Annotated in this window: 55 protein-coding genes (2 of these 55 running past the window's edge); 23 read left to right on the top strand and 32 right to left on the bottom strand. The window is 71.9% G+C overall.

The annotated features are described in order from the left end of the window. A protein-coding gene (arfA, locus tag GJ743_RS16345; protein ID WP_155052965.1) for an arabinosylfuranosidase ArfA crosses the window boundary here: on the top strand, nucleotides 1-204 show its end. 1332 nt of this gene lie to the left of the window's left edge; only the last 204 of its 1536 coding nucleotides appear in the window; the start codon falls outside the window, past its left edge; it ends in the stop codon at nucleotides 202-204. 10 nt (nucleotides 205-214) lie between these two features. Here the strand turns inward: arfA and GJ743_RS16340 are convergent, their stop codons facing one another. Beyond that, on the bottom strand, nucleotides 215-1984 hold the full coding sequence (locus GJ743_RS16340; RefSeq protein ID WP_155052964.1) for an ABC transporter ATP-binding protein: 1770 nt from the start codon (nucleotides 1982-1984) through the stop codon (nucleotides 215-217). Between the two features lie 214 nt (nucleotides 1985-2198). Here GJ743_RS16340 and GJ743_RS16335 point away from each other — a divergent pair, with 214 nt between their 5' ends. The 4 genes from GJ743_RS16335 to GJ743_RS16320 all read left to right on the top strand — a co-directional run bounded on the left by GJ743_RS16335 (nucleotide 2199) and on the right by GJ743_RS16320 (nucleotide 6968). Then, nucleotides 2199-3263 (top strand): sugar ABC transporter substrate-binding protein, encoded by a 1065-nt coding sequence (locus tag GJ743_RS16335; RefSeq protein WP_155052963.1) that lies wholly within the window; start codon nucleotides 2199-2201, stop codon nucleotides 3261-3263. A 147-nt stretch (nucleotides 3264-3410) separates the two neighbouring features. Continuing rightward, nucleotides 3411-4163 carry an ATP-binding cassette domain-containing protein gene (locus GJ743_RS16330; RefSeq protein ID WP_155052962.1) on the top strand — a complete coding sequence of 251 codons (753 nt, stop codon included), beginning with the start codon at nucleotides 3411-3413 and terminating at the stop codon, nucleotides 4161-4163. Next, nucleotides 4160-5470, top strand: coding sequence for a sugar ABC transporter permease (locus GJ743_RS16325; protein ID WP_155052961.1), 1311 nt, complete (start codon nucleotides 4160-4162; stop codon nucleotides 5468-5470). Before GJ743_RS16330 ends, GJ743_RS16325 begins: the two co-directional genes overlap by 4 nt. Nucleotides 5471-5534: 64 nt before the next feature. Then, nucleotides 5535-6968: a GNAT family N-acetyltransferase gene (locus GJ743_RS16320; protein ID WP_155052960.1), complete on the top strand. Its 1434-nt coding sequence runs from the start codon at nucleotides 5535-5537 to the stop codon at nucleotides 6966-6968. A gap of 9 nt (nucleotides 6969-6977) precedes the next feature. Here GJ743_RS16320 and GJ743_RS16315 read toward each other — a convergent pair whose 3' ends face one another. From GJ743_RS16315 to GJ743_RS16300, 4 genes are all read right to left on the bottom strand, one after another. Next, nucleotides 6978-8111, bottom strand: coding sequence for an AI-2E family transporter (locus GJ743_RS16315; protein ID WP_155052959.1), 1134 nt, complete (start codon nucleotides 8109-8111; stop codon nucleotides 6978-6980). Nucleotides 8112-8228: 117 nt separating this feature from the next. Further along, on the bottom strand, nucleotides 8229-9410 hold the full coding sequence (locus GJ743_RS16310) for a serine/threonine-protein kinase (protein WP_196217035.1): 1182 nt from the start codon (nucleotides 9408-9410) through the stop codon (nucleotides 8229-8231). Nucleotides 9411-9665: 255 nt separating this feature from the next. Beyond that, complete coding sequence (locus tag GJ743_RS16305; protein ID WP_328289281.1) at nucleotides 9666-10088, bottom strand: MarR family winged helix-turn-helix transcriptional regulator; 423 nt, start codon at nucleotides 10086-10088, stop codon at nucleotides 9666-9668. A gap of 211 nt (nucleotides 10089-10299) precedes the next feature. Next, complete coding sequence (locus GJ743_RS16300; protein WP_155052956.1) at nucleotides 10300-11013, bottom strand: NUDIX hydrolase; 714 nt, start codon at nucleotides 11011-11013, stop codon at nucleotides 10300-10302. A 35-nt stretch (nucleotides 11014-11048) separates the two neighbouring features. On the opposite strand from GJ743_RS16300, the gene GJ743_RS16295 reads away from it, so the two are divergent. After that, nucleotides 11049-11861, top strand: coding sequence for an MBL fold metallo-hydrolase (locus tag GJ743_RS16295; RefSeq protein WP_155052955.1), 813 nt, complete (start codon nucleotides 11049-11051; stop codon nucleotides 11859-11861). A gap of 50 nt (nucleotides 11862-11911) precedes the next feature. Here GJ743_RS16295 and GJ743_RS16290 read toward each other — a convergent pair whose 3' ends face one another. The 4 genes from GJ743_RS16290 to GJ743_RS16275 all read right to left on the bottom strand — a co-directional run bounded on the left by GJ743_RS16290 (nucleotide 11912) and on the right by GJ743_RS16275 (nucleotide 15357). Further along, complete coding sequence (locus GJ743_RS16290; protein ID WP_155052954.1) at nucleotides 11912-12721, bottom strand: TerC family protein; 810 nt, start codon at nucleotides 12719-12721, stop codon at nucleotides 11912-11914. A gap of 53 nt (nucleotides 12722-12774) precedes the next feature. Further along, a complete protein-coding gene (locus tag GJ743_RS16285) occupies nucleotides 12775-14343 on the bottom strand; it encodes a lipase maturation factor family protein (protein WP_328289280.1) in 1569 nt (522 codons plus the stop codon). A gap of 49 nt (nucleotides 14344-14392) precedes the next feature. After that, entirely contained in the window at nucleotides 14393-14605 is a 213-nt protein-coding gene (locus GJ743_RS16280; RefSeq protein WP_155052953.1) for a hypothetical protein, read from the bottom strand. Between the two features lie 176 nt (nucleotides 14606-14781). After that, on the bottom strand, nucleotides 14782-15357 hold the full coding sequence (locus GJ743_RS16275) for an NADPH-dependent F420 reductase (RefSeq protein WP_155052952.1): 576 nt from the start codon (nucleotides 15355-15357) through the stop codon (nucleotides 14782-14784). A gap of 114 nt (nucleotides 15358-15471) precedes the next feature. Here GJ743_RS16275 and GJ743_RS16270 point away from each other — a divergent pair, with 114 nt between their 5' ends. Together GJ743_RS16270 and GJ743_RS16265 are read left to right on the top strand one after the other, a co-directional pair. Next, the gene (locus GJ743_RS16270) at nucleotides 15472-15993 is read left to right on the top strand and encodes a MarR family winged helix-turn-helix transcriptional regulator (RefSeq protein WP_155052951.1); all 522 of its coding nucleotides are present in this window, start codon (nucleotides 15472-15474) and stop codon (nucleotides 15991-15993) included. Between the two features lie 195 nt (nucleotides 15994-16188). Next, a complete protein-coding gene (locus GJ743_RS16265; protein WP_155052950.1) occupies nucleotides 16189-17409 on the top strand; it encodes a hypothetical protein in 1221 nt (406 codons plus the stop codon). Between the two features lie 17 nt (nucleotides 17410-17426). Here GJ743_RS16265 and GJ743_RS16260 read toward each other — a convergent pair whose 3' ends face one another. Beyond that, the gene (locus GJ743_RS16260) at nucleotides 17427-21251 is read right to left on the bottom strand and encodes an adenylate/guanylate cyclase domain-containing protein (protein ID WP_196217034.1); all 3825 of its coding nucleotides are present in this window, start codon (nucleotides 21249-21251) and stop codon (nucleotides 17427-17429) included. A 115-nt stretch (nucleotides 21252-21366) separates the two neighbouring features. Here GJ743_RS16260 and GJ743_RS16255 point away from each other — a divergent pair, with 115 nt between their 5' ends. Then, a complete protein-coding gene (locus tag GJ743_RS16255; RefSeq protein WP_155052948.1) occupies nucleotides 21367-21990 on the top strand; it encodes a ClpP family protease in 624 nt (207 codons plus the stop codon). Then, nucleotides 21987-22613, top strand: coding sequence for a ClpP family protease (locus GJ743_RS16250; protein ID WP_155052947.1), 627 nt, complete (start codon nucleotides 21987-21989; stop codon nucleotides 22611-22613). The genes GJ743_RS16255 and GJ743_RS16250 overlap by 4 nt, the downstream gene beginning before the upstream one ends. Here GJ743_RS16250 and GJ743_RS16245 read toward each other — a convergent pair. From GJ743_RS16245 to GJ743_RS16215, 7 genes are all read right to left on the bottom strand, one after another. Beyond that, nucleotides 22595-23005 carry a helix-turn-helix domain-containing protein gene (locus GJ743_RS16245; RefSeq protein WP_155052946.1) on the bottom strand — a complete coding sequence of 137 codons (411 nt, stop codon included), beginning with the start codon at nucleotides 23003-23005 and terminating at the stop codon, nucleotides 22595-22597. The genes GJ743_RS16250 and GJ743_RS16245 overlap by 19 nt on opposite strands. A 94-nt stretch (nucleotides 23006-23099) precedes the next feature. Continuing rightward, nucleotides 23100-23402, bottom strand: coding sequence for a DUF1540 domain-containing protein (locus GJ743_RS16240; protein WP_155052945.1), 303 nt, complete (start codon nucleotides 23400-23402; stop codon nucleotides 23100-23102). A 192-nt stretch (nucleotides 23403-23594) separates the two neighbouring features. Further along, nucleotides 23595-24356, bottom strand: a complete 762-nt coding sequence (locus GJ743_RS16235) for a hypothetical protein (RefSeq protein ID WP_155052944.1) — start codon at nucleotides 24354-24356, stop codon at nucleotides 23595-23597. Nucleotides 24357-24442: 86 nt separating this feature from the next. Then, nucleotides 24443-25771, bottom strand: a complete 1329-nt coding sequence (locus GJ743_RS16230; protein WP_155052943.1) for an ABC transporter substrate-binding protein — start codon at nucleotides 25769-25771, stop codon at nucleotides 24443-24445. A gap of 52 nt (nucleotides 25772-25823) precedes the next feature. After that, entirely contained in the window at nucleotides 25824-26630 is an 807-nt protein-coding gene (locus tag GJ743_RS16225; RefSeq protein ID WP_155052979.1) for a carbohydrate ABC transporter permease, read from the bottom strand. 137 nt (nucleotides 26631-26767) lie between these two features. Beyond that, a complete protein-coding gene (locus GJ743_RS16220) occupies nucleotides 26768-27718 on the bottom strand; it encodes a carbohydrate ABC transporter permease (protein ID WP_155052942.1) in 951 nt (316 codons plus the stop codon). Continuing rightward, a complete protein-coding gene (locus GJ743_RS16215; RefSeq protein WP_230386853.1) occupies nucleotides 27715-29745 on the bottom strand; it encodes a beta-galactosidase in 2031 nt (676 codons plus the stop codon). The genes GJ743_RS16220 and GJ743_RS16215 overlap by 4 nt, the downstream gene beginning before the upstream one ends. Before the next feature lie 180 nt (nucleotides 29746-29925). Between GJ743_RS16215 and GJ743_RS16210 the strand changes: the two genes are divergently transcribed. Beyond that, complete coding sequence (locus GJ743_RS16210) at nucleotides 29926-30948, top strand: LacI family DNA-binding transcriptional regulator (protein ID WP_155052940.1); 1023 nt, start codon at nucleotides 29926-29928, stop codon at nucleotides 30946-30948. Here the strand turns inward: GJ743_RS16210 and GJ743_RS16205 are convergent, their stop codons facing one another. Beyond that, on the bottom strand, nucleotides 30949-31590 hold the full coding sequence (locus GJ743_RS16205) for an SDR family oxidoreductase (protein ID WP_155052939.1): 642 nt from the start codon (nucleotides 31588-31590) through the stop codon (nucleotides 30949-30951). A 281-nt stretch (nucleotides 31591-31871) separates the two neighbouring features. Between GJ743_RS16205 and GJ743_RS16200 the strand changes: the two genes are divergently transcribed. After that, the gene (locus tag GJ743_RS16200) at nucleotides 31872-32354 is read left to right on the top strand and encodes an NUDIX domain-containing protein (protein ID WP_155052938.1); all 483 of its coding nucleotides are present in this window, start codon (nucleotides 31872-31874) and stop codon (nucleotides 32352-32354) included. A gap of 11 nt (nucleotides 32355-32365) precedes the next feature. On the opposite strand, the gene GJ743_RS16195 is transcribed toward GJ743_RS16200, so the two are convergent. Further along, nucleotides 32366-33562 (bottom strand): AI-2E family transporter, encoded by a 1197-nt coding sequence (locus GJ743_RS16195; protein ID WP_155052937.1) that lies wholly within the window; start codon nucleotides 33560-33562, stop codon nucleotides 32366-32368. Between the two features lie 144 nt (nucleotides 33563-33706). Here GJ743_RS16195 and GJ743_RS16190 point away from each other — a divergent pair, with 144 nt between their 5' ends. Genes GJ743_RS16190 through GJ743_RS16180 form a run of 3 tightly spaced genes read left to right on the top strand, consistent with a single transcriptional unit; the run spans nucleotide 33707 to nucleotide 35864 of the window. Continuing rightward, complete coding sequence (locus tag GJ743_RS16190; RefSeq protein WP_155052936.1) at nucleotides 33707-34369, top strand: cyclase family protein; 663 nt, start codon at nucleotides 33707-33709, stop codon at nucleotides 34367-34369. Between the two features lie 41 nt (nucleotides 34370-34410). Then, the gene (locus tag GJ743_RS16185) at nucleotides 34411-34782 is read left to right on the top strand and encodes a VOC family protein (RefSeq protein WP_155052935.1); all 372 of its coding nucleotides are present in this window, start codon (nucleotides 34411-34413) and stop codon (nucleotides 34780-34782) included. A gap of 11 nt (nucleotides 34783-34793) precedes the next feature. Beyond that, nucleotides 34794-35864, top strand: coding sequence for a PHP domain-containing protein (locus GJ743_RS16180; protein WP_155052934.1), 1071 nt, complete (start codon nucleotides 34794-34796; stop codon nucleotides 35862-35864). Here GJ743_RS16180 and GJ743_RS16175 read toward each other — a convergent pair. From GJ743_RS16175 to GJ743_RS16160, 4 genes are all read right to left on the bottom strand, one after another. Then, nucleotides 35861-36739, bottom strand: a complete 879-nt coding sequence (locus GJ743_RS16175; protein WP_155052933.1) for an alpha/beta fold hydrolase — start codon at nucleotides 36737-36739, stop codon at nucleotides 35861-35863. The two genes, GJ743_RS16180 and GJ743_RS16175, sit on opposite strands and share 4 nt — an antisense overlap. A gap of 11 nt (nucleotides 36740-36750) precedes the next feature. Further along, nucleotides 36751-36945 (bottom strand): hypothetical protein, encoded by a 195-nt coding sequence (locus GJ743_RS16170; RefSeq protein ID WP_155052932.1) that lies wholly within the window; start codon nucleotides 36943-36945, stop codon nucleotides 36751-36753. Between the two features lie 25 nt (nucleotides 36946-36970). Then, nucleotides 36971-37396, bottom strand: a complete 426-nt coding sequence (locus GJ743_RS16165; protein WP_155052931.1) for a DoxX family protein — start codon at nucleotides 37394-37396, stop codon at nucleotides 36971-36973. Between the two features lie 65 nt (nucleotides 37397-37461). Next, nucleotides 37462-38403, bottom strand: a complete 942-nt coding sequence (locus tag GJ743_RS16160) for a cytochrome b/b6 domain-containing protein (protein WP_155052930.1) — start codon at nucleotides 38401-38403, stop codon at nucleotides 37462-37464. 170 nt (nucleotides 38404-38573) lie between these two features. Between GJ743_RS16160 and GJ743_RS16155 the strand changes: the two genes are divergently transcribed. Then, on the top strand, nucleotides 38574-39335 hold the full coding sequence (locus GJ743_RS16155; RefSeq protein ID WP_328289279.1) for an EI24 domain-containing protein: 762 nt from the start codon (nucleotides 38574-38576) through the stop codon (nucleotides 39333-39335). A 27-nt stretch (nucleotides 39336-39362) separates the two neighbouring features. Next, complete coding sequence (locus tag GJ743_RS16150) at nucleotides 39363-40784, top strand: MFS transporter (protein WP_155052929.1); 1422 nt, start codon at nucleotides 39363-39365, stop codon at nucleotides 40782-40784. A gap of 68 nt (nucleotides 40785-40852) precedes the next feature. Here the strand turns inward: GJ743_RS16150 and GJ743_RS16145 are convergent, their stop codons facing one another. From GJ743_RS16145 to GJ743_RS16120, 6 genes are all read right to left on the bottom strand, one after another. Next, nucleotides 40853-41572: an NAD-dependent deacylase gene (locus tag GJ743_RS16145; protein ID WP_328289278.1), complete on the bottom strand. Its 720-nt coding sequence runs from the start codon at nucleotides 41570-41572 to the stop codon at nucleotides 40853-40855. Beyond that, nucleotides 41569-42174 (bottom strand): class I SAM-dependent methyltransferase, encoded by a 606-nt coding sequence (locus tag GJ743_RS19765; RefSeq protein ID WP_155052927.1) that lies wholly within the window; start codon nucleotides 42172-42174, stop codon nucleotides 41569-41571. Before GJ743_RS19765 ends, GJ743_RS16145 begins: the two co-directional genes overlap by 4 nt. Before the next feature lie 53 nt (nucleotides 42175-42227). Beyond that, nucleotides 42228-43895 carry a glycoside hydrolase family 13 protein gene (locus GJ743_RS16135; RefSeq protein WP_155052926.1) on the bottom strand — a complete coding sequence of 556 codons (1668 nt, stop codon included), beginning with the start codon at nucleotides 43893-43895 and terminating at the stop codon, nucleotides 42228-42230. Nucleotides 43896-43969: 74 nt separating this feature from the next. Continuing rightward, nucleotides 43970-44896, bottom strand: coding sequence for a carbohydrate ABC transporter permease (locus GJ743_RS16130; RefSeq protein ID WP_155052925.1), 927 nt, complete (start codon nucleotides 44894-44896; stop codon nucleotides 43970-43972). Next, on the bottom strand, nucleotides 44896-45861 hold the full coding sequence (locus GJ743_RS16125; protein WP_155052924.1) for a carbohydrate ABC transporter permease: 966 nt from the start codon (nucleotides 45859-45861) through the stop codon (nucleotides 44896-44898). The genes GJ743_RS16130 and GJ743_RS16125 overlap by 1 nt, the downstream gene beginning before the upstream one ends. Before the next feature lie 25 nt (nucleotides 45862-45886). Then, on the bottom strand, nucleotides 45887-47167 hold the full coding sequence (locus GJ743_RS16120) for an ABC transporter substrate-binding protein (protein WP_328289277.1): 1281 nt from the start codon (nucleotides 47165-47167) through the stop codon (nucleotides 45887-45889). 97 nt (nucleotides 47168-47264) lie between these two features. On the opposite strand from GJ743_RS16120, the gene GJ743_RS16115 reads away from it, so the two are divergent. The 3 genes from GJ743_RS16115 (at nucleotide 47265) to GJ743_RS16105 (ending at nucleotide 50731) form a co-directional block, all read left to right on the top strand. Further along, nucleotides 47265-48539 carry an ROK family protein gene (locus GJ743_RS16115; RefSeq protein ID WP_155052923.1) on the top strand — a complete coding sequence of 425 codons (1275 nt, stop codon included), beginning with the start codon at nucleotides 47265-47267 and terminating at the stop codon, nucleotides 48537-48539. Between the two features lie 69 nt (nucleotides 48540-48608). Further along, complete coding sequence (locus tag GJ743_RS16110) at nucleotides 48609-49358, top strand: maleylpyruvate isomerase N-terminal domain-containing protein (RefSeq protein ID WP_196217033.1); 750 nt, start codon at nucleotides 48609-48611, stop codon at nucleotides 49356-49358. Between the two features lie 101 nt (nucleotides 49359-49459). Continuing rightward, nucleotides 49460-50731: an endonuclease/exonuclease/phosphatase family protein gene (locus GJ743_RS16105; protein WP_155052921.1), complete on the top strand. Its 1272-nt coding sequence runs from the start codon at nucleotides 49460-49462 to the stop codon at nucleotides 50729-50731. 102 nt (nucleotides 50732-50833) lie between these two features. On the opposite strand, the gene GJ743_RS16100 is transcribed toward GJ743_RS16105, so the two are convergent. Beyond that, entirely contained in the window at nucleotides 50834-51427 is a 594-nt protein-coding gene (locus GJ743_RS16100; RefSeq protein ID WP_155052920.1) for a TetR/AcrR family transcriptional regulator, read from the bottom strand. Between the two features lie 143 nt (nucleotides 51428-51570). Here GJ743_RS16100 and GJ743_RS16095 point away from each other — a divergent pair, with 143 nt between their 5' ends. Further along, complete coding sequence (locus GJ743_RS16095) at nucleotides 51571-52404, top strand: alpha/beta hydrolase (RefSeq protein ID WP_155052919.1); 834 nt, start codon at nucleotides 51571-51573, stop codon at nucleotides 52402-52404. A 52-nt stretch (nucleotides 52405-52456) separates the two neighbouring features. On the opposite strand, the gene GJ743_RS16090 is transcribed toward GJ743_RS16095, so the two are convergent. Both GJ743_RS16090 and GJ743_RS16085 read right to left on the bottom strand, forming a co-directional pair. Next, the gene (locus GJ743_RS16090) at nucleotides 52457-53008 is read right to left on the bottom strand and encodes a hypothetical protein (protein WP_155052918.1); all 552 of its coding nucleotides are present in this window, start codon (nucleotides 53006-53008) and stop codon (nucleotides 52457-52459) included. Between the two features lie 140 nt (nucleotides 53009-53148). After that, nucleotides 53149-53772, bottom strand: a complete 624-nt coding sequence (locus GJ743_RS16085) for a histidine phosphatase family protein (protein ID WP_196217032.1) — start codon at nucleotides 53770-53772, stop codon at nucleotides 53149-53151. Nucleotides 53773-53929: 157 nt separating this feature from the next. Between GJ743_RS16085 and GJ743_RS16080 the strand changes: the two genes are divergently transcribed. After that, complete coding sequence (locus tag GJ743_RS16080; protein WP_155052916.1) at nucleotides 53930-54802, top strand: class I SAM-dependent methyltransferase; 873 nt, start codon at nucleotides 53930-53932, stop codon at nucleotides 54800-54802. Nucleotides 54803-54889: 87 nt separating this feature from the next. Then, nucleotides 54890-54983, top strand: the start of a protein-coding gene (locus GJ743_RS16075; protein ID WP_155052915.1) for a hypothetical protein. Its footprint extends 158 nt past the window's final position; the window shows 94 of its 252 coding nt (coding positions 1-94); its start codon is at nucleotides 54890-54892; its stop codon lies beyond the right edge, outside the window.

Genomic DNA, 54983 nt, shown 5'->3' with positions numbered 1-54983 from the left:
GCCCTCGTCGAGGCATCCGTCATCGTCGCCGACGACAACGTGCGCGGCGCCTCGTCGACGGATGCCGCGTCCGACCTCGCCGCACGCGGCGCCGCGGCCGCACCGCGCGCGCTCGAGGGCGTCACCACGGCCGACGACGTGTCGACCGTTCCGCTCCTGCCGGAGTCGTGGACGCTCGTGCGCCTCACGGCCCGCGTCGCGTAGCCCGACGCGGCTACGCCGACTGCACCCTGTGCAGTTCGGCGTACCGCCCACCGCGCGCGACGAGCTCGTCGTGCGACCCGATCTCGACGACGCGCCCGCGCTCGAGCACCACGATGCGGTCGGCCGAGCGGATGGTCGAGAGCCGGTGTGCGACGACGAGCGTCGTGCGTCCGCGCATGAGGCGGCCGAGCGCATCGCGCACCTTCGCCTCCGAGGCGGGGTCGAGCGCGCTCGTCGCCTCGTCGAGGATGAGCACGCGCGGGTCGCGCACGAGCGCCCGGGCGATGGAGAGTCGCTGCCGCTGGCCGCCCGAGAGGCGAGCGCCGCGTTCGCCGACGACGGTGTCCCAGCCGTTCGGCTGCGCCTCGATGATCTCGAGCGCGTTGGCGTCGCGCAGCGCGGCGAGCACGCGCTCGTCGGAGACCTCGCCGAGCCCGTAGACGATGTTGTCGCGGATCGTGCCCTCGAAGAGCACCGACTCCTGCGGCACGACCGACACGAACCGGCGGAAGGTGCGGAGGTCGAGCTCCTCCATGTCGACGCCGTCGAGCAGCACCCGCCCGCGCGTGGGCCGCAGGAAGCCGAGCACGAGGTTGAGCAGCGTCGACTTGCCCGAGCCCGACGAGCCGACGAACGCGACGGTCTCCCCCGGGCGGACGTCGAGGTCGATGCCGTCGAGCGCGGGCGGCTCGCCGAACTCGTAGCGCACCTCGGCCCCGTCGAGGCGGATGCCGCCGCCGACGCGCTCCACGGCGCGCTTGCCCTCGTTGAACTCGAGGTCGGGCTCCTGCAGCACCTCGGCGATCGACCGGATCGACTCGGTGCCGCGCGCGATGATCGGCAGCAGCATGAGCAGCCCGGTCGCCGCGGACGTGAGCAGCGCGAAGTAGGAGCTCAGCAGCACCACCTGGCCGGCCGTGATGGGCAGCCACCCGGCGATCGAGACCCAGGCGGCGAGCACGAGGCATCCGACCCCCAGGAGTTGCAGCGTCACCCACGACAGCGACGCGAAGCGGCCGTTCAGCAGGTCGAGCCGGAGGCCGGCCGAGCGCACGCCCTCGGCGCCGGTCGCGACGCGGTCGACGGCGACGTGCTCGAGGCCGTGCGCGCGGGTGATGGGCAGCAGCGTCGCCATCTCGCCGACGCGTGCGGAGAACTGTTCGACCTCGAGCCGGAACCGCTCGTTGCGCGCGCGGCTGCGCCGGTTCAGGATGGCGCGGAGCAGGACGGCGAGCGGGATCGCGAGCGCATACACGGGCAGGAACTGCGGCACGTTGATCGCGGTCATCACGATCGCGCCGATGAGCACCATCGTCGCCGAGAGGAGCGGGTGCGCGGTCTGCTGCAGCATGACCTCGATGTTCTCGACGTCGCGCACGACCTTGGTCTGCACGATCGCCGAGTTCGAGCGCGTGTGGAACCCGATCGAGAGCGCCTGGAGGCGCGCGGCGAGCGCGTTGCGCAGGTCGCGGCCGATGTCGCGCACGGCGCCCATGAAGAGCTTCGTGTACGCGACGTGGTTCGGGTAGTTCTGCAGCAGCGCGACGATCGCGATGCCCGCCCACAGCGCGAGGTCGCGGAGCGGGCCCCCGGCGACGACCACGTCGATGATCTCGGCGGTGACGGCGGGCATGAGCCAGAGCGGGGTGTCCTTCAGGGCGAAGAAGACGACGGATGCCGCGACCCGGCGCCGGTGCATGCCGAGCAGTCGCAGCACCGAGCGGCCCGGTCGTCGGCCGTCGATCGCTCGCTCGATCCGGGAAAGCGCTTGCCCATGCATGGTTCGATTCTGCCGTGGTTCCGGCGGGCCCGCCAGTCCTCATGCGCGCCCCCCGAACGGGTGGGAGCGCTCTCCGCCCTGAATGCCGGGAGTTACGGAAGCGTTACCAACATATGTTGGGGCGTCCGGCATTCAGGAGGAACATGGCCCCTGCCACCGCCGACGATGACGGTGACACCCGGAGGGGTCGACCTCACCTTGCTAGGGGAGAGACATGAGAACGACATCCTTGGTCTCCGCCGTCGCAGTCGCGGGCGCGTCAGCGCTGCTGCTGGCGGCCTGTTCGAGCGGTGATTCCGGTGGTGGGTCGGGTGATGACGCGGCTGCGGCGCGTGCGTGCGTGATCCTGCCCGACGCGGCATCCTCGCCGCGCTGGGAGAACTTCGACCGGAAGTACCTGGAGGAGGGGCTCTCGGAGGCGGGCTTCGAGACCGATATCCAGAACGCGCAGGGCGACACGAACAAGTACGCCACGATCGCCGACCAGCAGCTCAGCAAGGGCTGCGGCGTGATGCTGCTCGTCGACTACAACGGCGCCGGTGCCGCGGTGGCGGAGAAGGCGACGGCCGAGGGCATCCCGGTGATCGCGTACGACCGCTCGATCGAGGGCGCGGACTACTACGTGTCGTTCGACAACGTCGAGGTCGGCCGGCTCGAGGGCCAGTCGATCCTGGACGGCCTCGCGGCCGCGGGCAAGGACCCGGCCGAGGCGGTCGTGGTGTACATGGGCGGCGACCCGTCCGACAACAACGCGAAGATGTTCCACGACGGTGCGGTCGAGGTGATGGAGGCCGAGGGCATCACGCCGGCCGCCGAGCCGCCGGGCGTGTGGGACGGCGACAAGTCCGCGACGAACTTCGAGCAGGCGCTGACCTCGCTGGACGGCAAGGTCGACGCGGTGTGGGTCGCGAACGACACCAACGCGGCGGGCGTGATCACGATCCTGGACAAGAACAACCTCGTGGTGCCGGTCTCGGGTCAGGACGCGTCGATCGCGGGCCTGCAGAACGTGCTGCTCGGCAAGCAGACCGCGACGGTGTACAAGCCGGTCGCGCTCGAGGCCGAGGCCGCGGTCGAGCTCGCGGTGCAGCTGCTGAACGGTGAGACGCCCGCCGAGCCCGACCTGGAGGACCCGTACGGCACGCCGTACTTCGCGGTCACCCCGCAGCTGGTCGGACCGGACGAGGTCATCACGGTCGTCGAGGCCGGCGACGCCGACCCGGCCGAGCTCTGCCAGGGCGAGGTCGAGGCCAAGTGCGCCGAGTACGGCATCGAGTGACGATCCGTCGACGCCGGCACTAGCCGGCTGCATCATCCATCCGTCCCGGGTCGCGGCGCGTCGCCGCGGCCCGGGACCAATTCCCTCTCCCGCCGCCGCGTCGCGCGTGCCACGCTGGGAGCGACGACGATGTCGGAAGGAACGCCCATGGACGTGCCACTGATCGAACTGAGCGGGGTCGTGAAGAGCTTCGGCCCGGTGAGCGTGTTGAAGGGGGTCGAGCTGAAGGCCTTCCCGGGCAAGGTGACCGCGTTGGTGGGTGATAACGGGGCGGGTAAGTCGACCCTGATCAAGGGCCTGGCCGGGGTGCAGCCCTACGACGGCGGCGAGGTGCGCTTCGATGGCGCGCCGGTGTCGCTGCATCATCCGCGTGATGCGTCCCGGCTCGGGATCGAGGTGGTGTACCAGGACCTCGCGCTGTGCGACAACCTCGACATCGTGCAGAACATGTTCCTCGGCCGCGAGGAGACCGAGTTCGGCACGTTCGACGAGGGCCTGATGGAGAAGGAGGCCTCCGACACGCTGCGCTCCCTGTCGGTGCGCACGGTCAAGTCGGTGCGGCAGAAGGTCTCGAGCCTGTCCGGCGGGCAACGCCAGACGGTCGCGATCGCCCGCGCGGTGCTGAAGAAGGCACGGCTGGTGATCCTCGACGAGCCGACCGCGGCCCTCGGGGTCGCCCAGACCGAGCAGGTGCTGAACCTGGTCCGGCGCCTGGCCGACCAGGGCGTCGCGGTGATCCTGATCAGCCACAACCTCGCCGACGTGTTCGAGGTCGCCGATCACATCGACGTCCTCTACCTCGGCCAGATGGTCGCGCACCTGGACGCCGACCAGACCTCCCGCGACGATGTCGTCGGGTACATCACCGGCACCAAGGTCCAGCAGGGAGCCAGCGCATGAGCACCCCCCGAACCCCCCAGACCCCGCAGGCGCCGCAGACGACCGGGCCCGCGCCCGACACCAGCGTGAACGACGTCAACGACCTGATCGGCTCGGGGCAGGAGGGCTCGGTCGCCGACCAGGCCCGCGCCTACCTCCAGCGCATCCAGCACGGCGACATGGGCGCCCTGCCCGCCGTCGCCGGCCTGGTGGTGCTGACCATCCTGTTCAGCTTCCTCAGCCCGTTCTTCCTGACCGAACGCAACTTCGCCAACCTGCTCACCCAGGCCGCGACGCTCGTGATGCTCGGCATGGCGCTCGTGTTCGTGCTGCTGCTCGGCGAGATCGACCTGTCCGCCGGCGTGACCAGCGGCATGACCATGGCGCTGTTCATCGTGCTCGTCAACGTGCACGCGATCGCCTGGCCGATCGCCCTCGCGATCGCGTTCGCCGCGGGCATCCTCACCGGAACCCTGATCGGCTTCTTCGTCGCCAGGGTCGGCATCCCATCCTTCGTGGTCACCCTCGGCCTGTTCCTCGGCTACCAGGGCCTGACCCTCATGATCATCGGCTCCGGCGGCCTGTACCGGGTCCAGATCCCCGAGATCCGCGACATCCAGAACTCCAACATGCCCGTCTGGGCCGGCTGGGTCATGCTCGCCATCATCATCGCCATCTCCGCCGGCATCTCGTTCTGGGACCGCGCCCGCCGCACCCGCGCCGGCGTGCCGAACCGCACCATCGCCCTGGTCTGGATCAAGCTCGGCGTGATCGCCGTCATCGGCGGTGCCGCGATCGCTGTCCTCAGCCGCAACCGCGGCCAATCGGTCGGCGTCGTCGAAGGCGTCCCCATCGTCGTGCCGATCGTGCTCGTCATCCTCTGGATCGGCACCTTCGTCCTGGACCGCACCCGCTTCGGCCGCTACCTCTACGCCATCGGCGGCAACGCCGAAGCCGCCCGCCGCTCCGGAGTGAAGGTCATGGCGATCCGCTGGAGCGCGTTCATCGTCTGCTCCACCCTCGCCGTCGTCTCCGGCCTGTTCTCGATCAGCAAGGTCGGCTCCATCGACGCCGCAGCCGGCCGCGAGATCGTGCTCTCCGGCGTCGCCGCCGCCGTCGTCGGCGGCGTCAGCCTCTTCGGCGGCCGCGGACGCCTCATGCACGCCGCCATCGGCGCCCTCGTCATCGCCGTCATCACCAACGGCCTCGGCCTGCTCAACCTCCCCGCCGGCGTCAACCTCATGGTCACCGGCGGCGTCCTCATCCTCGCCGCCACCGTCGACGCCATCTCCCGCGTCCGAGCGGGCGGATCCCTCATGCGGACCTGAGCAGGTCCTCCACGCTCACCCGGGCTCCCGGCCTCGTCGTCGGGAGCCTCGGTAGGCTGGATCGGTGTCGTTCGAACCCCGCTCCATCCCGGTCGATCCCGATGCCAAGGGCGCGCTCGCGTCGAAGGGACTCGACTACCGCCTGATCGATCCGAGCGACACCGAGGCGCTCGACGGCTGGATCGACGCCGACCACCGCGGGTTCCACCACGCGCGCCCGCGCGAGGTGACGCGCGAGTATGAGCGTCGCGTCATGGGCGAGCGCCGGCTGCACGGCGTCTTCGACCCCGGCGTCCCCGACCCGGACGTGCCGGTCGCGACCGTCTCGAGTTGGCCGACCGGCCTCAGCGTACCGGGCGGGCGCAGCGTCGACGGCTGGGCGGTGAGCTCCGTCACGGTCTCCCCCACGCATCGGCGCCGCGGGATCGCCCGCGCGATGATGGAGGCCGAGCTCCGCGCGGCGGAGCACGCCGGCGCCGCCGTGGCGATGCTCACCGTCACCGAGGCGACGATCTACGGACGCTACGGCTACGCGCCCGCGGCGCGGGCCGCCACCATCGAGATCGACCGACGTCGGGCGAAGTGGAACGGGCCGAGCGCGCCCGGTCGCGTGCACTTCGTCGAGCCGGCGGCGCTCCGCGATGCGGCCGCTGCGATCTCACGCCGTGCCGTGGCGCGCACCCCCGGTGAGATCGACCGCTGGGCCGGCATCCTCGACCGGATGCTCGGCCTCGTCGATCCCGAATCCGACGCGTCGCGCGCGCTGCGCGCCATCCGCTACGACGACGAGCACGGCCAGCCCCAGGGCTTCGCGGCCTTCCGTGTCACGCGCGAGCCGAACGAGCCCGGCTGGGCCGAGTTCGACGTGTTCGCCGCGGCGACCGACGACGCCGAGCGCGCGCTCTGGCGGGTGCTCGTCGAGCAGGACTTCGTGACCGGGGTCCGGGGTCGTCTGCGCTCGGTCGACGAGCCGATCGAGTGGCTGCTCGAGGACCCGCGGGCGGTCCGCGTGGTCGACGTGACCGACCACCTCTGGGTGCGCATCGTCGATGCGGCCGCGGCGCTCGGCGCCCGCCGGTACGGCGCGGCGGGCGAACTCGTGCTCGACATCGACGACCCGCTCGGCTACGCCGCGGGCCGCTACACGCTGCTCGCATCGGCCGACGGGCGTGCGGTCGTGCACGTCCCCCGGTCCGACGGGTCGACGGATGCCGCCAGTGCGACCGCCTCGAACTCCACCGCCGCACCCAAGCGCGAGCGATCGCGCGCCCGCGCCGCGGGCTCGGAGGGCTCCGGCTCGCGAGCGGCCGCCAGGGCCGCCGAACCCCGCTCGCTGAAGCTCGACGTGCGCGACCTCGCCTCGATCTACCTCGGCGGCGTGCGCCCGTCCGTGCTCGCGCGAGCGGGCCGGATCACGGCGTCGTCGAACGGCGCGCTCGAGCTGGCCGACCGGATGTTCGCGTCGACGCGCGCGCCGCACCTCAGCATCTGGTTCTGAACGGCGCGGTCAGGCGGCATCCTGCCGGGGGAAGATCACCTTCTCCACGATGATGATGAGCGACGCGGCGACCGGGATGGCGACGAGCGCGCCGAGCACGCCGCCGAGCGTTCCGCCCGCGACCGCTGCGATCACGACGAGCGCGCCGGGCACCGCGACCGCGCGGCTCATGATGCGCGGGCTCAGCACGTAGGCCTCGAGCTGCATGTACACCAGGTAGTAGATTGCGGCGGCGAGCCCGGTCGCGGGCGAGGCCGCGAGGCAGATCAGCGAGATGACGACCGCGCCCGTCAGCGTTCCGATGAGCGGCACGAGCGAGCCGAGGAACGCGATGAACGCGAGCAGGATCGGCGCGGGGGCGCCGATGATCGTCAGGAAGACGAGGCTCAGCACGCCGTTCACGGACGCGAGGCTGATCTGGCCGATGACGTAGCGGCCGACCGACCCGGTGATCTCCTGCGAGACGTCGACGAAGCCGTTCCGCGAGGACGCGGGCACGAACCGGGCCGCATAGCGCTTCATCGCGTCGAGCGAGGCGAGGAAGTACAGCGTCAGGATCAGCACGATGGTGGCGCCCGTGAACCCGCCGGCGATCCCGGCGCCGACCGCGAGGATGCCGCCCGTGAGCGCGCCGATGTTGGACGGGTCGGCCAGCCATTCTCCGATGGCGGCGATCGAGTCTGCGAGCCAGGTGCTGCTGCCCGTGATCGAGCCGATCCAGGCGACGAGGTCGCTGTCCTGGAAGTCCTGGACGATCTGCTCCCAGTTCGTGACGACCTCGGTGATCTGGGTGACGACGATCGGCACGATCGTAGCGATCAGGCCGATGAAGAGGCCGATGACGGCCGCGAACACGATGAGGATCGCGACCCAGCGCGGCATCCCCCGACGTTGGAGCCAGCTCACGATGGGGTCGAGGCCGAGCGCGAGGAACAGCGCGAGCGCGATGTAGAGGATGACGGTGCTGAGCTGCCCGACGATGCCGCCGATGAACAGCGCCAGGAGGACGCCGATCGCGCCGACGAAGCCGATCCGGAAGGCGTGCACGCGCACCTCGGGGGCGCTCGGATCCCGATCGGTGGTCACCTCGGCCTGCACGGTCGGTTCGGGCTTCCGGATGGCTCCGGCCACGCGTCTCCACATGGCTGCGACGCTACGCCCGCGGCCCGCGCGCGCCCGTTCGGCGCGCCGCGCCGCCATCCGCCCGACGCCGCGCCGGCCCCGCGGGCACCGCTCCCGGCGCGGCCGCGACCGTCGTCGTCACCCGATGAGCCCGGTGCTCGCGGCGATGCCGACGACGATCGCGATGCCGACGCCGATCACGCCGATCACGATGCCCGCGATGCCCGCGATGCGTCGACGTCGGTCAGCACCGGCGACCGCGTCGCCCGTCGCCTTCGCCCAGACCGGGACCCTGCCCTTGCGGACCTGCGTCTGCAGGATCATCAGGCGGATGAGGTCGCGCATCGTGCTCGCGACGTCGTGGGCGTTCGGCCGAACGGCCGGGTCGTCGGCCGTCATGGCGCCGAGGATCGATCGCCATTCGGGGCTGAGGTCGTCGGGGATCGCCGGCGGTCGGTGCAGCCTCGCGAGCGCGGCCTCGATCGGGGTCCCGGTGTACTCGCGCTCGCCCTTCAGCGCCTCGAGGAGCACGAGGCCGAGCGAGTAGATGTCCGTCGCCGCGGTGACCTCCTCGCCCCGGGCCTGCTCGGGCGAGATGTAGGCGGCGGTGCCCATGATGGTGCCGTGGCCGGTGAGCCTGGTGCCGTCGACGAACTGCGCGACGCCGAAGTCGGCGAGGCGCGTCATCAGCGTGTAGCCGAACGTGGGCACCTCGCTCACGAGGATGTTCTCGGGCTTGACGTCGCGATGCACGACCCCCCGGCCGTGCACGTAGCTGAGGACGTCGGCGACCTGAGCGCCGATGTCGGCGACCTGGCGCGGCTTGACCGGGCCCTCGGCGATGCGATGCGCGAGCGAGAGCCCGTCGACGAGCTCCATCACGAGGTAGCGGCGCTCGATGCCGGCGTGGATCAGCCGGCCGGCGTCGTGGACGGGCACGAGGCCGACGTGCGTCAGCCCGCTCAGCAGCTTGATCTCGCGTTCGCGTCGTTGCTGGTCGGCGACCGTCTCGTCGGTCTCGCGGAAGAGCTTGACGGCGACGTGCCGACCCAGTTCGTTGTCGCGCGCGCGGTAGACGTCGGCCATGCCGCCGGACCCGATGTGCTCGAGGAACTCGTACCGCGGTGCGGGCTCACCCACGGTGTCGGGGTGAGACCGGGCGGGCGCGTCGTAGCCGGGCGCGGGGGCCGGGCTCGGCGTCACCGCCGGAACGACGGGCATGGCGGCCGGGTCGGTGCGGACGCTCGGGTCGGTCGGCCGCAGCGGTCCGGAGTCGAATCCGCTCGCCGGATCGTTCCGGCGCGTCGGATCGGTGCGCACCCCGACGCCGTGCATGCCCATGGGACCCGGTGGCGAGGACGGACCGTCAGTGGGGTTGGACCCGTGCATCCGCGGCCTCTTCTCCTCGGCCGTGGCCGACTCAGGTGCTGTCGTGACTGCTGTGAGACAGTTTTGCTAGTTTATCTAACTAGCATCTTCCCGGACAACTACTTCCGAGAAGTATCAGCCACTGCGACCGGCGCGACAATTCAGGCAGTCGGGGTTGACAGAAGTACTGCAGGGCGACAGTCGACGTCACCCCGCCGTGGCCGAGCGCACCGAATCGATCGCGGTGACCGGCGCCGCCGGCGCCTCCTCGCCGTGGGCGTCGCGCACGCTGTCGACCGCCTCGCGCATCGCCCCGAGGAAGTCGAGCACGGCGACGGCCTGGTCGGGCTCGAGCCCCTCGGCCACCTGGATCATGCGCCGGTGCATGTCGCCGAGCGTCGCCCGCACCTCGTCGTCGCTGGCGATGGTGGGCGCGATCACGAGCGCGCGCCGATCGGTCGGATGCGGTCGACGCTCGACGTGCCCGCTGCGGACGAGGCGATCGATGAGCACGGTGGTCGAGGCCGACGAGATGCCGAGGTGTGCGGCGAGGTCCTTCGGGCTGACCGATCGCCCCTCGCCCTCGCGCTTCAGCAGGTAGCGGATGGCGAGGAGGTCGGTCTCCCCCATCCGCATCGCCGAGCGCGTTCTTCGGCGCATCGCCGCTTCGGCCGCGCGATAGTCGCGCAGCGCATTCAGGACCGCGACCCCTCTGCGGGTGCGATCGGCGGAATACCAGTACCCCGAGGATCGCTCGTCAGACATTCCGCCGATACTACACGAACTCGTTACTAGATGATCTAGCGAATACGAGGGGCCTCGGAATCGGGCGCGACGGCCATCAGAAGGAGTGCAGGTACACCCAGGGCAGTCGGTCCATCATGAGACGGTGACGCGGTCCATCGGCGTCGGGCCCGTCGTCGGGCACGGCGCGATGCTCGCGGTCGTCCGTGTGGAAGTGCTCGTCCTCCTGCCAGTACAGTGTCGTCCGGTCGTCGTCGAACCGGCCGACGTAGGCGCGCAGCTCGTGCGCGTCGAGCTGCGCGAGCGCCGCATCGACATCGGCTGCGTCCCGGAGCTCGTGGAGGGTCACCCAGGTCGGCGGGAAGAGCGTCATCGCCCCGTCGGCGTGGTGCTCGAGCGCCTCGGTCGGCGTCAGCCACTCCGCCTGGATCAGCTCGTCGGTCGCGAGCCGGACCTCGGCCTCGGGCGCGCGCGCCGCGAAGAACCGCGTCCGCATCCGCTTCGGCACGCCCTTCGGCGGACTCCACAGCGCGAACTCCACGAGGTCGTCGACGCCGAGCTCGAGCCCGACCTCCTCGAGCGTCTCCCGCACCGCGGCCCGTCGAGCCGCTGGAGACGAGTCGACCGGATCGCCCGCGGCATCCGCCTCGTCGACCGCCCCGCCGGGGAAGACCCACGCCCCCGCGAACGACCCGCGGTGGTTGCGTTCGCCGAGGAGCACCTCGAGGCCCCGGGCGCCCTCGCGCAGGATCACGACGGTGGCCGCCGACCCGACGGTCGGTTGGCCATCGGAGTCCACGTCGACCTGCATGCCGATCAGGATACGCCGGTGGCTACACTTCGGACATGGCCGAGACCGCCGCTGCTCCCCTGCTCCCCGACGGCGTGGCGCTCGTGCGAGCGCCGAATCCGGGACCCATGACGCTCGACGGCACGAACTCCTGGGTGCTGCGGGGCGAGGGCGCGACCGGGTCGGTCGTGGTCGATCCGGGGCCGACGGATGCCGCGCACCTCGAGCGACTCGCAGAGGGCGGCGTCGAGCTGGTGCTCATCACCCACCGCCACCCTGACCACACCGACGCGGTCGACGCGTTCGCCGATCTCACCGGCGCGCCCGTCCGGGCGATCGACCCGGTCTGGTGCCGGGGCGCCGAACCGCTCGCCGACGGCGAGGTCGTCGCCGCCGGCGGATTCCGGCTGGAGGTCCTGGCGACGCCGGGGCACACCTCCGACTCGATGTGCCTCGCGCTGCGGAGCCCCGACGACGCGGATGCCGCGCCCCTCGCCGTCCTCACCGGCGACACCGTGCTCGGCCGCGGCACCACGATCATCGCCCACCCCGACGGCGCGCTCGGGCCGTACCTCGAGGCCCTCGACCGGCTACTCACGATCGGCATCTCCGCCGCCGCCTCGGGCGGCCGGGTCACCGTGCTGCCCGGGCACGGCCCCGCACTACCCGACCTCGCGGCGATCTGCGACGCCTACCTCGCGCATCGCGCCGAGCGGCTCGACCAGGTCCGCGCCGCGCTCGCGCGGCTGGGCGACGCCGCGACCGTGGAGGCCGTGACGGACACCGTGTACGCCGACATCGACCCCGCTGTGCGGGGTGCCGCCGAGGCATCGGTCAGGGCGCAGCTCGACTACCTGCGCGGCGCCTGAGGCGAGCGCGACCGCCACTGCACCCGCATCCGGGCCGGCGCCCCCGCCGCTCAGTCGCGGTTCGCGGGCTCGAGCGCGGTGCCCGTGTCGTCGACGTACTGCTGGTGCAGGTGCACCGGCTCGACGGGCTTCTTCTCGCCCGCGCGGCGGCGCTTGCGCGCCGCGGCCGCGAGGTTCAGCGCCTCGACGAAGATCGCGAAGGCCATCGGCACGTAGATGAGGGCCTTGTCGATCTTGACGCCGAACCCGTCGGCGACGAGGAACACGCCGATGAGGAGCAGGAACGACAGCGCGAGCATCTTGACGGTGGGGTGGCGGTTGACGAACGCGAAGATGTAGCGCGCCGCGAAGAGCATGATGCCGAACGAGAGCACGACGACCGTGATGATGACGATCATGTTCTCGGTCATGCCGACCGCGGTGATCACGGAGTCGAGCGAGAACACGATGTCGAGCGCGAGGATCTGCGCGATCACGGCGCCGAACGTGGCCGTGCCCGCACCGGTCGTGTGCTCCTCGTCGCCCTCGAGCTTGTGGTGGATCTCGGAGACCGCCTTGTAGACGAGGAAGACGCCGCCGGCGATCAGGATCAGGTCGCGACCGGAGAAGCCCATGCCCCAGATCTCGAACAGGTCCTCCTTCAGCGTGATGATCCAGCCGGCCGCGAAGACGAGGCCGACGCGCATGAGCATCGCCAGGGTGAGGCCGAGGTTGCGGGCCCTCGCCTGCTGCTCGACGGGCAGCTTCGCGGCGAGGATCGAGATGAAGATCACGTTGTCGACGCCGAGCACGACCTCGAGCACGAACAGGGTCAGGAACACGGCCAGCAGGTCGGGCGTGAACTCGAGGGAGAAGTCCATGCGCCCATTCTCTCCGACGCGCGGCTGAATTCATGCCGGGAGGTGCATGGCGCTCAGTCGAGGTCGTCCCAGTCGTCGCGCACGGGGTCATCGAGCGAGAGCGGCGGTATCGCGATGCCGAGCGGATGCCGCATCCACACGTCGCGCGTGCGGCGGTGCTCCTCGCGCGTGCTGAACCGGTAGAGCTCGGTGCGGGCTCGAACCGACCGGGGGCGTTCGCCGCCGAAGGGGTCGTGCGCGAGCAGGCGCAGGGTCGTGGCATCCGCCTCGAGCAGCCGCTCGAGGAAGCGGAGGAACCACGCCTCCTCGAGGCGACCGAGCGGCAGGAACCACATGAGCCAGTCGAGGCGGAGGTGGTACGGAGCATACTGGCGCGGAATCCGGCGGGCGTCCCCGGGCTTGCCCTTGAAGGCGTACTCGCGCCACTCCGCGGCCGCGTCTCGCGGATCGTCGGCCGTGCCCTCGACCACGATCTCGACGCGCTGCCGGGTCACCGACCCGAACGCGCCGTATGCGTTGACCAGCATGTACCGGTCGAAGCTCGCGTTCATCAGCTGCCGCTTCGAGACGAGGTTCATGAACGGATGCCGGCTGAGCCAGAGGATGAGCGCCGTGACGATGAGCACGATCGCGATCCACCACGGCGGGCTCGCGGCATCCGTCGGCGTCTCGATCGCGTCGAGCGGCAGCCACGGCAGCAGCCACCGCACGACCCCGTCGCCGACCGCACCGAACGCGAGAACGATCGTGATCCAGTTCAGCCACGCGAAGTTGCCCGTGACGACGAGCCAGAGCTGGGTGCCGATGATGATCGCGGCCGCGATCGTGCGGACGGGCTGCGGCGCGAACAGCAGGAACGGCACGACCAGCTGCGCGGCGTGGTTGCCGATCACCTCCAGGCGGTGGAACCACTTCGGCAGGAGGTGCGCCTGCCGGCTGAGCGGACCCGGCATGGGCTGGGTCTCGTGGTGGTAGTACAGCGCGGTGAGGTCGCGCCAGGCACGGTCGCCGCGGATCTTGATCATGCCCGCACCGAACTCGAGCCGGAAGACGAGCCACCAGACGAGCACGATCGTCGGCAGGGGCGGCGGAACCTCGCGCGACCCGAGGAAGGCGACGAGGAAGCCGGCCTCGCAGAGCAGCATCTCCCAGCCGAAGCCGTAGAAGGTCTGGCCGACGCTCACGATCGAGAGGTAGAGCGCCCACATGGCCAGGAACGCGAGCATCGGCACCCACGGCGGGCCGAGCTGCGGCAGCCCGATGACGACGGATGCCGCGAGCACCATGCCGGCGGCGCAGACGGCGACGAGGCGCGCGTCGCTGTACCCCCACCGACGGAAGATCGTCGGCCCGAGGAACCCGCGGCGCCGGGTGCGTCCGAGCCGGCCGACGCGCTCGCCGGCGCGTTCCGCGCGCTCGCGCACGCGGCGCTCGGCGTCGTCGACCGCGCGCAGGAGGCTCGGGACCGGCAGCAGCCCGTGCTCGCCGAGCAGCGGCCGGAACTGGTTCAGCGTCGACAGGAACGCGATGAGGAAGAGGGCCGCGATGCCGCGTTGGACGACCTCGCGTGCGAGGTCGGCATCGCGGGCGTCGAACCAGGCGAACCAGGCGGTCCAGTCCACGCGGTCACGCTATCCGCCCCGCCCGACGGCAGCCGGGCCGAACGGCCCCTCAGGCGGGCGGATTCGCGGGGTCGACCGTCTCGACGGTCTCCTCCTCGACCTCGTTGTCGGCCTCGAGGTCGTTCGCGTCGGGAGCCGGGAAGGCGTCCCGCAGGCCGATCGTGTTGATCGTCCCGGTGAGGTCGGGGCTGTCGGGGTTGAGGTCTCCGGCGGGTCCCAGTCGGTCCTGGCCCTCCCAGGGGTTCAGCGGGTCGCCGTTCATGTCGTGCTCCTCCCCGGCGTTCGGTGCTCCGGGGTCGCGGTCGCGGACCGGGCCCCGTCACCTCAACGTTCCTCCCGGTCGGCGGACGAGTCAACGGGTTGCGTCGGCGTGGCTCGCACGGCATGCGGCAGCGCCCCGGGCCGACGGCTCCGGGGCGCTGCGAGGGCCGGGACGACTCAGGCGACGAGCGCGACGCCGGCGTTCCAGGCGACCTTCTCCTGCACGGCGAGCGTGAGCTGGAGGAAGCCGACCGACTCGAGCTCGCGGGCGCGCGAGAGCGCGCCGGCGTCGACCGCGTTCACGCCGCCGGCGCGCACGACGTCGAGCAGTGCCCGCTTGGCGAGTTCGTCGTCACCGGCGACGAGGACCGTGGTGGGCTGGGCGCCGCCGACGGTCTTCGCGGCGAGCGTCGCGGCGAAGTTGGTGTTGAAGGCCTTGAGGACGCGCGACTCGGGGAGCGCGGCCGCGATGACGGCGGCGGCCGACCCGTCTGCCGGGACGACGAGCGAGTCGAAGGTCTCGAAGTTCAGGGGGTTGGTGATGTCGACGACCACCTTGCCGGCGAGCTGGTCGCGCCGCGCCTCGATGATCTCGCCGACCGCGGGGTACGGCACGGCGAGGACCACGATGTCGCCGGTGATCGGCTCGGCCGCGTCGCGGCCGACGTACTCGACGGTGCTGCCCCCGGCCGCCACGATGCCGCCGATGGCGGTGCCCATGTTGCCGTTCCCGATGATGCTGACGGTCGTCATGATGTCCTTCCCGCGTTGACCGCGTAATTGGTTGTTGCAACAAGTTGTTGCGACAACCAACACGATAGACCACATACAGTTGTCGCGTCAACTGAATGTGGCAGAATGACGGACATGACGGATGACACGCGCTGGCTCGACACCGAGGAATCGGCCGCCTGGGTGCGTCTCGTCGCGCTCACCGAGCTCCTGCCCGGGGTCCTCGACCAGCAGCTCCTTCGAGACGTGCAGCTGACGCACTTCGAGTACGCCGCCCTGATGGCGCTGGCGTCGGCGCCCGACCGGACCATGCGGATGACGACCCTCGCCGCCCGCACGAACGCGACCCTCCCCCGGCTCTCGCACGTCGCCCGACGGCTCGAGGAGCGCGGCCTGATCCGGCGCTTCCCCTGCCCCACCGACCGCCGCGCGACGAACGCGACCATCACCGAGGCCGGCATCGGACTCATCGACGAGGCGGCGCCCGGCCACGTCGAGACCGTGCGGCAGTACGTGCTCGACGCGCTGTCGCCCGAGCAGCTGAAGCAGCTCTACGAGATCGCCGGCGCCGTGCTCGGCCGCCTCGACCCCGACGAACGGCTCACCGCGACCGCGTGCCAGTTCTCCGAGGGGCCCGCGATCGCGCGCGCCGGCTGACCTCGCGAGCTCGGCGACCTCAGGCCGCGCACCGGTTCGAGGGGCACCATCGCCCCGGTCGCGGAATGGTCACGATCGCTTCCGCACCCCCTGTACGCGGGTCGTGGCGAGTCGGACGCGTCGATAGCATGAGCCCATTCGTGACCTCGGGTGGCATCCGTGCGCCCGGATCACCTGCGCTCCAGGAGGCCCAGGATGAAGACGGCTCGATCACTCGCACTCCTCGCGGCGGCGTCGGCGGCGCTCGCCCTCGGCATCGGCGCCACGGCGCTGAGCGCGACCGGCACGACCGAGGAAACGCTCCGGCTGCATCTCGGAAGCGACGGCACCCGCTTCGTCTACAGCAACGGCGGCGACCCGATCACCCAGACCATCGGCACGCCGAAGAACTGCCTGATCACCGTCGAGGGGCCGCTCGCCTCCATCGACGGCAGCGACCGCGGGCCGGGCCTGAAGGACGGCTCCATCGGCATCAAGACCGGCGGCTCCACGGGCGTGCCCTGCGCGCGGGTGGACAACACCGAGTTCTTGAACGTGGATCTGGAGGGCGTGCCGGATGCGGTCCGCGCGAGCCTCGACATGGAGTTGAAGGGCGCGGTCCAGGTCGACGTCGTCGTCTCGAAGGACGGCGCAGAGGTCGACACGTTCCAGGTGCGTTCCGGCGGCGGCATCGTCCCCGGCCAGGGGACCGACGGGACCACGACGGCGCCGTACACCGCGACCGCGACCGCGGCCGCGCCCATCGTCAACTGTCGCAACGCGTCCGACTCCGGACCGGACTCGGGCCCGAACGACAACTGCTACGTGACGATCGAACCGTCGTCCGAGTTCGACTCCGTCGAGCTGCGCCCGCTGACCGGCGAGGTCTCGCTCGAGGGAAGCCGGGACTTCGGCAACGACCCCGCGTTCGACACGATCTTCACGCTCGGGGACGGGTTCGACGGCGAGCTCGGCTGCACCGAGGAGAACAGCACCGCGACGATCGAGGTCGGCACCGTCTACGGCAGCTTCACTCGACTGCAGAACACCGACGGCTCCGACTGCGTCCTGAAGCCCTACACGCTCGACGTGGACATCGAGGCGGAGACGATCAGCTTCGTGCCGGTCGACATCGGCGCGCCGCAGCCGGCCGCCTACGAGGGCACCGTGGCGTTCGCCCCGAAGCCCTCGGCGAACCCGTTCACCAACCGGCTGGAGTACGACCAGGACGACGACGGTCCGCTCGACTTCGTCGACATGCCCTGGTGCGCGGGCGATCCGTACGCGACACCGGACGTGCCGGGATCGATCGACACCGACGTGATCCCGTCCGGCCACACCTGGTGCATCGTCCAGGAGACCACGGGCGTCTACTCGGCGACCGAGATGCGCACCACCTGGAGCGTCGTCGGCATCGGCGACCCGAAGATGCGCTGACCCGCCGCAACCGACCGTCATCCGCGAGGGCTCGGCGTGGTGCTCACCACGCCGAGCCCTCGGAGGACCTCCTCCGCCTCGGCGCGGATCACCTGCGCCGCCGCCGGGTCCTCGCCGAGGTCGGCCTCGATGATCCGGAGTTGCGCGATCTCGAACTCCAACCCCTGCTCGCGCGCCTGCGCGAGTCCGATGGCGACCGCGTCCCTCGCCTCTGCGGCGCGGCCCAGCGCGGCGAGGGCCAGCGCGCGCGTGCGCGCGATGGTGCTGCCGTAGAGCTCGGCCTCCCCGCCTGCACCTTCCTCCGCCTCGGCGAGCGTGTCGAGCGCCTCCTCGGGCCTCCCGTCGAGCACGAGCCCGTGTGCGACGAGGATCGCCGCCTCGATCGCCGACTGGACCTGGCCGGTCCGGACCGCCTCGGCGTGGATGGAGACGAGGCCCTCCATCGCGCCGTCGTCCCCGCGGAGCAGGTGCAACCGCGCCAGCTGGATCTCGGCGAAGATCGCGGCATCCACCAGCCCGTGCGCACGGAGCACCCGTACCGAGGGGACGAGCACCTCCTCGGCCTCCGCGAACCGCGCCTGGCTGACGAGCACCTCGCCGATGTTGGCTCCGCAGGTCGCCGCCTCCGCCTCGTTGCCGGCGCGCAGGAACGCATCGCGCGCGCGGGCGTAGAAGCCGACCGCGTCCTCCCACCGACCCTGCCAGTAGGCCTGCCCCCCGAGGTTGTTCGTCACGACGGCGGTGCCCGGAAGGTCCCCGAGCTCCTCGTAGATCGCGAGCGCTCGCTCGCCGTAGATCGCCTTCGACGACTGGCCCAGCATCACGTACGCCGCATCGAGCACCTGGTACGACCGGGCCAGGGCCTCGCGCTCGCCCGACGCCTCGGCCTCCACCATGGCCTGCTCGGCGAGCCGCACCGCGGCGGGCATGTGCTCCTGCAGCTGCCGGATCTGCGCGTTCAGGGCGTTCAACCGGGCGGTCGCGCCGAGCGCCTCGGCGCTCCCGATGTCAGCGACGAGGCGACGGCCGGTGGTGAGATCCCGATAGGCCGCGGCGTACGCGCCCGTGCGCGCCCTCGCTCGGGCGCGCTTCAGCAGGACGCCGGCGGAACGGATGGGATCGTCCCGCACGAGACGGCCCGCCTGCCGGTACGCCTCGACGGACTCCTCGAAGAGGCCCGCCTGCTCGAGCACGTCGCCGAGGGCTTCGGAGACGTCCGCGACCTGAGCGGGAGCCAGGTCGTCGACGTACCGCGAGGCGTTCACCGCGCGGCGGTAGAAGGTCGCGGCCTCGAGGTTGGCGTAGATCTCCTTCGCGTGTTCGCCGGCATCGCGCGAGGAGGTCCACGCCTCCGGCCACCGGTGCGCCTCCGAGTAATGGATCGACAGGAGCTCGACCTGACCTGAGGGGTGCCCGGCGGATGACGCGGCGATCGCGTCGCCGACCTGCGCGTGCAGCTCGCGGCGGGTCTTGAACGGCAGGCCCGCATACGCGACGTCCCGGATCAGGCTGTGCTGGAACTGCACCCACCCGTTCGCGTCGACGGAGAGGAATCCGCCGAGGCGGCGCAGAGTCGTCACCTGTCGGCCGACATCGGTCACGGTCGCGCCGAGCACGGCCGGCATGTGCTCCTGCCGGAACCCGGCTCCCAGCACGGCGAGGCGTCGCAGGAGGTTGCGGTCGGCCGGCGGCAACCGGTCGATGCGCGCGGCGATGAGTCCCTCGATGGACTGCGGGAGGAAGTCGACCGCGGCGCCCCCGCGGAGCACCTGGAGGAGCTCGAGGAGGAAGAGCGGACTCCCCTCCGCTCTCGCGGCGAGTGCCGCCACCTGGTTCGGCAGGAGGGGGGTGCCCACCGTGGCCCGTTGGATCAGCTCGGTGGCCTGCGCGACGTCGAGCGGCGCCAGGTCGACGTGGGTGACCGCCGGTCCCTCATCCGCCACGAAGCCCTGGTCGCCGGGCTGACGGCTGACGATGACGAGCCACGGCACATCCTCGACCTCGGCGATGAGCGCCCCGAGGAGGTCCCTCGATGCCTCGTCCATCCACTGGCCCTCCTCGATGAGGAAGAGCGATGGCTCGCGGACGATGGCGCGGAGCAGCTGCGCGACCGCAGAGCGCGTGCGGGCGGGGCGGAACTGGTCGTCCAGTTGCGCGACCTCGACCGACTCCGGCAGGGTGAGGCCCAGCGGCGTACCGATGAGCGCCAGCCAGGGCTCGAGATCGGGGGAATGCGTGCGCACCAGTTCGGCGAGCGCGGTCTCGGTCGCCTCCTGACCGAGTCCCTCCAACCCCCACGCGGCTCGGAGCAGCGTTCGGAACGGGAAGTACGGGGTCGCCATCTGGTAGAGCCGGCACTCCGCGGTGATCACCCGCTCGGGCTTGGCGGTGGCGCGCAGTTCCGCCAGGAGGCGCGACTTGCCCATCCCGACGTCGCCCGTGACATCGATCATCCGACCGCGCCCCTCGCGGGCATCGGCCCATGCCGCCGTGAGGGTCTCCAGCTCGGCATCGCGGCCGATCAGCGGAGTGGCGCCGAACTGCTCGTTGGCACGGCTCCCCCTCGGCTCGCCGACGGAGTACGCCTGCACCGGCTGCTGTTTGCCCTTGACGGGGAACGGCTCGCACTCCGTGATCCGGAAGGTCGTGCGCGACGCCTCGAGCACGTTGCTCGTGACGAACGCCTCACCGGCCGGCGCCGCGGCCATGATGCGGGCGGCGAGGTTCACCGCGTCGCCCATGATCGTGTAGGTGCGCCGGTACGCAGGGCCGACGGCACCGGCGAAGACGTGCCCGGACGTGATGCCGAGCCGGACCGGAAGGTCGCGGGGCGCTCCGTGCCGGATCTCCCGTGCGGTGAGGAGCATCTGCTCCTCGTTGTTGCCCGCGGTGTCGGGAACGCCGGCCGTGAGGATGATCTTCCCGCCGTCGGGGGCGATGTCGGTCGCGAGGAAGGTGACCCCGTGGTCATCGGCGCACCGCTGCACTTCCGCGACGAGTGTCTCGAGCACCTCGGCGGCGTGCGCCGGATCGTCGGCCACGAGCCGGTCGAACCCCGCGTAGTGCACGAACGCGATGGCCGCGGGTCGATGCTCCGGATCGATCGTGCCGCTCTGCAGCGTTCGGCGGAGCCCGACCGGCACGAACTGCCGCAGGTCGACCTCGGGCGACTCGGCGGTGAGGAATCCCGACTGCTCCACCTCCGGTCTGCGCCGCAGCAGGCAGCCGGGCCCGCGCGCCACGCCCACGCTCGAGCGCGGCAGCAGGGCGGCGGTCTCCGGGCTCAGCAGGATCTGCGACGCGGTCGCCGCCCCCTCCATCTCCACGGTCCTCGTTGCGCCGGGCCCGGCGACGATGAATTCCCGGTGCGACCCGCCGACGAGGAAGAAGTCGAAGGTGCCACTGTGCACGCCGATCGACATGCGCAGCGAGACGGTGCCCGCGCTCGTCGCGAAGCCGTCGATCCCGCGCAGCTCGGCGCGCATGTCGTGCGCCGCGGCCACGGCACGAAGGTGGTGGTCCTCGCCGGTGAAGAGCAGGAGCTGGGCATCGCCGCCGAACTTCAGCAGGTTCGCGCCGAAGGCGTATGCGGCGGGGAGCAGCCGGTCGAACGTGCCGTCGATGACCTCGGTGACCTCCTCGGCACCCACGTTGCCGTACCGCGCGAGACGCTCCGACATGCGGGTGAATCCCGAGATGTCGACGAGCGCCATCGTCCCCTCGACCGATCGGTGCCGACGGCCGGGCGTCTCCACGTCCCAGTAGCGGACCATGCGCGGCACGTACGGCTGCAGCACGTCGACCGCTTCCGGGTCGGACGCGGCACGGCCGGTCGCGTTCATGTGGGAGACCTCCCTCCGTGTCAATCTAAGCCACGACCACCCGCGCTGCCCTGAGCAGCGCTGCCCTGAGCGGCATCCGCCCCGGAATGGGGGCGCGGAGGCGGAGGCTGGGCCCATGACCGATCGAGAGACCCCACCCGTCCAGCCCATCGACGCCGAACTGACCCGGCGGCTCTTCCACGAGCGCATCATCGTGCTCGGCGACGAGCTCGACCAGGCGGGCGGCAACCGCATCTGCGCGCAGCTCGTCGCGCTTGCCGCCGACGACGCGCGCCGCGACATCCGCTTCTGGATCAACTCGCCCGGCGGCTCGGTGCCGGCGATGCTCGCGATCCACGACGTGATGCGCGCCATCCCGAACGATGTCGCGACCATCGCCGTCGGCATGGCGGCGAGCGCCGGGCAGTTCCTGCTGACGGCCGGCACCCCCGGAAAGCGCGCGGCACTCCCCCACTCGCGGATCCTCCTGCATCAGGGCTCGGCAGGCATCGGCGGCACGGCCGTCGACGTCGAACTGCAGGCCGACGACCTGCGCTACACGCGCGACACGGTGCTCGGGCTCATCGCGCGCTACACCGGACAGTCCGTCGAGCGCGTGCGCGAGGACTCGCTCCGCGACCGCTGGTCCACGGCCGAGGCGGCCGTCGACTACGGGTTCATCGACCACGTGACGGAGCGGCTCGACGAACTCTTCCCGCTCGAGCCGCGCGCGGTCGCGGGGCTGGGGGTGCCGGCATGACCTCGTACACGATCCCCTACGTCGTCGAGAAGCGGGGCGGGGTCGAGCGTTCGCTCGACGTCTACAGCCGCCTGCTCTCGGAGCGCATCGTCTACCTCGGCACCGAGATCGACGACGGCGTCGCGAACGTGCTCATCGCGCAGTTCCTCCACCTCGCCTCGGAGTCCAGCGAGACGCCGATCAGCCTGTACGTGAACTCCCCCGGCGGCTCGCCGAGTGCCGCGCTCGCGGTCTACGACACCATGCGGCACATTCGAGCGGATGTCGCGACCACGTGCGTCGGGCGTGCGGGCGGTCCGGCGGCGGTCCTCCTCGCGGGCGGTGCCCCGGGACAGCGCTCGATGCTGCCGCACAGCACGGTGACGCTGCACCAGCCCTCCACGCAGGGTCGCGGCACCGTGCCCGACCTGATCCTGCACGCCGACGAGGTGCTGCGGGTGCGCGCCGAACTCGAGGCGGCGCTCGCGGCCGACACCGGCCGCAGTGCCGCGTCGATCCGAACGGACACCGAGCGCGACCTCATCCTGCCCGCGCAGGCCGCGGTCGACTACGGGCTCGCCGACCAGGTGCTCACCGCGCAGGTGCCCGTCGGTCTCGGGCCCGGTCAGGCGGCGAGGAGGTAGGCGTTCGTCGGCGCCGGGGCGCCGCTCCACGGAGCGGTCACCGGACCCACGGCGGACCGCTGCATCCCGGCCATCCCGCCCCCGGGCACGCCGTTCACCTCACGCAGCGCGAGTCGGCCGGCGACACGGCCCACGACGTCCACGAGTTCGAGGCCCAGCGCGTCGGCGACCGCGCCGAGCACCTCCGACGAGGCCTCCTTCCGGCCCCGCTCGACCTCCGAGAGGTACTGGGGCGACACGCCGGCGGTCCGTGCGACCTCCGTCAGGATGCGCTCCTGCTCGAGTCGCTCGTCGCGCAGCACGTCGCCGAGCACGTCGCGCCAGAGCGGCCTCGCGCGGCGCGGACGCCTCGTGTCGGTGCGCTCGCCCGGGAACTCGATCGTCTCGCCCATGAGCCCGAGGCTACGCACGGGAGCCGTCGCGTGACAGGTCGATCCGCTCACAGCAGAACGCGGGCGCCGGGTGCGGCGCCCCGCCCGCGCGTCGCTACGCCGTCTGGTACGTCAGGCAGTCCGCGTCATCCGCTCCCGGCCCGATGCGGACCGCGGCCGCGTGGCACTCGAGCGCATCGTTGTGGATGCACTCCGAACGCTGGCAGGCACCGACGTGGGTCACGACCTTGTCGAGGCCGCCCTTCGTGCCGAGCGGGATGAACGTCGCGCACTCGGCATCCCCGACGCTGCCGGCGATCGTCACCGCCGCGGCGTGGCAGTGGGAGTGGTCGTTGTAGGAGCACCCGGCCACCGAGCACTCGGTGACGGCGGGCAGTTCATCGAGGGTGATGCTCATGGCGACCTCCTGAGGCGGTGTCGGTCCGGCAGTGCGGCGATGCTACTCCCGCGCCACCGCGACGGCCACCCCTCTCGGGCGTGTCGGCACCGCGAGCGCGATCGGGGGCTCGGCGGAATCGGGATCTCAGCAGTGCCGAGAGCTCAGCAGTGCCGAGAGCTCAGCAGTGTCGAGAGCTCGGCAGTGTCGAGCTCAGAGCAGCCACGGATCGATGCCCGGATCGTCCGCCCGCGGCGGGTCGGCGAGCGCCGGCGGCGGCGGCGTGCGTCGACGCACGCGCCCCGTCATCCACCCCCGCACGACGCCGGAGGCACCGGTCGACCCCGCACCCAGCCTCACGAACTCGCGCGCGTCGGGCCCGGTCGGGACGTCCTTCGGCAGCGCAGCCGAGGCGACGATCCATCGCGGCATCCCGAGCAGGTCGAGCACGCGCGCGAGGCGCTCCGACTCGAACACGCTGTCGGAGTCGAGCGGCTCCGCGAGCACCTCCTCCAACTCCGTCGCCGAGTCCGGACGCCCGGCCGCGGCGGCGAACGCCGCGGCGTGCTCGACGCCGAAGGGGTCGTCCAGCACCTCCTCGTCGGCGCCCGGCTCCTGCGACGGGTCGCTCGAGTAGCGCCCGAGCTCCTCACCGGCGATCCACGCCGCGATCACGAGCTGGCGGTCCCACCGCACGCGGAACGCGAACGCCGTGGCCGGCAGCACCGCGGCGAGCGCGGCCGCCGCGTCGAGCACGCCGCGGCGCCCGGAGGCGATCGCGCCGTCGCCGGGCACGGCGATCGCGACGATCCAGTCGTCGGCCCGGGGTGCGAGCCATCCGGTGAAGCCGAGCTCGCGGAGCGCCGCGAGGACCGCATCGCGCGGCGCTGCCGACGCCGGCGCGAGCAGCGCCGCGTAGCTGTGGCCGCCCGGCTCGTCGGATTCGGCGGGGACGCCGGGCACGGGGAGGGTCATGCCCCGATCATCCCGCAGAAACGGCCGTGCCGCGGGAGACGACGGTGGAGTCGTCGCCCGCGGCACGGGGCGGTGGATGGCGGAGGCTACTCCGCGACCGGGATGGACTGGGCCTCGAGCGCGTCGATGGTGGACTGCTGCCCCTTCTCGAGCGCCTCCATGAGGGTGCTGCTGCCGGAGGCGGCGGCCTTGAACCCGTCGGACACGTCGGCGTAGGTCTGCGTCATGGTCGGGCCCCACACGAAGTCGGGGTTGACCTGCGCCGACGCCTCGGCGAACACGTCGTAGATCGCCTGGCCGCCGTAGAACTCGACGCCCTCGGTGAGCGTCGGCAGTTCGAGGCCGGCCTTCGTGGCCGGGTAGATCGCCGCCTGCTCGTTGAGGATGGTGAGCGCCTCGTCGGAGGTGTTCAGCCACAGCGCGAACTTCGCGGACTCGTACAGGTGGTCGGTGCCCTTGAACACCGCGATCGACGAACCGCCCCAGTTGCCGGCGGCCGCGCCGCCCGACTCCCACTGGGGAGCGAGCGCGACCGACCAGTTGCCGGCCGTGTCGGGCGCACCCGACGCGATCGAGTTGGCGCCCCAGACCGCGGAGTTCCAGGTCCAGACCTCGCCCGAGTTGTAGGCGTTGTTCCACTCGTCGGTCCAGGCCGGGTAGGTCGAGACGAGGTCGTTCTCGATGAGGTCCTGCCAGTACTCGGCGACCGTCATCGACTCGTCGCTCGCGAGCTCGACGGTCCACGCGTCGCCGTCGTTGGCGAACCACTGGCCGCCGGCCTGCCAGACGAAGCCCGCGAACTGGTTGATGTCGGTCTGCGAGAAGTTGGTGATGTAGCCGCCCTGCTCGCGGATCGCCTCGGCGGCCGTGCGGTACTCCTCCCACGTGGTCGGCACGTCGATGCCGGCCTGCTCGAACAGGTCGCTGCGGTAGAACAGGGCCATCGGGCCCTGGTCCTGCGGGATGCCGTACACCTGGTCGTCGGTGCCGAGCGAGACCTGCCCCCACGTCCACTCGAGGAACTGGTCCTCGGCCGCCACGACGTCCTCGCACGCGGCGAGGTCCTCGAGGCCGTCCTGCACGCGGAAGTTCGGCAGGGCGTCGTACTCGATCTGGCCGAGGTCGGGGGCGTTGCCCGCCTCGAGCTGGTTGAAGAAGTTCTGGTACGTGCCCGAGTTGCCGTTGGGCCCGGTCTGCACCTCGACCTGGATGTCGGGGTTCTCCTCGTTCCAGGCCGCGACGGCGTCCTCGATGCCGGGGATCCAGCTCGTGAACTCGAGCGTGACGTCTTCGCCTGCGGGCTCGCACGAGGCGGCGTCGCCGCCCGAGGACGCGTCGCCGGCGGCGCATCCGGTCAGGGCGAGCGCGGCGGAGGTGAGCAGGGCTGCGGTGACCGCTCGTTTCGTGTGTCGCATGGTTTCCTCTTCTCGGTGGGGTGGTTCGCCCGGATGCCCCGGGCGGGGGTGTCTACTTCAGGGCTCCGGTGCCGAGGCCCGTGCGCCAGTAGCGCTGAAGCAGCAGGAAGGTGATGATCAGCGGGATGATCGAGAGCAGCGACCCGACGAGCACGTAGGTGCGCAGCTCGGGGAACTGGTTGATGGTCGAGTTCCAGGCGTAGAGGCCGTAGGTCACCGGGAACAGCTCCTCGCTGCGCAGCATGATCAGCGGCAGGAAGAAGTTGTTCCAGATGGTCACGAACTGGAACAGGAACACGGTGATGAGCGCAGGGAACATCAGCCGGATCGACACGGTGAAGAACGTGCGGACCTCGCCCGCGCCATCCAGCCGGCTCGCCTCGAGCAGTTCGTCGGGCACGGATGCCTCGGCGAAGACGCGCGAGAGGTACACGCCGAACGGGCTCACGACGCTCGGCAGGAAGACGGCCCAGAACGTGTCGGTGAGCTGCACCCGGCTGAACAGCAGGAACAGCGGGAGCGCGAGGGCGGTGGCGGGCACGAGCACGCCGCCGAGCACGATGTTGAAGATGGTCTCGCGGCCCGGGAAGCGGTACTTCGCGAGGGCGTAGCCGCACATCGCGGCGAGGATCGTCGCGACGACCGCGCCGAGGCCGGCGTAGAGCAGGCTGTTGAGGATCCAGCGGAGGTAGACGCCGTTCCGGTAGTCGAAGAGCGCTCCGATGTTCTCGAACAGCTGGAAGTCGGCGAACCACAGCGGGTTCGTGCTGAAGAGCTGGCCGCGGTCCTTCGTGGAGGCCACGAGCAGCCACCAGATGGGCACGAGGAAGTACAGCGTGAAGACCGCCATCACGAGCATGGCGCCCGTTCGCGAGAAGAGGCTCTCGCGGGGGCCGCGGCCGCGCGTCGTGCCGGGGTGGGCGTCGCCGCCGCGGCCGATGCCGCGCGGGTTCACGGCGGGCGTCGCCGAGGTCTCGTCCGGACCGATCACGGTGGTCATGCCTCCGCCCCCTTCCGTCGGGTGAATCGCAGGAATGCGAACGAGAGCACGAACGTGGCCAGGGCGAGCACGACCGAGAACGCCGCGGCGAGCGAGACGTTCGGGACCGCGCTCGTGGCGTAGATCGTCATGTTCGGCGTGTACGTGCTCGTGACCGCCGAGCTGAACGACCGGAACGTCTGCGGCTCGGCGAGGAGCTGGAGCGTGCCGATGATCGAGAGCACCGCGGTGAGCACGAGCGCGGGGCGCACGAGCGGGATCTTGATCGACCACGCGATGCGGGCCTGCCCGGCGCCGTCGATGCGCGCGGCCTCGTAGACCTCCTGCGGGATCGCCAGGAGGGTCGAGTAGATGATGAGCATGTTGTAGCCGACGAACACCCAGGTGACGACGTTGGCGATGGCCCAGAGCACGAAGTCGGCGGAGAGCAGGTCGACCCGGCTCGTGAGCGCCTCGAACGGCGAGAGGTTCGGCGAGTACAGGAAGCCCCACATGATCGCCGCGATGACGCCCGGGACGGCGTACGGCGCGAAGAACGCCAGCCGGAAGAACTTCTTGCCCCGGACGAGCGGCGAGTCGAGCAGGAGCGCGAACAGCAGGGCGAGGCCGAGCATGACGGGCACCTGCACGACGCCGAACAGCAGCACGCGGCCCACCGACGTCCAGAACGCCTCGTTCTGGAACACGAGCACGTACTGCTGGAGGCCGCCGAAGACCTCGCGGGCCTCGCCGAAGGTGCCCTCGCGCTCCACGACGAGCAGCGACTGCCAGACGGCGACCCCGATCGGGACGAGGTAGAACACGGTGAAGAGCACCGCGAACGGCGCGACGAACGCGACGATCGCGCCCGGATGCTGGACACGGCGGCGACGGCTGCCCGCCCGCCTCGACCCGCCGTCGCGCGCTGCGGTGCGAGCGCCGGCCGGGCTGGTGATGGGTGCGGTCATGCCGCTCCCTCCTCTCTGATCACGCGGACGGCGCCGGCGGGCACCGCGAGGCGGCCGTCGACGTCGGTTCCGGTCACGAGTTCGGTGCCGCGGGCGACGACCTCGACGTCGTCGGATCCGTGGTTGACGACGAACAGGTAGGCGCGTCCGTCGCCGGATCGGCGGGTGACCTCGACGTCGGCCGAGGCGCCGGCGACGGATGCCACGCCCGCTCCCTCGAGCGCCCGGTCGACGAGGTCGAGCAGGTCGTCCCGCCCGAGCAGCGTCGCGAGGTACCACGCGTCGCCCGATCCGTCGACGCCGGCGCGGCGGGTCACGGCGGGTCGTCCGGCGGCGGGGCCGTCCGCGAAGCGGTCGAGCACCGCGGCATCCGTCGCCTCGAGCCGTTCGGACCACAGCGAGGCGGTCGCGCCCGATTCGAGTTCGATCGTCGTGCCGGGGAGCACGGGCGCGAACTCCTCGACGCGGACGCCGAGCAGGTCGCGCCACGCGCCGGGGTAGCCGCCCGGTCGCACGCGGTCGTGCTCGTCGGCGATGCCGCTGTAGAAGGTCACGAGGGCGTGGGTGCCGGATGCCACGGCCGCGTCGAGTGCGGCGGCATCCGCATCGGAGACGAGGTAGAGCCCGGGGACCACGACGAGGCGGTAGCCCGTGAGGTCGGCACCGGGCCGGACCACGTCGACGGTGACGCCGAGGTCGTGCAGCGCGCCGTAGAGCGCGTGCACCTGGTCGAGGTACTCGATCGCGTGCGTGGGACGGTTCTCGGCGTCGGACGCCCACCACGACTCCCAGGAGAACAGCAGCGCCACGTCGGCGTGCACGCGCGTGCCGGCGACCTCGTCGAGCGCGCCGACGATGCGGCCGAGTTCGACGACCTCGCGCCACAGGTCGGAATCGGTGCCGGCGTGCGGCACGAGCGCCGAGTGGAACTTCTCGGAGCCCTGCAGCGACGCGCGCCACTGGAAGAAGCACACCGCATCGGCGCCGCGCGCGACGTGCGCGAGCGAGTTGCGCAGCAGCTGCCCCGGCTCCTTGGCGAGGTTCACGGGCTGCCAGTTGACCGAGCCCGTCGAGTGCTCCATGAGCAGCCACGGCTCGCCGCCCGCGAGCCCGCGGGTGAGGTCGGCCGCGAACGCGAGTTCCGTGCGCGGCTCGCCCAGTCGGTGGTCGAGGTAGTGGTCGTTCGCGATCACGTCCATCTCGGGCGCCCAAGCCTGGTAGTCGAGGTCGCGGATGTGCGCGGTGACCATGAAGTTCGTCGTGATCGGGAGGGCGCTGTGCCGGCGGATCGCGTCGGCCTCGGCACGGTAGTAGCCGAGGAGCTCGTCGGAGGAGAACCGGTGGAAGTCGAGCACCTGGCCGGGGTTGCGGCTCGAGATCGTGAGCTTCGGGGTGAGGATCTCGTCCCAGTCGGTGTAGCGCTGGCTCCAGAAGCTCGTGCCCCACGCACGGTTGAGCTCCTCGATCGTGCCGTGGCGCTCGCGCAGCCAGCGACGGAAGGCGAGCGTGCTCTCGTCGCAGTGGCAGAGCGCGTTGTGGCAGCCGATCTCGTTCGAGACGTGCCAGAGCTCCACCGCGGGGTGGGCGCCGTAGCGTTCGGCGACCGCGTCGACGAGCGCGAGCGCGTACCGGCGGAACACCGGCGAGCTCGGGCACCACGCCTGGCGGCCGCCGGGGTAGCGGGTCGTGCCGTCCTCCACGACGGGGAGGATCTCGGGGTGGCGCGCGGTGAGCCAGGGCGGCGGCGAGGAGGTGCCGGTGCCGAGGTTGATCCGGATGCCGGCGGCGTGGAGCAGCTCGATCACCTCGTCGAGTGCGGCGAAGTCGAACGCGCCGTCGGGGCCCTGGAGGGCGGCCCAGCCGAAGACGTTGATCGCGACGAGGTCGACGCCCGCCTCGCGCATGAGCGCGACGTCCTCTCGCCAGACGGCAGGCTCCCACTGCTCGGGGTTGTAGTCGCAGCCGAACGCGATGCCCTGGTGCTGGAAGCGGGGGCGGGCGGCGGCGGGCGCAGGCTCGGCCTGCAGCGGCGGGATCGGCGCCAGCGTCGTCGCGGGGTGGTCCACGGTGCTCCCGGTGATCGTCGTTGATTCTGTGAACGTGCACAGATTTGCCCGAGCAAGACCCTCGGCCAATTTCTGTGAACGTACACAGAATGCCATCGCGCCTCGCTCGTGTCAACACCCCACCGCAGTACAGTGAGTCGCATGACGACGAAGCAGGCCCGCTCCAAGCGGGCCACCGTGCACGACGTCGCGCTCGAGGCGGGGGTCTCGCGCGGCACCGTGAGCCGCTACGTCAACGGCGAGCGTTACGTCTCCGCGGCGGCGCGCGAGGCCATCGAGGCCGCGATCGAGAAGGTCGGCTACGTGCCGAACACCGCGGCCCGCAACCTCGTCATGCAGCGCACCCAGGCCGTCGGCTTCATCGTGCACGAACCGCACTCGCTGTTCGTCGAGGACCCGAACATCGGCGAGATCCTGCTCGGCGCGAACACCCGGCTCTCGGAGGCCGACCACCAGATGGCGGTGCTGATCGTCGACACCGAGCGTGACACCGACCGGGTCGCGCGCTACCTCTCGGGCGGGCTCGTCGACGGGGTGATCATCGTGTCCGCGCGGGCCGACGACCCGGTCACGCGCGTCGTCGAGCGGCTCCAGCTCCCCGCCGCGTACGTCGGCCACCCGCCGGGCGCCGCGGGCTCCGCGTCGTTCGTCGTCATCGACAACGTCGGCGCGGCCTCGTCGATCACGCGCCGGCTCGTCGAGACGGGGCGCCGGCGGATCGGCATGATCGCCGCGGCGCTCGACCGCGACTCGGGCGCCGATCGGCTCACCGGCTTCCGCGAGGCGCTGGGCGATGCGTTCGACGAGTCGCTCGTCGAGCCAGTGCCGCTGTACTCCTACTCGGCCGGTCGCGACGGCATGCGGCGACTGCTCGAGCGAGCGCCCGACCTCGACGGCGTGTTCGCGGCTTCCGACGCGGTCGCCGCCGGCGCCATCGAGGCGATCAAGGAGACCGGTCGGAGCGTGCCCGACGACATCGGCGTCGTGGGCTTCGACGACTCCGCCTGGGCGCTGCGCACGACCCCGGCGCTCTCGACGGTGCGCCAGCCGGCGGCCGGGCTCGGCGCCGAGGCCGCGCGCCTCGTGCTCGCGCGCCTCCGCGGCGACGAGCCGGCGGCCGAGGTGCGGCTCGACTGCGACATCGTCTGGCGCGGCTCGGCCTGATCAGCGCAGCGCGTCGGCGATCGGGGTCTGCCCGCGGTTGAACCGGATGGTGCGACCGACCGTCGCGGGCTCGACGAGGGCCGCCGCGACCGTCGCCGCGACGTCCGCGCGATCGACGTCGGAACTCTCCTCGGCGGTCGCGTCGATCCGGCCCGTGCCCGGCCCGTCGGAAAGGGTCGACGGCCCGAGGATCGTGTAGTCGAGCCCCGAGGCGCGGAGGTGCTCGTCGGCGTCGGCCTTCGCGTCGGCGTAGTGCCGGAACGCGCTGTCGGCGGGCACCCGGTGATCGACGCGCGACCCGAAGTACGACACCATCACGTACCGGCCGACGCCCGCCTGCGCCGCGGCATCCATCGACCGGACCGCAGCGTCGTGGTCGACCGCGCGCGTGCGCACCGGGTCGCCCCCGCCGGCACCTGCCGACCAGACGACCGCGTCATGCCCGGCGATCACGTCGGCGAGGCCCGCGACGTCGAGGGACTCGACGTCCGCCACGACCGGATTCGCGCCGGTCGCCCCGACCTCGGCGGCGTGGCCGGGATTGCGGATGACCGAATCGACCTCGTCGCCGCGTTCCGTCAGGATCCGAGCGAGCTGCAACGCGACCCGACCATGCCCGCCGATGACCAGCACCTTCGCCATGACACTCTCCCCGTCGTTCGACGTCCCACGCTACCGACGGATGCCGCGGGCGGCCACCGTCCGTCGATGCCGTTCCGATGCTGGCGCAGGCGTCCGTCCGCGCGCCAGAATGAGGCAACGGACACACACGGAGGTGCGCATGTCGGTCGAAACGGTGCTCTGGGGGGCGATCTTCGGGATCATGGCGGTCGGCGGCGTCGGCCTCGCCGCCTGCCTGTGGGTGTTCGCGCGCGCACCGAAGCGGTGACCTCGCCCGCCGCCGCCCGCGCGATCCCCCGCCGATGACGACGCTGCAGAGCGCGGGCGTGCTCCTCTACCGTCGCGCGCCCGGGCTCGAGGTCTTCATCGCGCACATGGGCGGGCCGTTCTGGGCCGGCCGCCACGAGCGCGCCTGGTCGATGCCGAAGGGGCTCATCGACCCGGGGGAAGATCCGCGCGACGCGGCGTTCCGCGAGTTCGAGGAGGAGGTCGGCGTGCGGGCGCCCGACGTCGCCTACGTCGACCTCGGGACCGTGCGGGCGTCCGCCAAGAAGGTGCTGCGCGTCTTCGCGGGCGAGGCGCCCGGCTTCGAGCTCGCCGAGCTTCGCCCGGGGACCTTCGAGCTGGAATGGCCGCCGCGGTCGGGCCGGACCGAGACGTTCCCCGAGATCGACGAGGCGCGGTGGGCCTCCGTCGACGAGGCACGCGACCTGCTGGTCAAAGGACAGGTCGTCGCCCTCGACCGCCTGGAGACCGGGATCACCGCGGGCGACCTCGGCGGCTGAGCGGCCGCCGATCAGGCGACGGGCACGTCGCTCCCGACGTCGCCGGTCGATCTCCGGCGCCGGAGGTGCAGGTGCTTGCGCTCGTCGAGCGAGGGATCGGGGGCGTCCCACACCTTCACGATCGCCCAGCCGACCGCCGCGAGCGGGACCGCGAGCACGGCGCCCGCGATGCCGCCGAGGATCGTGCCGGCGGTGAGGGCGATGAGCACGACGAGCGGATGCAGCTTCAGCGACTGCGCCATGACGACGGGCTGCAGCAGGTCGCCCTCGAGCTGGTTCACCGCGATCACGATCGCGACGACGATGAGGGCGACGATCGGGCCGTTGGCGACGAGCGCGACGAGCGCCGCGAGGATGCCGGCGACCGTGGCGCCCACGAGCGGGATGAAGGCGGTCAGGAACACGATGACGGCGAGCGGCAGCGCGAGCGGCACCTGCAGGATCGCGAGGCCGATGCCGATCGCGACCGCGTCGACGAGGGCGACGATGGCCGTGCCGCGGACGTACCCGCCGAGCACCTTGACGCTCGTCTCCCCGACGCGACGGCCGCGCTCGAGCCGGTCGCCCGTGAACGGCCGCATGAAGAACGCCCAGATCCGGTCGCCGTCCTTCAGGAAGAAGAACAGGACGACGAGCATCAGCACGAGGCCGGTGACGAACTCCGTCGCCTGCGACACGCCGGTGAGCGCGCTCTGCCCGAACTCCGCGCTCGTGACGAAGTCGAGGATGCCGTCGCGCCACTCGTCGAGCTGCGACTGGTCGACGGGGATCGGCAGGGTCTGCACCCAGTCGACGAGGTCCTCGAAGCCCGCGACCGCCGAGTCGGCGAGGTCGTTCCACTGGGAGCGGACGGCGAACACGATGGCGGTGACGATCCCGCCGAGCACGAGGATGCCGCCGAGGAGCGCGGTCCACGCGGCCAGGATCGGCGGCATCCCGCGGCGGAGCCACGCGATCAGCGGGCTCGCCGCCGCGGCGAGGATGAGGGCGATGAGCACGGGGATCACGATGAGGGTGACCCGGGTGAGCGCCCACACGCCGAGCGCGCCGAGGGCGATGACGATGAGGATCTGGAGGCTCCGGATCGACCACCGGCCGAGGCGGTCGTTCCAGATCGGCCCGCCCGCACCGCGCCTCGCGTGCTCGGGGGCCGGCGGCACGCCGGGGTCGGGCTCGGGGTCGCGTGCTGGACGGCGTCGGAGGACCATGGCTCGACGATAGGCGCGGCGCGCGCGGCGGTGAAGGCCTTGACCCGGTGCGTCCGCGACGCGCCGCCCTCCCGTCGCGACCGGCGTCGCGCGCATCGGCGTTTCCGTGTCCCGGCGCCCGGCCGACGCGGCCTAGCATGCAGCATGCCTCCGTCGAGCATGCGCGATCTCAGCCACCCGATCGTCGACGGCATGACGGTCTACCCGGGCGACCCGGCGGTGCGCCTCTCCCCCGCGCTCGAGATCGACCGCGACGGCGTCGCCGTCACCGCACTCGGGCTCGGGTCGCACACCGGCACGCACGTCGACGCCCCGGCGCACGCGATCGCCGGCGGTCGGACCATGGCCGGGGTCGCCCTCGCCGAGCTCGTCGGCGACGCCTTCGTGTTCCACCTCGAGGGCCTCGCCGACGGCGCCACGTACGGACTCGCCGAGCTCGCGGCCGCGCTGCCCGACGGTGCGCTGCCCGATGCGCTGCCCCCGATCGCGATCATCCACACCGGGTGGTGGCGGTGGTTCGGCGACGAGCGCGCGCTGCGGCATCCGACGCTCGACCCGGCCGCCGCGGCCGAGCTCGTCGCCCGCGGCGTGCACGTGCTCGCGGTCGACACCCTGAGCCCCGATCCGACGGATGCCGCGGGCACGACGTCGTTCCCGGTGCACGAGCTGGTCCTCGGCGCCGACCACCTCATCGTCGAGAACGTCGCGGGGCTCGAGGGCCTTCCGACGCGCGTGCGTGTCGGCTTCTTCCCGCTCCGGCTCGGCGTCGACGGCGCGCCCGTGCGGGCGGTCGCGTTCCTCGAGTGATCGGGGTTCCGCGGCGCCGGGAACGCGAGCAGACTGGGGCGATGGACCTCGGTGCGTTCTCCGTCAGCCTCGCCGTCAGCGACCTCGCCGCCTCACGGGAGTTCTACGAGCGGCTCGGATTCGAGGCGTTCGGCGGCGACCCCGACCAGGGGTGGCTGATGCTCCGCAACGGATCCCACGTGATCGGGCTCTTCCGCGGGATGTTCGAGCGGAACCTGCTCACGTTCAACCCCGGCTGGGACCAGTCGGCCGCCGAGGTCGACCCGTTCACCGATGTGCGCGAGCTGCAGCGTCGGCTCCGGGAGGCCGGCGCCGAGTTCGTCTCGGAGGTCGACGAGAGCGGGTCGGGACCGGGGAGCTTCATCGTCGTCGATCCCGACGGCAACCCCGTGCTCGTCGACCAGCACCGCTGACGGGCGCGGCGATGGACCCGGTGCAGGCGCTCGAGGAGATCGCGTCGCTGCTCGAGGTGCAGCTCGCGTCGCCGTTCAAGGCCAAGGCGTTCCGACGCGCGGCGGGCGTGATCGGCCCGCTCTCCGACGACGAACTGCGAGCCCGCGCCGCCGACGGGCGACTGAAGAAGACCCCCGGCATCGGCGACTCGAGCCTCGGCGTGATCGTCGAGGCGCTCGACGGGAAGGTGCCCGGCTACCTCGCCGACCTCCGCGAGAAGGCGGGCGTCGAGACCTCGACGGGCCTCCGGGCGCTGCTGCGCGGCGATCTGCACGCGCACTCCGACTGGTCGGACGGCACGACGAGCATCGCCGCGATGGCGCGGGCCGCGGCATCCGCCGGGCTCGAGTACTTCGCGCTCACCGACCACTCGCCGACGCTCCGCGTCGCGAACGGGCTCTCCCCCGAGCGGCTCGAGTCGCAGCTCGAGATCGTGGGCGCCCTGAACGCCGGACTGGGCGAGCCCGACCGCGACAACGCGCGCGCCGACCGCGACCGCGGCGGCCTCGGCGTGCGCATCCTCACCGGCATCGAGGTCGACATCCTCGAGGACGGCGTGCTCGACCAGCGCCCCGACCTGCTCGACCGCCTCGACGTGGTGGTCGCGAGCGTGCACTCCAAGCTGCGCGCGCCGCGCGACGAGATGACGAAGCGGATGCTCCGTGCCATCCGCGACCCGCGCATGAACGTGCTCGGGCACTGCACGGGCCGGCTCGTGCAGGGCTCGCGCGGCACCCGCCCGCAGTCGGAGTTCGACGCGGCGGCCGTGTTCGCCGCGTGCGCCGAGCACGACGTCGCGGTCGAGCTCAACTCGCGGCCGGAGCGGCAGGATCCGCCCGACGACCTCATCGCCGTTGCGCTCGCGGCCGGCTGCCGGTTCTCGATCGACACCGACGGGCACGCGCCCGGCCACTTCGGGTTCCTCGCACTCGGCGCGGCCCGCGCCGAAGCGGCGGGGATCCCGCCGGAGCGGATCGTCACGACGTGGGACGCCGACCGCCTCGTCGACTGGGCGGGGTCGAAGAAGCGGGTCTCGCCCTAGCCGTCGGAGCCGCCGCCGTCGGCCGGCCCGGGAGCCGCGCCCCCGCCGGAGCGCTCGGCCAGCCAGTCGAGCACCTCGGGCACCACGCGGAGCACCGCGACGTGCCCGTCGTCGAGCCGCATCCACAGCCGCGCGTCGGGCAGGCCGCCGACGAGGCGAACGGCGTGGGCGCGCGGGATCACCCGGTCGAGTTCGCCCTGCACGAGCAGCGCGGGGACGCGCACGTCGGCGAGGTCGAAGCCCCAGCCCCGCGTGAACGCCACGTCGTCGTCGACGAGTCCGCCGGGACCCGCCGACTCGGCGCGCCCGGCGTCGCGGCCCACCGCGCCCCACTCGCCGGAGAGCAGGGCGAAGTCGGCGTCGATGAACTGCGCCGGGTCGAATTCGTCGGTCTCGGCGAACCGCATCCGCTCCTCGCGGGAGACGGACGCCGCACGCAGTGCGCCTGGCGCGTGCATGCCGGCGAACCAGTCGTCGCCGTCGAGCGGCGCCGGGCTCGCGAGCACGGCGGCGGCGCTCACGCGATCGGGAAGCACTGCCGCGCACGCGAGCGCGTGCGGTCCGCCGCCCGAGTAACCGACGACGGCGAAGCGGTCGATGCCGAGGGCGTCGGCGATCGCCGCGACGTCGGCGGCGACGGAGGCCACGTTCCGTCCCGGTCGCGACGTCGACCCGCCGTAGCCGGGGCGCGCGAACGTGACGAGCCGGATGCCGCGCGCCCGTGCCGCCTCGGCGAGCGGCTCCAGCGGCTCACCCGTGTGCGGCGACCCGGCGTGCCAGACGACCACGGGTGCGCCTGGGGACGGCGAGCCGGTGTCGAACGCCCGCACGGCACCGCCGTGCGGCGATGGGACGTCGACGGTCGTCGTCTCCATGCGATCGTCCGCTATCGCTCGACCGCTCGTCGGTCGTCGCGGCTGGTCACGAGCCACTTCAGCCAGAAGAACACGGCGACCGCGACGACGGCCACGATGGCCAGCTTCACGACGAACCACAACACGCTGAAGACCACGTCCACGAGCACCCACGCGATCACGACGGCGGCGATGACGCCGAGGACGGTCCAGACGGTGCGGCTCATCCCTCGAGCCTAGCCCGGCGAGGGCTCACCGGGTCCGCGCGTCACGCGGCGCGCTGGTCGACCAGAGCGCGAGCCCGATGAGCACGGGCTGGAAGAACAGGCGCACGAACCGCGCACGGTCGGTCGTGAGCCCGAACGCGTCGCGGCGCTCGCGCCACTGGGCGACGTTGCCGGGGAACACGGCCGCGAAGAACGCCGCCACGACCCAGCCGATGCGCGACCGCTCGCGCGGGAGCGTGACGAGCGCGGCGCCCAGTCCGACCTCGACGACGCCCGAGCCGACGACGACCGCGTCGGCGTCCATGGGCACCCACGGCGGCACCTGGGCGCGGAACTCGCGCCTGGCCCAGAAGAGGTGGCTGACCCCCGCGAACACGAGGCTCGCGGCGAGGAACCATCGGCCGGCGGTCCGCGCGGGCGTCGAGGGCGGCACGGCGGGCGAACGGGTCATGCGCTCGAGCGTACGAACGGGGACGGTGCTCCGTCACCCGTCGGCCGGGCGTTCGCAGGAAACCGTCAGCCCTGCACGCGTCCCGACTTCGCGGCGATGCGCTTCAGGCGCGGCGGCGTCGCCGCGAACCAGGCGACCACCATGGCGACGACCGACAGCGCGAACACCACGAAGCCGATCCAGTCGTCGGTGTCACGGGCGGCGTACATCTGGTTGAGCTTGCGCAGCGCGCCCGTCGAGAGCACGAGCACGACGTGCACGAACGTGAAGGCGAGGAAGAACAGCATCACCGGGTAGTGGAGGGCACGCGCCATCCGCTCGGTCTTCGCCGACGCCCAGCGCCCCTCGACGGGCCAGATCGACGACAGTCGCAGGCCCGTGACGAGGGCGAGGGGCGCGGCGATGAACACGACCGCGAAGTACGCGAGCTGCTGCAGTGCGTTGTAGACGATCCACGAGTCCTCCGTCGGCCACTCGAGCGACGCGTACTGCAGCGCGGCGGAGATCGCGTTCGGGACGACGGCCCAGTCGGTCGGCACGATCCGCAGCCACTGGCCGGTCGCGAACAGGAGCACGACGTAGGTGAGGCCGACGAGCACCCAGAGGGCGTCGAGCCAGAGGTGGAACCAGAGCCAGATGCCCAGGCGGCGAGGGGCGCGCTTCGTGCGCGGCCAGCGCGTGTTGTCGCGCGTCCAGAACCCCGGCGGGCGACGCTTGCCCCGCAGCTCCAGCCCGGTCTTGACGAGCAGCACGAGGAAGAACGCGTTGAGGAAGTGCTGCCAGCCGAGCCACCACGGGATGCCCACGGGGGTGCCCTCGGGCGGCGGCATGATGCCCGGGTAGGCGTCGATGAACGCCTCGACCGCCGGCTGGGCGACCAGGATCCGCGCGATCACGACGGTCACGATGAACGCGACGACCGCGATCACCGCGCCCCAGAGCACGCGCGTGCGCTGCGCCTTCCACCATTCGGCGGCGCGGGCGGACGTCGTGGGGGTCGTGGTCATGCGGCGTCGGGTCCTTCTCCAACGGATGCCGGCGGCGGCCGGCTGCCGGGCGACGTGACCGTGCGCCGGGCGGTGAAACGGATGCCTCCGACGATATCGCCGTCGGCTGGGAGCGCGTGACGCGCGCGCAACACCGCGTCGCACCGGGCGCTCGACCCTATGCTGGCCCGGTGCTGCACGATCTCGTCGACGGGGCCCGCATGCTGCTGCGGGGCTTCGCGTTCTGGCGGCGCGACCCGGGCGTCATGCTGCTCGGGCTGGTGCCCGCGGCGATCGTGTTCGCGCTGCTCGTGTGGGGACTCGTCGCGCTCGGCGTCGGCCTGCCCGGCCTGGTCGACCTCGCGACCCCGTTCGCCGACGCCTGGCAGGACTTCTGGCGCCTCGCGTTCCGCACGCTCGTCGCGGTCGTCGTGTTCGCCGGCGCGGCGGTGCTGGCGTTCGTGACCTTCACCGCGCTCACTCTCGTCGTCGGCGACCCGTTCTACGAGCGCATCTGGGCGGCCGTCGAGACGGACGCCGACGGCACGCCGCCCGGCGAAGGACCCGGGTTCTGGAGCGGTGTGCGCGGGTCGCTCGTGCTCATCGTTCAGGCGCTCCTGTCCGCGGTGCTCGTCGGGCTCGTCGGGCTGGTCCCGGTCGTGGGCACCGTCGTGGCCGCGATCCTCGGCGCGGTGCTCACCGGACGCCTGCTCGCGCGCGAGCTCACGGCGCGCGCGCTCGACGCGCGCGGCATCCCGCCGGAGCGTCGTCGTGCGCTGCTGCGTGCGAACCGCTGGCGGTTCCTCGGCTTCGGCGTCGCGACCCAGCTCTGCTTCCTCGTGCCGCTCGGCGCGGTCGCGACCATGCCGGCCGCGGTCGCCGGGGCGACGCTGCTCGCGAGATCGGCGCTTGACAGCCTCGGAGGCCCGCGGGAGGCTCGCCCCGAGTCCTGACGACCGCGACGGGTGAGGGGGTCGCCGATGTCGCAGACCGCCGACGCGCCCGCGCGGCACCACGCGCGATGGGTCGTCGCGGCACTCTGCACGGGCACGCTGCTCAGCGCGCTGAACTCGGGCATGGTCGCGGTGGCGTTGAGCACGCTCCGCCGCGAGTTCGGCGTCGACGTCGCGACCGTGACCTGGGTCATCTCGGTCTTCTACCTCACCTCGGCGGTGCTGCAGCCGGTCATGGGACGACTCGCCGACCGGTACGGACCGCGGCGCGTGTTCGCAATCGGGATGTGGACCGTGGCGCTCGCGGGGGCGCTCGGACCGTTCGCGCCGAACCTCGTCGTGCTCTGCGCCGTGCGGGTGCTGCTCGCGATCGGCACCGCGACCGCGTTCCCGTCGGCCGCGGCGATGCTGCGCGCGGTCGCGGCGACCTCCGGCGGGAACGCGACGAAGATGATCGGACGCATCCAGCTCGTCGACACGTCGTCCGCGGCGATCGGGCCGGTCCTCGGGGGCCTGCTCATCGTGGCGTTCGGCTGGCCGGCCATCTTCTGGATCAACATCCCGCTCGCCGCGCTCGCGCTCGTGAGCACCGGCATCCTCGCGCCGCGCGACGCGCCCCGCACCCGCGTGCCGTTGCGGCGCACCCTCGGCGAGGCCGACCTCCCGGGGGTGACGCTCTTCGTCGTTGCCGTCGCGACGCTGCTCGTGTTCCTGCTCGAACTCGCCGACGATCCGCCGTGGTTCCTGCTGCCGGTGATCGCGGCCGCGGTCGCCCTGTTCGGCTGGCACGAGCTGCGCGCCGCGACGCCGTTCATCGACCTGCGGCTGCTCGCGGCGAACACGCCGCTCGTCCGGGTGTACGCGCTGTTCATCCTCGCCAACCTCGTGTTCTACGGGGCCCTGTTCGGCATCCCGCAGTACCTCGAGGACCACGCCGGGTACCGTACCGACCTCATCGGCGTGCTGCTGCTCCCGCTCGCCGCCTTCAACGTCGTCACGGCACCGCTCGTCGAGCGGCTGATCGACCGCAGCGGCCTGCAGCGCACCCTCGTGATCGGGCTCGGCGCGCTCACCGTCGGCGCGCTCGCGCTGCCGCTGCTCGGCGCGTCCACCGCAGCGTGGGCGGTGCTCGCGGCGACCGCGGCCGTCGGCATCCCGTACGTCTTCGTGCTCGTCTCGATCACGCAGTCGCTCTACGTCGCCGCGCCGAGCGAGCACGTCGGCCAGGCGGCCGGCCTGTTCCAGACCGCGCGGAGCCTCGGCTGCATCGGCGCGGCCGTCGTCGTCGGGCTCTCCTTCTCGGGCGGCACCGACCCCGCCGACTGGCTCGTCCTCGCGACGGCGACGGTCGGGCTCGCGGTCGCGACGCTCGTCGTGGCGCTCGCGTGGAGACCGCGGCGGACGATTTCCGCGCAGGTGCATCCGAATCCGCCCGACCCGGCGAAGTAGCTGGTGAGGACCCGGCGGCGGATGCCGCGGCGGCCGCCCACGCACCGCGGCATCCGTCGTCGCCCGGCTCAGCGCGGGGCGGCGAGCATCTCGCCCACCCACTCGGGCACGAGCACGCTCGCGAGCCCGAGCCGCGAGGCGCCGAAGAACGGCGTGATCTCGCTCTCGGCGAGGTTCAGTTCGAGCGTCGACGCGCCGAACGCGGACGCCGTGAGCACGAACCCCGCCGCCGGGTACACGGCGCCGGAGGTGCCGATCGCCACGAACGCGTCGCACCCGGCGAGCGCGACGTCGATCTCGTCGAGGCCGTACGGCATCTCGCCGAACCAGACCACGTCCGGGCGGAGCATCCGCTCGCCGCAGTTCAAGCACGGCGTGCCGGGCAGCAGGTCGCCCGGCGCCTCGGTGCGCGCCTCGCACGCGACGCAGCGCGCGCGGCCGAGCTCGCCGTGCATGTGCAGCACGCGCGTCGATCCTGCGCGCTCGTGCAGGTCGTCGATGTTCTGCGTGACGACGAGCAGGTCGTCGCCGAGTTCGCGCTCGAGCGCGGCGAGCGCCTCGTGCGCCGGATTGGGGGCGACGGATGCCACGGCGCGGCGCCTCGCGTCGTAGAAGCGCTGCACGGTGTCGGGGTCCAGTTCGAACGCCTCCGGCGTGGCGACGTCCTCGACGCGGTGCCCCTCCCAGAGCCCGCCGGCGTCCCGGAAGGTCGGCACGCCGCTCTCGGCGGAGATGCCGGCACCGGTGAGGACGACGATGCGCGGGCTGCCGCCGAGGCCGGGCGTCACGCGACGGCTCCGGGCAGGCGCCCGCGGAATACGAGCACACGGGTCGGCCCGAACGGGAACGACGGCACCCGCACGAGGCGCGCCTCGTCGGCCTCGAAGCCGGCGGCGGCGAGCGCGGCGCCCGTGTCGCGGTCCCAGTGGCATCCGTGGCAGTACCGCTTCGAGAACGGCGTGACGACTCGCTGGACGCCGCGCTTCAACGTGCCCGGCGGCGCGACGACGTGGTCGACGAAGACGACGGTGCCGCCCGGGCGGAGCACCCGCCGGACCTCGGCGAGCGTCGCCGCCTGGTCGGTCACCGAGCAGAGGACGTAGGTGCCCACGACGGCGTCGACCGAGGCGTCGGGCAGCGGGATGTGCTCGGCCACCGCATCGAGCGGTTCGCCCTCGTGGTGCCACTCCCGCGAGCGCGTCGCGAGCTCGCCGCGCCGCTCGGCATCGGGTTCGAGTCCGATCCACTCGACCCCCGGGTCGAACGCGCCGAAGTTCTCGCCCTCGCCCGCGCCGATCTCGAGCACCCGGCCTCGGACGCGCCCGATCGCCTCGCGCTCGAGGTCGTCGAGTTCGTCATCGGAGATGAGCGGGGGCCGCGCGGCATCCATCACAGGTCATGCGACCACGCGGCGCCCCGCTCGTCAAGCGGCCGGGCGACCGCTCAGCGGCGCAGCCAGACGGCCGTCTCGGCGGGGAGCACGCCGTCGGCGAGCTCGCCGCTCGCGACGAGCTCCGTCCCCTCGGGCAGGGCCGCGGGTCGCGTGCCGAAGTTGGCCACGACCTCCCAGCCGCCCGGTCGCCGGAAGTGCACGACGTCGGGACCGGCGGTCGGCACCCATTCGAGCTCCTCCGCCGCCCGGAGGTCGCGGCGCAGTCCGAGCGCGCGTCGGTAGAGCGACAGGGTCGACGCCGGGTCCTCGTCCTGCGCGTCGGCCGCGAAGTCGCCGAACCAGGCCGGCTGCGGAAGGTGTGCGCCGTCGGTCCCGAAGCCGAACGACGCGCCGTCGGCCGTCCAGGGCAGCGGCACGCGGCATCCGTCGCGGCCGATGTCGACGCCAGGGTTGCGGAAGTAGGCGGGATCCTGCCTCTGCGAGGCGGGGATGTCGGCGACTTCGGGCAGTCCGAGCTCCTCGCCCTGGTAGAGGTAGGCGGACCCCGGCAGGCCGAGTACGAAGAGGGTCGCGGCGCGGGCACGGCGCAGGCCCCGTTCGCGGTCGAGCACCGGCGTCGCTCCGCCCGAGAGCAGCCAGGCCGCGCCGTGCTTCTCCCCGGGGACCGTCGGCTCCGGGAGCCCGTAGCGCGTCGCGTGACGGACCACGTCGTGGTTCGAGAGCACCCAGGTGGTCGACGACCCCGACGCCGCGGCGAGCGCGAGGTTCGCGTCGACGATGCGCCGGAACTCGGCGGCGTCGAACGGCGCCTCGAGGAGGTCGAAGTTGAACGCCTGCCCGAGGCCCTCGACGCTCGCGTACCGCGGTCGGCGGTGGGACTCGACCCAGGCCTCGGCCACCGCGGTGCGCGGCGGCGAGTACTCGTCGAACACGCCCCGCCACTCCGCGTAGATCTCGTGCACCTCGTCGCGATCCCACAGCGGGTGGGCGCCGTCGCGCGGCAGCGCGTCGAGCGTCGCCTGGTCGGGGAGTTCGTCGTCGAGTCGCTTCGCGAGCCCGTGCGCCACGTCGATGCGGAACCCGTCGACCCCGCGGTCCGACCAGAAGCGGAGGGTGCGCAGGAAGTCGTCGCGCACCTCCCGGTTGTCCCAGTTCAGGTCGGGCTGCTCGGTCGCGAAGTAGTGCAGGTACCACTGGCCGTCGCCGACGGGCTCCCACGCCGGGCCGCCGAACGCGCTGGTCCAGTCGGCGGGCGGCTCCGTTCCGTCCGGGCCGAGCCCGTCGCGGAAGACGTAGCGGGCGCGGGCCGCCGAGCCCCGCGGGGAGGTGAGCGCCTCCTGGAACCACTCGTGCCGGTCGGAGGTGTGGTTCGGCACGATGTCGATGACGACGCGGATGCCGGCCTCGTGCAGGGCGGCGACGAGTTCGTCGAAGTCGGCCAGGGTGCCGAGCCTCGGATCGACGTCGCGGTAGTCGTCGACGTCGTAGCCTCCGTCGGCGAGCGCGGAGGGGTAGAACGGGCTCATCCAGACGGCGTCGACGCCGAGGCCCTGCAGGTACGGCACCCGGTCGCGGATGCCGCGGAGGTCGCCGAGGCCGTCGCCGTCGGCGTCGGCGAAGCTGCGGGGGTAGATCTGGTAGACGGCGGCCTGGCGCCACCAGTGGGCATCGTCGTCGTGCGTTCGGCTGAGGTCGGGGCGGGCGAGCACATCGCTCATGGCGTGCAGAGGTCCTTTCGTCGGGTCGGTGGAGGTCGAGGTGGTACGGAGAGGTCGGGAAAGAGTCGGTTCGCTCAGCCCTTCACCGCGCCCTGGGTCACGCCTTCCATGACCCAGCGCTGCGTGAAGAGGTAGACGATGATCGCCGGTGCCATCGCCATGAGGTACGACGCGAACGACACGTTGTAGTTGTTGCTGAACTGCGTCTGGAAGATCGACTGCACGACCGGCAGCGTCTGTTGGGCGGAGTCGGCGATGATGAGCGAGGGCATCATGAAGTCGTTCCAGGACGCGAGGAACGCGAAGATCGCGACCGTCGCGCTCATCGGCGCCAGCAGCGGGAAGATCAGTCGCCGGAACGTCTGCCAGGTGGTCGCCCCGTCGATGCGGGCGCTCTCCTCGAGCTCGAGCGGGATCGAGCGGAGGAACGCCGTGAACAGCAGGATGCTGAACGAGAGCTCGAACATGATCTTCAGGATGATGACGCCGACCGGGTTCGCGAGGCCGACGAGGCCCGTGAGCTGGATCTGCGGCAGCGCCACCACCGGGAACGGCAGGAACAGCGCCGTGAGCAGGTAGAAGAACGACCAGCGGAACAGACGGCGATCCCAGTTGCGCACGATCGCGTACGACGCGAGGGCTCCGAGGAACACGGTGCCGACCACGGTGCCCGCGGTGATGAACAGCGAGATCATGAAGGCGACGGGGAAGTTGGTCAGCTCCCACGCCTGCGCGAAGCCCGAGAAGTCGATCGGGGCCGGCAGGGAGAACGCGTTGCCGTCGACCGCCTGCGACGTCGACTTCAGCGACATCGAGACCGTGACGTAGAGCGGGAGGAGGACGGTCAGTGCGCAGAGGAGCAGGATGACCAGGGTCGTCCAGTTCGTCCGCTCCTGGCCGACGCGGCCCCGGCGGCGCGGCGCCCGCACGGCGACGGCCTCGTCGCGTGAGCGTGTGGTGGAGGCGGAAGCGGGAGATCGCTTCGCTGCTGTCTGGGTCATCAGTTCGCCGCCCTTCCGCGGGAGATTCGGAGTTGGAGGACCGAGATGGCCACGGCGATGATGAAGAAGATCGTCGCGTTGGCCATCTGGTAGGCGTAGTCGCCGCCGGTGAAGCCGGTGAAGATCGTCATCGCGATGCTGCGCGTGGCGGTGCCCGGACCGCCGTTCGTCAGGCCGACGATGACCTCGTACACGTTGAGGTAGTTCTTGAAGCCGATGATGATGTTGATCACGACGTACCCCGCGACGAGCGGCAGCGTCACCGACCAGAGTCGGCGAGCCGCGCCCGCCCCGTCGATGTCGGCGGCCTCATGCACCTCGCCGGGAATCGAGAGCAGTCCGGCGATGTAGATCAGCAGGGTGGAGGGGATGGACTGCCAGGCGGTCACGATCACGATCGAGACCCAGGCGAGGTCGGGGTTCGCGAGGATCGACTCCGACAGCCAGGGGATGTCGGCGGCCGCGCCGAACGCCGGCAGCGAGTTCGAGAACAGGAAGTTGAAGACGTAGGCGATCACGATGCCCGAGATCACCATCGGGATCACGAACACCGCGCGGAGCGGCGTCTTCAGCTTGATGCGCGAGGTGAGCCCCACGGCGAGCAGGAAGGCGATGACGTTCACGAGCAGCACGGTCACGATCGCGAAGCCGAAGGTGAAGCCGTAGCTCGCGAGGATCGCCGGGTCGGTGAACACCGCGATGTAGTTGGTGAACCCGGTGAACTGCCAGTCGCCGAAGCCGATGAAGTTCGTGAACGAGTAGAAGATCCCGAGGACCGCCGGGACGGTGATCGTCAGGGTGAACAGCGCGAGCGTGGGGATCAGGAACCAGTAGTAGACCGGGTCGACTCGCGTTCGACCGCGCCGATCGTGGCCGCTGCCGGCCAGGTGGTCGACGCTGCCGTGCTCGGCCTCGTCGACGAGTGCGCCGGCCGATGCCGCGGCCGTGCTGACAGGTGTGCTCATGTCGGGGTGTCCTTTCGAATCGCCGTCAGCCGCGCAGCGCGAGTCGCGCCCAGTCGGCGTCGATGGTCGCGAGCGTCGCGGGGATGTCGCCGCCGGTCGCCATGGTCTGGATGTAGTTGTCGATCGGGATGGTGAGCGGGATCGACCGCGAGAGGCCCTGGTAGAACGCGCCCGCGTCGTAGTACTCCTGCATCGGGACGATGCGCTCGTCGGTGACGGGCGCGGCATCCGTCGTCGTGCCGAAGCCGAGGAACTCGGCGTTGTACTCGTCCATCACGTCCTGCTGCATGAGGTACGTCACGAACTGGCGTGCGGCCTCCTTCTCGGTGCTGGCCTCGGGGATCCACAGGGCGAGGTCGAGGTTCACCCTCACCTTGAGGTCGTCGGGGTCGTCCGACGAGGGCAGCGGGAACGTGGCGAGCTCGAGCTCGGGGTTCGTCTTCGCGATCTCGCCGAGCGCCCACGGGCCCTGCATGTACATCGCGCCCTCGCCGTTCGCGAAGGCGACGTTGCCGTCGCCGTAGCCGCGGCTGGCCGCATCGTCGTTGGAGTACTCGGCGAGCTGCCGCATCTGCTCGCTGGGCTCGAGGATGTCCTTCTGGAAGGACACCGCCGAGTCCGGACCGACCTCGGTGCCGATCTCCTCCATCTCCTCGAGGAACCCGGGCACGTCGACGGAGCCGCCGACGGCGTAGTCGAAGAGCCCCTGACCGAGCGTCCACGGGTCCTTGAACGTGCTGTAGATCGGCGTCACGCCGGCCGTCTCGAGCTCGTCGCACACCGCGATCAGCTCGTCCCAGGTCGTCGGGACCTCGATGCCGTTCTCCTCGAAGATCTCCACGTTGTAGATGACGGATGCCGCGGCGACCGAGTACGGCAGGACGCTCGTGCGGCCGGGGTACGTGGCGTACTGGTCGACGAGCTCCTGCACCTCGGGTCGGATGCGGTCGGCCTCGGGCATGTCGGAGAGATCGGAGAGCGCGCCGCGCTCCATGAACCGCGCCATCTCGTAGTTGTAGTTGAGCAGCCCGACGTCGGGCGGGTTGCCGCGGAGGAACCCCGCCGAGAGGTTCGACGCGGTATCGAGGGTGACGCGGACGTCGTCCTGCGCGGCGTTGAAGTCGTCGACGAGGGCCCTGAAGTACGGGATGGCCTCGGGCTTGGACATGTGGAAGGTGATGTCGGCGGTTCCGCCGCCGGCGGAGCCGCAGCCGGCGAACGCGAGCGCCGTGGCGACCGCGGCGGCGGCGGCGAGCGGCGCCCGGCCCCGGGCCGATGCGGGTCTGGTGGTCGCGGTACGAGGCACGTCGTCGTCTCCCCTGGATCTCGAGGGCGACACGTGGCAGCGCGTCGACCCTGACGGAATTAAATCTAGGATGTAGATTTACTCTGTGTCGTAAATAATGACGGAGGGATCGGGAAAGGTCAAGGGCATGGGCGAGAACGACGTCGCGACGTCACCTCAGGTGCTTCGGCGCGTCAACGCGCGCCGGGTCCTCGAGCACGCATGGCAGGCGGGCGCCTTCACGGCCGCCGACGTGATGACCGAGACCGGGCTCACCCGGTCGACCGTGATCGGGCTGTGCGACGAGCTCGTGCGCATGGGGTGGCTGACCGAGCTCGAGGATGCACGGGCGTTCGGCACCTACACGAAGGGACGCCCGGCGCGCCGGTACTCGCTCCGCGAACGTGCCGCCGTCGTCGTCGGCCTCGACGCCGGATACGACCACGTCTCCGCGACGGTCGCCGACCTGCGCGGCACTCCCCTGGCCCGACGCTCCGCCTCGATCGCCGCGGTGGAGCCCGGGCAGACGGAGCGACTCGCCGACGCCGACGAGCGGCGCGCGCTCGCGCGGACGACCGTCGAGGAGGCCCGGCGCGCGGCCGGAGTCGCCGCCGAGGACGTCGTCGCCATCGCGGTCGCCGTCCCGGCACCGGTCGACGCCGACGGCGCCTCGCCGGCCGACGACTGGTTCTGGAACCTGACCAACCCCGGGTACGCCGAGCTGTTCGCGGGCGACGCCGAGATCGTCGTCGTCGAGAACGACGCGAACCTCGCGGCCATCGCCGAGCGTTCGGCCCCGGGCGGCGGCGGACGCGACGTCGACTCCTTCATCGCCCTCATCGTCGGCGAGGGCCTCGGCGCGGGCCTCATGATCGACGGGCGGCTCGTCCGCGGTCGGCGCGGAGGGGCCGGCGAACTCCGATTCCTCGACCACGTCGACGGCGTGGGTTCGCCCGACGGGCTCGCCCTGCTCGCCCGGCGATGGGCCTCGGAGGCCGTGCACGCCGGCGTCGACCCCGACAGCCCACTCGGGCGCCTCGACCCGCGAGCGCTCGACGAGGCGCAGGTCGGCACGGCCGCGCTCGCGGGCGACCCCGCGGCCGTCGAGATCGTCGACCGCCTGGCGGCGCGACTCGCCCGGATCTGCCTCGTGCTCGGCGACCTCCTCGACGTCGACCGCATCATCGTCAGCGGCGCGGCCAGCCGGTCCCTCCCGATGGTCATCGACGCGGCCGCGCGGATGATCGAGGAGAGCGCCGACCCGAGCGCGCCCGAACTGCGGACTTCGATGCTCGGAGAGGGCTGCGTGACGGCGGGGGCGATCGAGCACGCGCTCGCTGCGGTCCGCGCTCGCGCGCTCGACCTCAGGCCGACGGCCCGCGGAGCGGCCTGACCGACCGGCGTCGACGGACGCCGCCGAGCCGCGTGCCGGCGGGTCGCGCACGCGGGCATGATGGTCGGCATGAGCTCCCTCGCCGACCTCCACGCCATCGTGGAGGCGTTCGCGCGAGCGGCCGCGGGCACCGACCCCGAGGCCCCGGTGCGGTCCGCGATCTGGCCGACCGCCGGTCGGATCATCGATCACCTCGGCACCATCCAGCGGTGGGCCGCCGAGCAGGTGCGATCGGGAGCGCCCGCCGATCGGCGCAGGTTCCGCAGGCCCGAGGATGTGGACCGTACCGCGTGGTTCCGCGACGGCGCGCGCGAGCTGCTCCGCGTGCTCGACGGCGCCGACCCGGAACGCGCCGTGCCCATCCTGTACGGCGCGACCGGCACCGTGCGGTTCTGGCAGCGACGGATGGCGCACGAGGCGACCAAGCACCTGTGGGATCTCCGCTCGGCGCGCGACCACGATCCGCGGTTCCCGCCCGAGGTCGGCACCCTCGGCCGCGCGGACGCCGTCGACGAGTTCGGCGACGTGTTCATGGCCGAGGCGCGCCGCCGCGGCATCGAGCCCCTCGCCGGCGCGGTCGCGCTCGTGGCGACGGACACGGCCGACGCCTGGCGCGTCTCACCCGACTGGGTGCTCGAACGCCAGCGGCCGGATGCGGCATCCGCCCCGCCCGTCACCGCGACCATCTCGGCCGAGGTCGGCGACCTCGCGCTGCTGCTCTGGGAACGCGCGGACCTCGCCGCTCCCGACGGCCGGTTCCGCGTCGACGGCGACGCCGGCGTCGCGACCGCGCTCGCGACGACGCCCGTGCACCTCTGAGCAGGCGCGACGCGGCGCCGCTCGTTCGCGCGGGGTTCTTCCGGACGTCACCGGCGAGGCCTAGCCTGAGCGCGGATCCGAACGCCAGCAGAGGAGCTCGCATGTCCACGAGACGACCCGATCGCCCCAGCCCCGCCCGCCGCACCCCGCTCGTCGCCGCCTCGGTCGCGGCGCTCGCATTGGGAGCCTCCGTCGTCGCCGCACCGGCGCACGCCGCGCCCGGCGGCGAACCCGGGCGCGCCGACACCGTCCGCGTCGCCACGTACAACCTGTCCCTCAACCGGAACTTCGAGGGCCAGCTCGTCGCCGACCTCGGGGCGCCCGACAACGCGCAGGCGAAGACCGTCGCCGAGATCATCCAGCGCGCGAACCCCGACATCGTGCTGCTCAACGAGTTCGACTACGTCGAGGGCGGCGTCGCGGTCGACCTGTTCCGCGAGAACTACCTCGAGGTCTCGCAGGGCGGGTCCGACCCGGTCGAGTATCCCTACGCGTTCGTCGCGCCCTCGAACACGGGCGTGCCCAGCGGGTTCGACCTCAACAACAACGGCGTGGTCGGCGGCGGCGACGACGCGTTCGGCTTCGGCTTCTTCCCCGGCCAGTACGGCATGGCGGTGCTCTCGAAGTACCCGATCGACGAGGAATCGGTGCGGACCTTCCAGCACTTCCTCTGGAAGGACATGCCGGGTGCACTGCTGCCCGACGACCCGAACACCGCGGCGCCCGCCGACTGGTACTCGCCCGAGGAGCTCGACGTGTTCCGCCTGTCGAGCAAGTCGCACTGGGACGTCCCGGTCGAGATCGGCGGTCGCACGGTGCACGTGCTCGCCTCGCACCCGACGCCGCCGACCTTCGACGGCGCCGAGGACCGCAACGGCACGCGGAACCACGACGAGATCCGCTTCTGGGCCGACTACGTGAAGCCGGGCGCGGGCTCGCGGTACATCTACGACGACGAGGGCGGCACCGGCGGCCTGAAGCCGGGTTCGTCCTTCGTGATCCTCGGCGACCAGAACGCCGACCCGCTCGACGGCGACTCGGTGGATGCCGCGATCGACCAGCTCCTCGACCACCCGCGCATCACCGACCCGCTGCCCGCCTCGGAGGGCGCGGTGGAGGCCGCGACGCTCCAGGGCGGCGCGAACCTGACGCACGAGGGCGACCCGGCCTACGACACGGCCGACTTCAACGACAACCCGGCGCCCGGCAACCTCCGCGCCGACTACGTGCTGCCGTCGAAGGACCTCCGCGTGGCCGACGCGGGCGTGTTCTGGCCGGTCCAGGCCGATCCGCTGTCGGCGCTCACGGGCACCTTCCCGTTCCCGTCGAGCGACCACCGGCTCGTGTGGGTCGACGTGCACGTGCGCGGCTGATCCGCGCGGTTGGTCGAGTAGCCGCGGCCCCGGTGGTCGAGTAGCCGCGAAGCGGCGTATCGAGACCCGCGGACGCACAGGTCTCGATACGCGCCTGCGGCGCTACTCGACCCCCGATTCCGGCAGCCCCGCGGCGCGGCGAGCGGATGCCACGAACGCGGGCCGCACGCGCTCCCACCCGTCGAGGTACCCGCCGACCATCGCGGCGTCGCGGACGAGCACGAGTTCGGCCGCGCCGAGGCGCGGGTCCGCGGCATCCGCCGCCTCGAGCACGTGCTCGAGCTCGGAGCGGAACCATTCGCGGTGGGCGGCCACCGCCCTGCGCACGCCGCTGTCGGCGTCGGGGTACTCGGCGGCGGCGTTGATGAACGGGCAGCCTCGCGTGTGGTGGCGAGCGACGTCGTCGGCGAGTCCGTCGATCACGAGGCCCACGAGCTCGCGCGGCTCCGCGCCGGTCTCCTCGGCCGCGTCGAACGCGGCGCGGATGTTCGCGTCCTCGACGCCGAGGTAGGCCTCGACGAGGTCCTCCTTGCTCGGGAAGTGCCGGTAGAACGTCGCTCGCGTGACGCCGGCCTCACCCACGATGCGGTCGACGCCGACCGAGTGGATGCCCTCGCGGTAGAAGAGTTCGCTCGCAGTCGCGAGCAGGCGATCGCGCGCCGCGGAGGTGCCTGACGAGCTCGTCCGTGTTGCCATGAGGTAAATGATAGAACGATCTTTCTCTTTTTGCTTGACATCCGCTCCGCTCCCGGCGTACCGTCTGGGAATACGACAAGATAGAACGATCGTTCTACTTCACCAGGACCACGAAACGAACCGACCCACGAGGAGCAGGAACCATGACCACCACCGGAACGCCCCCCATCGTCCTCATCCACGGACTCTGGATGACCCCGAAGAGCTGGAACACCTGGGCCGAGCGCTTCCGCTCGCTCGGGCACGACGTCATCGTGCCCGGCTGGCCCGGCATCGACGACCGCCCGGTCGCCGACATCCGCTCGAACCCCGAACCGCTGAAGGGCATCGGGCTGAAGCAGATCGCCGACCACTACGAGCGGATCATCCGCGCGCTGCCCGAGAAGCCCATCATCATGGGCCACTCGTTCGGCGGCGTCATCACCCAGATGCTCGCCGACCGCGGGCTCGGCATCGCCTACGTCGGCGTCACGCCCGGCCAGACCGCGGGCGTCACGACCCTCCCGGCGTCGACGCTCCGCACCGGCTTCCCGATCCTCTCGAACCCGTTCGACCGCAACGGCGCGAAGCCGATCTCGAAGGGCCACTTCCACTTCACCTTCGGCAACGACCTCAGCCGCGACGCATCCGACCGCATCTGGGAGGACTTCGCCGTGAACAGCTACAACCGCGTCTTCTTCGAGGGCGTCGCGTCGACCCTGAACGAGAAGGGCGGCGTCACGCACGTCGACTACGGCCGCACCGACCGCGCCCCGCTGCTGATCATCACGGGCGAGATCGACCACGTCGTGCCGCCCGCCATCGGCCGCTCGATCGTGAAGAAGTACCGCCGGTCCGGCAGCCCCGCCGTCGTCGACTACCGGGAGTTCGCCGGCCGCACGCATCGCATCGTGAGCCAGGACGGCTGGGAGGAGGTCGCCGACTTCGCGCTGACCTGGGCGCTCGAGCACGCGGAGGCGCAGCCGGCATCCGCCTGACCCATCGGCGCGGCGCGGATCGCGCACGCCGCCGCGCGGCCGTCGCTGATGCTCAGGCCGCCCCGGGAAGGCCGGGCCCGAACCGATCGGGCACGGCCTTCACCACGCCCGGGAGCCACCGGTCGACGTCGGGCCACGCACGTGCGGTCGGCAGCCGCCGGATCAGCCCGGCGAGCGGCGCGTCGCCCGGCTCCCACGGCAGCACGCGGTTGGGGGATGCCGCGGCGACGACGCCGAGCCACCAGTGCATCCAGGTGCCGCGCAGCGACTCCGGCTCGAGCACGACGTAGTAGTCGGGCACGCGCAGCTCGTGCCGCGCGACGGCGTCGATCACCTGCTCGATCTCGAGCTGCAGGACGCCGAGCGTCGACCGCTCGTCGTAGAACTCCACCCAGGCGGATGCCACGTGGCCGAGCGGGTCGCGGTCGTGCACCACGAACGGCGCGTTCGAGGTCGCCGACCAGGTGACGACCTCGGCGTCGGTGGCCTCCGTCATCTCGGCGAACGTCGCGCTCTCGACGTTCGCGAGCCCGGCGAGGGATCCGATCGCAGCGCCGGCCTCGTCGCCGACGACGACGAGGGTGGTGCTGCCGGGAGCCTCCATTTCCGGATCATACGTCCGGTGCGGGTGCGGGCGGGAGGGGCGTCACCGGCCCGTCGCACGATCGTTCCGAGATCGCAACACGCGCTCCGTCGGGCCCCCGCGCCCTCGGGGCGGCTTCCCCGGGCGGGACGTGCCGACGCTCAGGCGGTGCGGCCGAGCTCCTCGGCCTCGACCGGTGCCGGCAGCAGCCACGGGAGCACCTCGTCGAACGGCGCGCCGCCGACAGTGAGCACCTGCCACGCGGCATCCGCCCGCCTCACCCGCGAGACCGACAGGTTGTCGAGCTTCGGGTAGCTGCGCGCCTCGTGACCGCTGAGCTCGCCGAGCACGTGGCGGATCAGCGTGCCGTGCGCGACGGCGAGCACGCGGGCGCCGCCGTGGTCGGCGGCGATCTGCTCGAGAGCGCGGGCGCCGCGGGGGCCGACCTCGTGCTCCAGCTCCTTGCCGGGGAACTCGCGCCCGGGCCACCGCTCGTCGATCTGCGAGACGAGCGTGCCCTCGGCATCGCCGAAGTCCTGCTCGACGAGGTCGTCGTACTCGCCCACGACCGGCAGGCCGAGGCCATCGGCGAGGATCGCGGCGGTCTCGCGCGCGCGGCCGAGGCTGGAGCTCACGAGCACGTCCCAGTCGGCAGGGTCGAGCGCCCGCGCCGCCGCGGCGGCCTGCGCGCGCCCCGTGTCGTTCAGCGGGATGTCGGTGCGGCCCTGCATGAGCCCGCGCAGGTTCCAGTCGGTCTGTCCGTGGCGGACGAGGGCGAGGTGCATGGGTTCCAGCCTAGGCGGGGCCCGCTGGGCGGATGCCGCGTGCGCGACCGCCTCCGTGCGAACACCGAGGAGATCTCCGTGCGCGGCACGGATGCCGGGTACCTCGTCCGGGCGCACCCTTGGTCGCATCGACATCCCGTGCACGAAGGAGCACCCCATGACCGACACCGTCACGACCACCACCGACGCGGCCGATGCCGCGACGCCGACCGCCGACGCGGCGGCCGACCGCGCGCTCAAGGCGAAGCACCGCGCGATGTGGGCCTCGGGCGACTACCCGACCCTCGCGTCCGACCTCATCTGGAGCCTCGGGCCCCGTCTCGTGGACGCGACCGGAGTCCGCCCCGGCGAGCGCGTCCTCGACGTCGCGGCGGGCAGCGGCAACGTCGCCATCCCGGCGGCGCTGCGCGGCGCGACCGTCGTCGCGACCGACCTCACCCCGGAACTGTTCGACGTCGGACGGCGCCTCGCGACCGAGTCGGGTGCCGAGCTGGAGTGGCGCGAGGCCGACGCCGAGGCGCTGCCGTTCGGCGACGGCGCCTTCGACGCCGTGGTCTCCTGCGTCGGCGTGATGTTCGCACCACACCACCGGCTCGCGGCCGACGAACTCGTCCGCGTCGTGAAGCCCGGCGGTCGCATCGGCCTGCTGAGCTGGACGCCCGAGGGGTTCATCGGCCGAATGTTCGCCGCCATGAAGCCGTTCAACGCGCCGCCGCCCGCCGGCGTGCAGCCGCCGCCGCTGTGGGGCGACGAACAGCACGTGCGCGAGCTCCTCGGCGACCGCGTCGCCGAGCTCTCGATGCGGCGTGGAACCGTCGTCGTCGATCGCTTCCGCACCGGCGAGGAACTGCGCGACTACTTCAAGGCGAACTACGGCCCGACCATCGCCGTCTACGCGCGCATCGCCGACGAGCCCGACCGGGTGCGCGCCCTCGACGAGGCGCTCGCGGCACTCGGACGCGAGGCCGGTCTCGACGGCTCGGGCCGCCCTATCGAGTGGGAGTACCTGCTCGTCACCGCGCGGCGCTGAGGCGCCGCTCCCGCTGAGCCCTCACCCCGGCGGACCCACCCGTCCACCTTCGACCCCGTGAACCATCTCCGAAGGAGCACCACCGCCATGTACCTCAGCGAGGACTTCCAGGTGTTCGAGCTGCACCGCGCGGGCGAGCGCCGGCTGCAGCGCGAACTCGAACTGCGCCGACGCATCGACG

This window comes from Agromyces bracchium (assembly GCF_009709675.1).
GTDB lineage: Bacteria > Actinomycetota > Actinomycetes > Actinomycetales > Microbacteriaceae > Agromyces > Agromyces bracchium.
This window is presented reverse-complemented; position numbering and strand designations above follow the sequence as displayed.

Excerpts from the sequence above, each read along its gene's own strand:
- GJ743_RS16340 (WP_155052964.1), bottom strand. The coding sequence starts at position 1,984 with ATGCATGGGCAAGCGCTTTCCCGGATCGAGCGAGCGATCGACGGCCGA.
- GJ743_RS16335 (WP_155052963.1), top strand. The coding sequence starts at position 2,199 with ATGAGAACGACATCCTTGGTCTCCGCCGTCGCAGTCGCGGGCGCGTCA.
- GJ743_RS16330 (WP_155052962.1), top strand. The coding sequence starts at position 3,411 with ATGGACGTGCCACTGATCGAACTGAGCGGGGTCGTGAAGAGCTTCGGC.
- GJ743_RS16325 (WP_155052961.1), top strand. The coding sequence starts at position 4,160 with ATGAGCACCCCCCGAACCCCCCAGACCCCGCAGGCGCCGCAGACGACC.
- GJ743_RS16315 (WP_155052959.1), bottom strand. The coding sequence starts at position 8,111 with ATGTGGAGACGCGTGGCCGGAGCCATCCGGAAGCCCGAACCGACCGTG.
- GJ743_RS16305 (WP_328289281.1), bottom strand. The coding sequence starts at position 10,088 with ATGGGGGAGACCGACCTCCTCGCCATCCGCTACCTGCTGAAGCGCGAG.
- GJ743_RS16300 (WP_155052956.1), bottom strand. The coding sequence starts at position 11,013 with ATGCAGGTCGACGTGGACTCCGATGGCCAACCGACCGTCGGGTCGGCG.
- GJ743_RS16295 (WP_155052955.1), top strand. The coding sequence starts at position 11,049 with ATGGCCGAGACCGCCGCTGCTCCCCTGCTCCCCGACGGCGTGGCGCTC.
- GJ743_RS16290 (WP_155052954.1), bottom strand. The coding sequence starts at position 12,721 with ATGGACTTCTCCCTCGAGTTCACGCCCGACCTGCTGGCCGTGTTCCTG.
- GJ743_RS16280 (WP_155052953.1), bottom strand. The coding sequence starts at position 14,605 with ATGAACGGCGACCCGCTGAACCCCTGGGAGGGCCAGGACCGACTGGGA.
- GJ743_RS16275 (WP_155052952.1), bottom strand. The coding sequence starts at position 15,357 with ATGACGACCGTCAGCATCATCGGGAACGGCAACATGGGCACCGCCATC.
- GJ743_RS16270 (WP_155052951.1), top strand. The coding sequence starts at position 15,472 with ATGACGGATGACACGCGCTGGCTCGACACCGAGGAATCGGCCGCCTGG.
- GJ743_RS16265 (WP_155052950.1), top strand. The coding sequence starts at position 16,189 with ATGAAGACGGCTCGATCACTCGCACTCCTCGCGGCGGCGTCGGCGGCG.
- GJ743_RS16260 (WP_196217034.1), bottom strand. The coding sequence starts at position 21,251 with ATGAACGCGACCGGCCGTGCCGCGTCCGACCCGGAAGCGGTCGACGTG.
- GJ743_RS16255 (WP_155052948.1), top strand. The coding sequence starts at position 21,367 with ATGACCGATCGAGAGACCCCACCCGTCCAGCCCATCGACGCCGAACTG.
- GJ743_RS16250 (WP_155052947.1), top strand. The coding sequence starts at position 21,987 with ATGACCTCGTACACGATCCCCTACGTCGTCGAGAAGCGGGGCGGGGTC.
- GJ743_RS16245 (WP_155052946.1), bottom strand. The coding sequence starts at position 23,005 with ATGGGCGAGACGATCGAGTTCCCGGGCGAGCGCACCGACACGAGGCGT.
- GJ743_RS16240 (WP_155052945.1), bottom strand. The coding sequence starts at position 23,402 with ATGAGCATCACCCTCGATGAACTGCCCGCCGTCACCGAGTGCTCGGTG.
- GJ743_RS16235 (WP_155052944.1), bottom strand. The coding sequence starts at position 24,356 with ATGACCCTCCCCGTGCCCGGCGTCCCCGCCGAATCCGACGAGCCGGGC.
- GJ743_RS16230 (WP_155052943.1), bottom strand. The coding sequence starts at position 25,771 with ATGCGACACACGAAACGAGCGGTCACCGCAGCCCTGCTCACCTCCGCC.
- GJ743_RS16225 (WP_155052979.1), bottom strand. The coding sequence starts at position 26,630 with ATGCTCGTGATGGCGGTCTTCACGCTGTACTTCCTCGTGCCCATCTGG.
- GJ743_RS16220 (WP_155052942.1), bottom strand. The coding sequence starts at position 27,718 with ATGACCGCACCCATCACCAGCCCGGCCGGCGCTCGCACCGCAGCGCGC.
- GJ743_RS16210 (WP_155052940.1), top strand. The coding sequence starts at position 29,926 with ATGACGACGAAGCAGGCCCGCTCCAAGCGGGCCACCGTGCACGACGTC.
- GJ743_RS16205 (WP_155052939.1), bottom strand. The coding sequence starts at position 31,590 with ATGGCGAAGGTGCTGGTCATCGGCGGGCATGGTCGGGTCGCGTTGCAG.
- GJ743_RS16200 (WP_155052938.1), top strand. The coding sequence starts at position 31,872 with ATGACGACGCTGCAGAGCGCGGGCGTGCTCCTCTACCGTCGCGCGCCC.
- GJ743_RS16195 (WP_155052937.1), bottom strand. The coding sequence starts at position 33,562 with ATGGTCCTCCGACGCCGTCCAGCACGCGACCCCGAGCCCGACCCCGGC.
- GJ743_RS16190 (WP_155052936.1), top strand. The coding sequence starts at position 33,707 with ATGCCTCCGTCGAGCATGCGCGATCTCAGCCACCCGATCGTCGACGGC.
- GJ743_RS16185 (WP_155052935.1), top strand. The coding sequence starts at position 34,411 with ATGGACCTCGGTGCGTTCTCCGTCAGCCTCGCCGTCAGCGACCTCGCC.
- GJ743_RS16180 (WP_155052934.1), top strand. The coding sequence starts at position 34,794 with ATGGACCCGGTGCAGGCGCTCGAGGAGATCGCGTCGCTGCTCGAGGTG.
- GJ743_RS16175 (WP_155052933.1), bottom strand. The coding sequence starts at position 36,739 with ATGGAGACGACGACCGTCGACGTCCCATCGCCGCACGGCGGTGCCGTG.
- GJ743_RS16170 (WP_155052932.1), bottom strand. The coding sequence starts at position 36,945 with ATGAGCCGCACCGTCTGGACCGTCCTCGGCGTCATCGCCGCCGTCGTG.
- GJ743_RS16165 (WP_155052931.1), bottom strand. The coding sequence starts at position 37,396 with ATGACCCGTTCGCCCGCCGTGCCGCCCTCGACGCCCGCGCGGACCGCC.
- GJ743_RS16160 (WP_155052930.1), bottom strand. The coding sequence starts at position 38,403 with ATGACCACGACCCCCACGACGTCCGCCCGCGCCGCCGAATGGTGGAAG.
- GJ743_RS16150 (WP_155052929.1), top strand. The coding sequence starts at position 39,363 with ATGTCGCAGACCGCCGACGCGCCCGCGCGGCACCACGCGCGATGGGTC.
- GJ743_RS19765 (WP_155052927.1), bottom strand. The coding sequence starts at position 42,174 with ATGGATGCCGCGCGGCCCCCGCTCATCTCCGATGACGAACTCGACGAC.
- GJ743_RS16135 (WP_155052926.1), bottom strand. The coding sequence starts at position 43,895 with ATGAGCGATGTGCTCGCCCGCCCCGACCTCAGCCGAACGCACGACGAC.
- GJ743_RS16130 (WP_155052925.1), bottom strand. The coding sequence starts at position 44,896 with ATGACCCAGACAGCAGCGAAGCGATCTCCCGCTTCCGCCTCCACCACA.
- GJ743_RS16125 (WP_155052924.1), bottom strand. The coding sequence starts at position 45,861 with ATGAGCACACCTGTCAGCACGGCCGCGGCATCGGCCGGCGCACTCGTC.
- GJ743_RS16115 (WP_155052923.1), top strand. The coding sequence starts at position 47,265 with ATGACGGAGGGATCGGGAAAGGTCAAGGGCATGGGCGAGAACGACGTC.
- GJ743_RS16110 (WP_196217033.1), top strand. The coding sequence starts at position 48,609 with ATGAGCTCCCTCGCCGACCTCCACGCCATCGTGGAGGCGTTCGCGCGA.
- GJ743_RS16105 (WP_155052921.1), top strand. The coding sequence starts at position 49,460 with ATGTCCACGAGACGACCCGATCGCCCCAGCCCCGCCCGCCGCACCCCG.
- GJ743_RS16100 (WP_155052920.1), bottom strand. The coding sequence starts at position 51,427 with ATGGCAACACGGACGAGCTCGTCAGGCACCTCCGCGGCGCGCGATCGC.
- GJ743_RS16095 (WP_155052919.1), top strand. The coding sequence starts at position 51,571 with ATGACCACCACCGGAACGCCCCCCATCGTCCTCATCCACGGACTCTGG.
- GJ743_RS16090 (WP_155052918.1), bottom strand. The coding sequence starts at position 53,008 with ATGGAGGCTCCCGGCAGCACCACCCTCGTCGTCGTCGGCGACGAGGCC.
- GJ743_RS16085 (WP_196217032.1), bottom strand. The coding sequence starts at position 53,772 with ATGCACCTCGCCCTCGTCCGCCACGGACAGACCGACTGGAACCTGCGC.
- GJ743_RS16080 (WP_155052916.1), top strand. The coding sequence starts at position 53,930 with ATGACCGACACCGTCACGACCACCACCGACGCGGCCGATGCCGCGACG.